The 56,471-nt window shown below is 66.3% G+C and carries 56 protein-coding genes and 1 tRNA gene; 30 read left to right on the top strand and 27 right to left on the bottom strand.

Translation table 11 applies throughout. From position 1 onward, the window contains the following. Positions 1-324: 324 nt before the first annotated feature. Positions 325-882, bottom strand: coding sequence for an NAD(P)H-dependent oxidoreductase (locus BN973_RS10045; protein ID WP_139830336.1), 558 nt, complete (start codon positions 880-882; stop codon positions 325-327). Between the two features lie 91 nt (positions 883-973). Here BN973_RS10045 and BN973_RS10040 point away from each other — a divergent pair, with 91 nt between their 5' ends. After that, positions 974-1,588 (top strand): TetR/AcrR family transcriptional regulator, encoded by a 615-nt coding sequence (locus BN973_RS10040; protein WP_036467815.1) that lies wholly within the window; start codon positions 974-976, stop codon positions 1,586-1,588. Between the two features lie 10 nt (positions 1,589-1,598). Further along, complete coding sequence (locus BN973_RS10035) at positions 1,599-2,642, top strand: DNA polymerase IV (RefSeq protein ID WP_036472240.1); 1,044 nt, start codon at positions 1,599-1,601, stop codon at positions 2,640-2,642. Positions 2,643-2,826: 184 nt separating this feature from the next. Here the strand turns inward: BN973_RS10035 and BN973_RS10030 are convergent, their stop codons facing one another. Together BN973_RS10030 and BN973_RS10025 are read right to left on the bottom strand one after the other, a co-directional pair. Then, positions 2,827-3,741: an SDR family oxidoreductase gene (locus BN973_RS10030; RefSeq protein WP_036467814.1), complete on the bottom strand. Its 915-nt coding sequence runs from the start codon at positions 3,739-3,741 to the stop codon at positions 2,827-2,829. A gap of 36 nt (positions 3,742-3,777) precedes the next feature. Next, positions 3,778-4,419: a TetR/AcrR family transcriptional regulator gene (locus BN973_RS10025; protein ID WP_036467812.1), complete on the bottom strand. Its 642-nt coding sequence runs from the start codon at positions 4,417-4,419 to the stop codon at positions 3,778-3,780. Between the two features lie 115 nt (positions 4,420-4,534). On the opposite strand from BN973_RS10025, the gene BN973_RS10020 reads away from it, so the two are divergent. Next, entirely contained in the window at positions 4,535-6,016 is a 1,482-nt protein-coding gene (locus BN973_RS10020) for a cytochrome P450 (RefSeq protein ID WP_036467810.1), read from the top strand. Positions 6,017-6,034: 18 nt separating this feature from the next. On the opposite strand, the gene BN973_RS10015 is transcribed toward BN973_RS10020, so the two are convergent. Next, positions 6,035-6,574 carry a 2-isopropylmalate synthase gene (locus tag BN973_RS10015; protein ID WP_051641203.1) on the bottom strand — a complete coding sequence of 180 codons (540 nt, stop codon included), beginning with the start codon at positions 6,572-6,574 and terminating at the stop codon, positions 6,035-6,037. Positions 6,575-7,070: 496 nt separating this feature from the next. On the opposite strand from BN973_RS10015, the gene BN973_RS10010 reads away from it, so the two are divergent. The 3 genes from BN973_RS10010 (at position 7,071) to BN973_RS31010 (ending at position 7,829) form a co-directional block, all read left to right on the top strand. Next, entirely contained in the window at positions 7,071-7,241 is a 171-nt protein-coding gene (locus BN973_RS10010; protein ID WP_156959168.1) for a hypothetical protein, read from the top strand. Between the two features lie 231 nt (positions 7,242-7,472). Then, a complete protein-coding gene (locus BN973_RS31015) occupies positions 7,473-7,667 on the top strand; it encodes a hypothetical protein (RefSeq protein ID WP_139830337.1) in 195 nt (64 codons plus the stop codon). Between the two features lie 15 nt (positions 7,668-7,682). Beyond that, positions 7,683-7,829, top strand: a complete 147-nt coding sequence (locus tag BN973_RS31010) for a hypothetical protein (RefSeq protein WP_156959167.1) — start codon at positions 7,683-7,685, stop codon at positions 7,827-7,829. A 482-nt stretch (positions 7,830-8,311) separates the two neighbouring features. Here the strand turns inward: BN973_RS31010 and BN973_RS10000 are convergent, their stop codons facing one another. The 3 genes from BN973_RS10000 to BN973_RS09990 all read right to left on the bottom strand — a co-directional run bounded on the left by BN973_RS10000 (position 8,312) and on the right by BN973_RS09990 (position 12,117). Further along, positions 8,312-9,277 carry a sensor histidine kinase gene (locus BN973_RS10000; protein ID WP_036472239.1) on the bottom strand — a complete coding sequence of 322 codons (966 nt, stop codon included), beginning with the start codon at positions 9,275-9,277 and terminating at the stop codon, positions 8,312-8,314. 152 nt (positions 9,278-9,429) lie between these two features. Beyond that, positions 9,430-10,902 (bottom strand): FadR/GntR family transcriptional regulator, encoded by a 1,473-nt coding sequence (locus BN973_RS09995; protein WP_036467803.1) that lies wholly within the window; start codon positions 10,900-10,902, stop codon positions 9,430-9,432. 21 nt (positions 10,903-10,923) lie between these two features. Then, entirely contained in the window at positions 10,924-12,117 is a 1,194-nt protein-coding gene (locus BN973_RS09990) for a thiolase family protein (RefSeq protein ID WP_036467801.1), read from the bottom strand. 67 nt (positions 12,118-12,184) lie between these two features. On the opposite strand from BN973_RS09990, the gene BN973_RS09985 reads away from it, so the two are divergent. After that, the gene (locus BN973_RS09985; RefSeq protein WP_407067599.1) at positions 12,185-12,532 is read left to right on the top strand and encodes a Zn-ribbon domain-containing OB-fold protein; all 348 of its coding nucleotides are present in this window, start codon (positions 12,185-12,187) and stop codon (positions 12,530-12,532) included. Here BN973_RS09985 and BN973_RS09980 read toward each other — a convergent pair. Both BN973_RS09980 and BN973_RS09975 read right to left on the bottom strand, forming a co-directional pair. After that, the gene (locus BN973_RS09980) at positions 12,525-14,702 is read right to left on the bottom strand and encodes an acyl-CoA dehydrogenase (protein WP_036467798.1); all 2,178 of its coding nucleotides are present in this window, start codon (positions 14,700-14,702) and stop codon (positions 12,525-12,527) included. The two genes, BN973_RS09985 and BN973_RS09980, sit on opposite strands and share 8 nt — an antisense overlap. A 130-nt stretch (positions 14,703-14,832) precedes the next feature. After that, positions 14,833-15,600: an SDR family NAD(P)-dependent oxidoreductase gene (locus BN973_RS09975; protein ID WP_036467797.1), complete on the bottom strand. Its 768-nt coding sequence runs from the start codon at positions 15,598-15,600 to the stop codon at positions 14,833-14,835. 112 nt (positions 15,601-15,712) lie between these two features. Here BN973_RS09975 and BN973_RS09970 point away from each other — a divergent pair, with 112 nt between their 5' ends. The 5 genes from BN973_RS09970 (at position 15,713) to BN973_RS09950 (ending at position 22,946) form a co-directional block, all read left to right on the top strand. Further along, positions 15,713-17,242: an ATP-dependent DNA ligase gene (locus BN973_RS09970; RefSeq protein WP_036467796.1), complete on the top strand. Its 1,530-nt coding sequence runs from the start codon at positions 15,713-15,715 to the stop codon at positions 17,240-17,242. A 38-nt stretch (positions 17,243-17,280) separates the two neighbouring features. After that, a complete protein-coding gene (locus tag BN973_RS09965; RefSeq protein WP_036467795.1) occupies positions 17,281-19,548 on the top strand; it encodes a carbon starvation CstA family protein in 2,268 nt (755 codons plus the stop codon). 39 nt (positions 19,549-19,587) lie between these two features. Then, complete coding sequence (locus BN973_RS09960; protein ID WP_036467793.1) at positions 19,588-21,093, top strand: Hsp70 family protein; 1,506 nt, start codon at positions 19,588-19,590, stop codon at positions 21,091-21,093. 95 nt (positions 21,094-21,188) lie between these two features. Next, on the top strand, positions 21,189-22,067 hold the full coding sequence (gene ppk2, locus BN973_RS09955) for a polyphosphate kinase 2 (protein WP_051641202.1): 879 nt from the start codon (positions 21,189-21,191) through the stop codon (positions 22,065-22,067). A gap of 51 nt (positions 22,068-22,118) precedes the next feature. After that, a complete protein-coding gene (locus BN973_RS09950) occupies positions 22,119-22,946 on the top strand; it encodes an oxidoreductase (protein WP_036467791.1) in 828 nt (275 codons plus the stop codon). A 1-nt stretch (position 22,947) separates the two neighbouring features. Here BN973_RS09950 and BN973_RS09945 read toward each other — a convergent pair whose 3' ends face one another. The 4 genes from BN973_RS09945 to BN973_RS09930 are packed head-to-tail and all read right to left on the bottom strand — an operon-like array spanning position 22,948 to position 27,611. Further along, positions 22,948-24,072, bottom strand: a complete 1,125-nt coding sequence (locus tag BN973_RS09945; RefSeq protein WP_036467790.1) for a flavin-containing monooxygenase — start codon at positions 24,070-24,072, stop codon at positions 22,948-22,950. A 24-nt stretch (positions 24,073-24,096) separates the two neighbouring features. After that, the gene (locus BN973_RS09940) at positions 24,097-25,680 is read right to left on the bottom strand and encodes an AMP-binding protein (RefSeq protein ID WP_036467789.1); all 1,584 of its coding nucleotides are present in this window, start codon (positions 25,678-25,680) and stop codon (positions 24,097-24,099) included. A 14-nt stretch (positions 25,681-25,694) separates the two neighbouring features. Further along, the gene (locus BN973_RS09935; RefSeq protein WP_036467787.1) at positions 25,695-26,417 is read right to left on the bottom strand and encodes an alpha/beta fold hydrolase; all 723 of its coding nucleotides are present in this window, start codon (positions 26,415-26,417) and stop codon (positions 25,695-25,697) included. A 12-nt stretch (positions 26,418-26,429) separates the two neighbouring features. Beyond that, complete coding sequence (locus tag BN973_RS09930) at positions 26,430-27,611, bottom strand: acyl-CoA dehydrogenase family protein (protein ID WP_036467786.1); 1,182 nt, start codon at positions 27,609-27,611, stop codon at positions 26,430-26,432. A gap of 295 nt (positions 27,612-27,906) precedes the next feature. On the opposite strand from BN973_RS09930, the gene BN973_RS29905 reads away from it, so the two are divergent. From BN973_RS29905 to BN973_RS09905, 5 genes are all read left to right on the top strand, one after another. Next, positions 27,907-28,938: an AraC family transcriptional regulator gene (locus tag BN973_RS29905; protein ID WP_051641200.1), complete on the top strand. Its 1,032-nt coding sequence runs from the start codon at positions 27,907-27,909 to the stop codon at positions 28,936-28,938. 164 nt (positions 28,939-29,102) lie between these two features. After that, on the top strand, positions 29,103-30,311 hold the full coding sequence (locus BN973_RS09920) for an acetyl-CoA C-acetyltransferase (RefSeq protein ID WP_232232198.1): 1,209 nt from the start codon (positions 29,103-29,105) through the stop codon (positions 30,309-30,311). A gap of 7 nt (positions 30,312-30,318) precedes the next feature. Beyond that, the gene (locus tag BN973_RS09915; RefSeq protein WP_036467782.1) at positions 30,319-31,101 is read left to right on the top strand and encodes an enoyl-CoA hydratase/isomerase family protein; all 783 of its coding nucleotides are present in this window, start codon (positions 30,319-30,321) and stop codon (positions 31,099-31,101) included. Then, positions 31,098-32,255: a CaiB/BaiF CoA transferase family protein gene (locus BN973_RS09910; protein WP_036472236.1), complete on the top strand. Its 1,158-nt coding sequence runs from the start codon at positions 31,098-31,100 to the stop codon at positions 32,253-32,255. The genes BN973_RS09915 and BN973_RS09910 overlap by 4 nt, the downstream gene beginning before the upstream one ends. A gap of 3 nt (positions 32,256-32,258) precedes the next feature. Continuing rightward, entirely contained in the window at positions 32,259-33,554 is a 1,296-nt protein-coding gene (locus BN973_RS09905) for an acyl-CoA dehydrogenase family protein (protein WP_036467781.1), read from the top strand. 7 nt (positions 33,555-33,561) lie between these two features. Here BN973_RS09905 and BN973_RS09900 read toward each other — a convergent pair whose 3' ends face one another. Together BN973_RS09900 and BN973_RS09895 are read right to left on the bottom strand one after the other, a co-directional pair. Then, on the bottom strand, positions 33,562-33,984 hold the full coding sequence (locus tag BN973_RS09900) for a nitroreductase family deazaflavin-dependent oxidoreductase (protein WP_036467780.1): 423 nt from the start codon (positions 33,982-33,984) through the stop codon (positions 33,562-33,564). 69 nt (positions 33,985-34,053) lie between these two features. After that, positions 34,054-34,734, bottom strand: a complete 681-nt coding sequence (locus tag BN973_RS09895) for an MspA family porin (RefSeq protein WP_232232197.1) — start codon at positions 34,732-34,734, stop codon at positions 34,054-34,056. 219 nt (positions 34,735-34,953) lie between these two features. Here BN973_RS09895 and BN973_RS09890 point away from each other — a divergent pair, with 219 nt between their 5' ends. Continuing rightward, a complete protein-coding gene (locus BN973_RS09890) occupies positions 34,954-35,205 on the top strand; it encodes a hypothetical protein (protein WP_036467777.1) in 252 nt (83 codons plus the stop codon). 14 nt (positions 35,206-35,219) lie between these two features. Here BN973_RS09890 and BN973_RS09885 read toward each other — a convergent pair whose 3' ends face one another. Further along, positions 35,220-36,179 (bottom strand): phosphotransferase family protein, encoded by a 960-nt coding sequence (locus BN973_RS09885; protein WP_036467775.1) that lies wholly within the window; start codon positions 36,177-36,179, stop codon positions 35,220-35,222. Beyond that, positions 36,179-36,979, bottom strand: coding sequence for an SDR family NAD(P)-dependent oxidoreductase (locus BN973_RS09880; RefSeq protein ID WP_036467774.1), 801 nt, complete (start codon positions 36,977-36,979; stop codon positions 36,179-36,181). The genes BN973_RS09885 and BN973_RS09880 overlap by 1 nt, the downstream gene beginning before the upstream one ends. Before the next feature lie 169 nt (positions 36,980-37,148). Between BN973_RS09880 and BN973_RS09875 the strand changes: the two genes are divergently transcribed. Continuing rightward, positions 37,149-37,784 carry an HD domain-containing protein gene (locus BN973_RS09875; protein WP_036467773.1) on the top strand — a complete coding sequence of 212 codons (636 nt, stop codon included), beginning with the start codon at positions 37,149-37,151 and terminating at the stop codon, positions 37,782-37,784. Positions 37,785-37,789: 5 nt separating this feature from the next. Here the strand turns inward: BN973_RS09875 and BN973_RS09870 are convergent, their stop codons facing one another. After that, entirely contained in the window at positions 37,790-38,185 is a 396-nt protein-coding gene (locus BN973_RS09870) for a DoxX family protein (RefSeq protein ID WP_407067600.1), read from the bottom strand. Positions 38,186-38,264: 79 nt separating this feature from the next. On the opposite strand from BN973_RS09870, the gene BN973_RS09865 reads away from it, so the two are divergent. Beyond that, positions 38,265-38,603 carry a DMT family transporter gene (locus BN973_RS09865; RefSeq protein ID WP_036467771.1) on the top strand — a complete coding sequence of 113 codons (339 nt, stop codon included), beginning with the start codon at positions 38,265-38,267 and terminating at the stop codon, positions 38,601-38,603. On the opposite strand, the gene BN973_RS09860 is transcribed toward BN973_RS09865, so the two are convergent. Next, complete coding sequence (locus tag BN973_RS09860) at positions 38,575-39,519, bottom strand: alpha/beta hydrolase (RefSeq protein WP_051641198.1); 945 nt, start codon at positions 39,517-39,519, stop codon at positions 38,575-38,577. The two genes, BN973_RS09865 and BN973_RS09860, sit on opposite strands and share 29 nt — an antisense overlap. A gap of 120 nt (positions 39,520-39,639) precedes the next feature. Between BN973_RS09860 and BN973_RS09855 the strand changes: the two genes are divergently transcribed. The 3 genes from BN973_RS09855 to BN973_RS09845 all read left to right on the top strand — a co-directional run bounded on the left by BN973_RS09855 (position 39,640) and on the right by BN973_RS09845 (position 44,277). Then, positions 39,640-40,350 carry a cysteine peptidase family C39 domain-containing protein gene (locus BN973_RS09855; protein ID WP_036467770.1) on the top strand — a complete coding sequence of 237 codons (711 nt, stop codon included), beginning with the start codon at positions 39,640-39,642 and terminating at the stop codon, positions 40,348-40,350. A 134-nt stretch (positions 40,351-40,484) separates the two neighbouring features. Beyond that, a complete protein-coding gene (locus BN973_RS09850; protein WP_084163354.1) occupies positions 40,485-41,558 on the top strand; it encodes an NAD(P)-dependent alcohol dehydrogenase in 1,074 nt (357 codons plus the stop codon). Between the two features lie 229 nt (positions 41,559-41,787). Next, positions 41,788-44,277 (top strand): glycogen/starch/alpha-glucan phosphorylase, encoded by a 2,490-nt coding sequence (locus tag BN973_RS09845; RefSeq protein ID WP_051641562.1) that lies wholly within the window; start codon positions 41,788-41,790, stop codon positions 44,275-44,277. A 46-nt stretch (positions 44,278-44,323) separates the two neighbouring features. Here BN973_RS09845 and BN973_RS09840 read toward each other — a convergent pair whose 3' ends face one another. The 3 genes from BN973_RS09840 to BN973_RS09830 all read right to left on the bottom strand — a co-directional run bounded on the left by BN973_RS09840 (position 44,324) and on the right by BN973_RS09830 (position 46,384). Next, positions 44,324-44,530, bottom strand: coding sequence for a hypothetical protein (locus tag BN973_RS09840; protein WP_036467769.1), 207 nt, complete (start codon positions 44,528-44,530; stop codon positions 44,324-44,326). Between the two features lie 172 nt (positions 44,531-44,702). Continuing rightward, the gene (locus tag BN973_RS09835; protein WP_036467768.1) at positions 44,703-45,509 is read right to left on the bottom strand and encodes an SDR family oxidoreductase; all 807 of its coding nucleotides are present in this window, start codon (positions 45,507-45,509) and stop codon (positions 44,703-44,705) included. Continuing rightward, positions 45,506-46,384, bottom strand: coding sequence for an HpcH/HpaI aldolase/citrate lyase family protein (locus BN973_RS09830; RefSeq protein WP_036467767.1), 879 nt, complete (start codon positions 46,382-46,384; stop codon positions 45,506-45,508). The genes BN973_RS09835 and BN973_RS09830 overlap by 4 nt, the downstream gene beginning before the upstream one ends. 189 nt (positions 46,385-46,573) lie before the next feature. Here BN973_RS09830 and BN973_RS09825 point away from each other — a divergent pair, with 189 nt between their 5' ends. The 5 genes from BN973_RS09825 (at position 46,574) to BN973_RS09805 (ending at position 51,919) form a co-directional block, all read left to right on the top strand. Continuing rightward, the gene (locus tag BN973_RS09825; protein WP_036467765.1) at positions 46,574-46,759 is read left to right on the top strand and encodes a hypothetical protein; all 186 of its coding nucleotides are present in this window, start codon (positions 46,574-46,576) and stop codon (positions 46,757-46,759) included. Between the two features lie 75 nt (positions 46,760-46,834). Further along, a complete protein-coding gene (locus BN973_RS09820; RefSeq protein ID WP_036467763.1) occupies positions 46,835-47,710 on the top strand; it encodes a pyridoxamine 5'-phosphate oxidase family protein in 876 nt (291 codons plus the stop codon). A gap of 233 nt (positions 47,711-47,943) precedes the next feature. Beyond that, on the top strand, positions 47,944-49,320 hold the full coding sequence (locus BN973_RS09815) for a condensation domain-containing protein (protein ID WP_036467758.1): 1,377 nt from the start codon (positions 47,944-47,946) through the stop codon (positions 49,318-49,320). After that, positions 49,317-50,666, top strand: coding sequence for a hypothetical protein (locus BN973_RS09810; RefSeq protein ID WP_036467756.1), 1,350 nt, complete (start codon positions 49,317-49,319; stop codon positions 50,664-50,666). The genes BN973_RS09815 and BN973_RS09810 overlap by 4 nt, the downstream gene beginning before the upstream one ends. Then, complete coding sequence (locus BN973_RS09805) at positions 50,666-51,919, top strand: hypothetical protein (protein WP_036467754.1); 1,254 nt, start codon at positions 50,666-50,668, stop codon at positions 51,917-51,919. The genes BN973_RS09810 and BN973_RS09805 overlap by 1 nt, the downstream gene beginning before the upstream one ends. 42 nt (positions 51,920-51,961) lie before the next feature. Here the strand turns inward: BN973_RS09805 and BN973_RS09800 are convergent, their stop codons facing one another. The 5 genes from BN973_RS09800 to pgm all read right to left on the bottom strand — a co-directional run bounded on the left by BN973_RS09800 (position 51,962) and on the right by pgm (position 55,796). Beyond that, positions 51,962-52,345, bottom strand: a complete 384-nt coding sequence (locus tag BN973_RS09800; protein WP_036467751.1) for a type II toxin-antitoxin system death-on-curing family toxin — start codon at positions 52,343-52,345, stop codon at positions 51,962-51,964. After that, the gene (locus BN973_RS09795; RefSeq protein ID WP_036467740.1) at positions 52,342-52,548 is read right to left on the bottom strand and encodes a hypothetical protein; all 207 of its coding nucleotides are present in this window, start codon (positions 52,546-52,548) and stop codon (positions 52,342-52,344) included. Before BN973_RS09795 ends, BN973_RS09800 begins: the two co-directional genes overlap by 4 nt. 237 nt (positions 52,549-52,785) lie before the next feature. Then, positions 52,786-52,858 (bottom strand) — tRNA-Ala (locus tag BN973_RS09790). 56 nt (positions 52,859-52,914) lie between these two features. Further along, positions 52,915-54,093 (bottom strand): MFS transporter, encoded by a 1,179-nt coding sequence (locus tag BN973_RS09785; RefSeq protein WP_330981749.1) that lies wholly within the window; start codon positions 54,091-54,093, stop codon positions 52,915-52,917. A gap of 71 nt (positions 54,094-54,164) precedes the next feature. Further along, complete coding sequence (pgm, locus tag BN973_RS09780) at positions 54,165-55,796, bottom strand: phosphoglucomutase (alpha-D-glucose-1,6-bisphosphate-dependent) (protein ID WP_036467738.1); 1,632 nt, start codon at positions 55,794-55,796, stop codon at positions 54,165-54,167. A gap of 80 nt (positions 55,797-55,876) precedes the next feature. Here pgm and crcB (BN973_RS09775) point away from each other — a divergent pair, with 80 nt between their 5' ends. Both crcB (BN973_RS09775) and crcB (BN973_RS09770) read left to right on the top strand, forming a co-directional pair. Next, positions 55,877-56,275: a fluoride efflux transporter CrcB gene (gene crcB / locus BN973_RS09775; protein ID WP_036467737.1), complete on the top strand. Its 399-nt coding sequence runs from the start codon at positions 55,877-55,879 to the stop codon at positions 56,273-56,275. Next, a partial coding sequence (crcB, locus tag BN973_RS09770; RefSeq protein WP_036472231.1) for a fluoride efflux transporter CrcB occupies positions 56,272-56,471 on the top strand: 200 nt, incomplete at its 3' end. The genes crcB (BN973_RS09775) and crcB (BN973_RS09770), both read left to right, overlap by 4 nt.

Here is a 56,471-nt window from a genome sequence, read left to right as displayed (position 1 = left end):
GGTGAACCTGGGGTCTGCCGGCTCGCCAAACACTACACCTAGTGGGTGACAAGATGGGCAGATACAAGATGTTCTGAATAACAATTCTGAAATTCCCTGGTCGTAAGCGCTGTCGTGCCGCCACGCCCCGGCGTGTCGCAAGTCACAAACCCGGTCCGGGACGCGCATGCGTATTGGTATAGCAGCGGCCACCGACAGCCAGGGCGCCGCGGGCGTGCCTACCCGCCGCTAGCAAAGCCGCCAGCAGGAGCTGGCGGCTTTGGCTATTAACTTCTTCGAATGCTGCTGGTCACACAGTGGGAGGCTTGTTGGATACCGCCAAATTCAGCCGACCTCGGCCGCGAGCTTGCCGACCGCGTCGCGCACATTGGCCACCAGCTCGGCGTGCTCGGCGGGCGCCTTGCCCTCCAGGGTCGCGAACGGCACCGACAGCTTGATCGCGTCCACCACCCGCGCGCCGGCGATACCGAACGACTTGCGGGTGTCGTCGTGCGCCCAGACTCCGCCATAGCGCCCGAAAGCCCCGCCGATCACCGCCAACGGCTTGTCCTTGAGCGCGCCGTCACCGAATGGCCGCGACAACCAGTCGATCGCGTTCTTGACCACTGCCGGGTAGCTGCCGTTGTACTCCGGAGTGACGACCAGCGCCGCGTCCGCCTCCGCCGCCGCGGCGCGCAACGCAGCCACCGGAGCCAGCGGGCCCGCCTCGGCGTTCATCGCGTCGTCGATTTCCTCGTTGTAGAAGGGCAGGTCGCCCAGCCCCTCGAACACGGTCACCGTGACGTCGTCGGGAGCCACGTCAGCCGCCAACTGCGCGATCTGGCGGTTTATCGATCCGGCACGCAAGCTGCCAACCAACGCCAAGACTTTGATCTCTGCCACTGTTTCGTTTCCCTTCGGTTGATGGTCTACATCCTTGCACGACTCAAACGGACTATAGTCCGTTTTATTCCGGCCGCGTTAAAGTGCAGTAGTGAGCGGTGTCGAAAGGTTGGGCGAGTTGCCCGTGTCGGCTCCGCGGGAGCTGCCTCCGGAACGCGGCGACGCCGCACGCAACCGTGAGCTGTTGCTGCGGGCGGCCCGGCGCCTGGTCGCCAAGCGCGGCGCGGATGCGGTCACGATGGACGACGTCGCGGCGGCCGCCGGTGTCGGAAAGGGCACGCTGTTCCGCCGGTTCGGCAGTCGGGCCGGCCTGATGATGGTGCTGCTCGACGAGGACGAGCGCGCCAGCCAGCAGGCCTTCCTGTTCGGCCCGCCGCCGCTGGGGCCCGACGCACCGCCCATGGATCGACTGGTGGCGTTCGGCCGGGAACGGCTGCGCTTCGTGCACACCCACCACGCGCTGTTGTCGGCGTCCAAGGGTGAGCCGCTGACCCGCCACGTCGGGGCCGCGGCGGTGCAGCGCACCCATGTACGAGTTTTGTTGCAGACGGCCGACACCAGCGGTGATCTCGATGTCCAGACCGACGCATTGCTGGCCCTGCTGGACGTGGATTACGTTGAGCACCAACTGGATTACGGTGGCCACACCCTCGAGACCCTGGGCGACGCCTGGGAAAGCCTGGCGCGCAAGCTATGTGGGCGGTGATCTGACCGACATGGCCGTGCCGACGCCGAGCTGGGTGCTGCACGTCGATCTCGACCAATTCCTGGCCTCGGTCGAGCTGCGCCGCCATCCCGAGCTGGCCGGATTGCCCGTAATCGTCGGCGGCAACGGCAATCCCACCGAAGCGCGCAAGGTCGTCACCTGCGCCTCCTACCAAGCCCGCAAGTTCGGGGTGCACGCCGGCATGCCGCTGCGCACCGCCGCGCGGCGCTGCCCGGACGCCACCTTCTTGCCGTCGGATCCGGCCGCCTACGACGAGGCCTCCGAGGCGGTGATGGGACTGCTGCGCGATCTGGGGCACCCGGTGGAGGTGTGGGGATGGGACGAAGCCTACGTGTCGGTGACGACGGACGACCCCACCGAAGTCGCGGAACAGATTCGCACCGTTGTCTTTTCGGAAACAGGGCTATCCTGCTCGGTGGGCATCAGCGACAACAAACAGCGGGCCAAGGTGGCCACCGGCTTCGGGAAACCGGGCGGCGTCTATACCCTCACCGACGCGAACTGGATGGACGTGATGGCCGATCGTCCGGTCGACGCGCTGTGGGGGGTGGGTCCAAAGACAGCGAAAAAGCTTGCGGCGCTGGATATCACCACTGTACGAGAGTTGGCCCATAGCGATGCCGAGCTGCTGACGTCCACCTTCGGGCCGCGTACCGGCCTGTGGCTGCTGCTGCTCGCCAAGGGCGGCGGCGACTCGGAGGTCAGCGCCGAGCCGTGGGTGCCGCGCTCGCGCAGCCACGTCGTCACGTTCCCGCGCGATCTCACCGATCGCACCGAAATGGATTCGGCCGTAACAGAATTAGCGAGTCGAGCCCTGGAGGAAGTCACGGCGGCCGGGCGCGTCGTCACGCGGGTGGCGGTCACCGTACGCACCGCGACCTTCTACACCCGCACCAAGATTCGCAAGCTGCCGTCGCCGACCACCGATGCCGACGCCATCGTCGCCGCCGCGCGCAACGTCCTGGATCTGTTCGAACTCGACCGTCCGGTCCGACTACTCGGGGTGCGACTCGAGTTGGTCATGCCGGCCTGATTGCGCCGGGCTAGAGCTGATCGCCCGCCTCCTCCTCAGGCCGCTGCGCGGCCTGCATCGTCACCGGGCTAGGGCTGATCGCCCGCCTCCTCCTCAGGCCGCTGCGCGGCCTGCATCGTCACCGGGCTAGGGCTGATCGCCCGCCTCCTCCTCAGGCCGCTGCGCGGCCTGCATCGTCACCGGGCTAGGGCTGATCGCCCGCCTCCTCCTCAGGCCGCTGCGCGGCCTGCATCGTCACCGGGCTAGGCCGAAGCGCCCGGGTGAAGATGACGTTCACCCGGCGCATCGCCACGCTGTAGGGCCACCAGGCCAGCCGCTTGAATGCGTACAGCGCCCGGATGTCCGGCGACGTGTAGATCAGGTATCTGTTCTTCGCGACCCCGGCCAGGATCTTCTCGGCGGCCCGTTCCGGCGACACCGCATGACCGCTGAAGCGATCGACCCACCGGCTGACCCTGGGGTCTTCGCGGTCGACGCCGGCGATCTCGACCGTGTCGACCAGCGGTGTCTTCACGGCTCCGGGCACCACGACCGAGACCCCGATGCGGTGGGCTGCCAGGTCGAAGCGCAACACCTCGGACAGGCCGCGTAAGCCGTACTTGCTGGCGCTGTAGGCGGCATGCCACGGCAGCGCGACCAGCCCGGCCGCCGACGACACGTTCACCACATGCCCGCCGCGGCGAGCCGCCACCATCGGGGGCACGAACGTCTCGATGACGTGGATCGGCCCCATCAGATTGATCGCCACCATCTTGGTCCACTGCTCGTGGCTCAGCCGGTCGACGGTCCCCCAGGCCGAAACCCCGGCGATGTTCATCACGACATCCATGCTCGGATGGGTGGCATGGACGTCGGTTGCGAAGGCCGCGACTTCGTCGTAGTCGGAGATGTCCAGCACCCGGTGCGCCGGCACCTGCGCACCGAGCGCCCGGGCGTCGGCCACGGTTTGGGCCAACCCGTCGGCGTCGCGGTCCGTCAAGAACAACTCCGCCCCCTGCGTCGCCAGCCGCAACGCGGTAGCTCGGCCGATGCCACTGGCCGCCCCCGTGATCAGGCTGCGCTTCCCCGCGTAATACCGCGCGGGTCCCCTCTGCGCCATGGTGGTGACGATACCGCCGGTAACGGCTGGTCCGCGTTATCCGCGGCGGCCGCCCCACAACGAGTTCAGCCACAACTGCTCGAGAAGCCGGACGCGACGGTCGATGTCGTCGTCGGCCCGGCCGATAAATGCCGGGTCACCGGTCAGCATCAGCGCGGTGGTACCGGTCAGGGTCCGCACCAACGTCGGGATGTCATCGCTGATCGGATTGGCCGTCCCGGCCTTCATCTCGGCGTCGACGATCGCCACGATTTCGCCCACCACCACCTCGAACTGCTGCTCGAGAATGCCCCGGATCTCGACGTCGGTGTAGCGGGCGGCGTTACAGGCCGCCATCACGGGGTCGTTGTGCGCGTAGACGGCCGCGGCGCTGCCCACCATCCGCTTGGCGAACTGCTCGGGTGACTCGCCGGGCCGACGGGGGGCGAAGAACTGCGTGAGTTCTTCGAGCTCCTGGGTGGCCTCGGCCACGATTTGCGCGAGCACCGCGTACTTGGAGTCGAAGTAGAAGTAAAACCCGGATCGGCCCACCCCGGCCCGAAGGCTGATGGTGCTGACCGACAGCTCAGCAAACGGCCGCTCCTGCAGCAGTTCCCGCACTGCCTGCATGATCGCTTGGCGGTGCTTGTCGCCGCGTCGCCGCGTGGCCGGCTCGCCCGGCTCCGCGTGGCTGCTCATCCCCTGACCTTGCACCACGCCGCTCCAAAAGCAAACTTGACAGCCGTCAACTTTGTCCCGAAGGATAGTGGCAAGTGACGGATGTCACCAGCCCTGGGTTCGGAAAGGAGCGTCCATGCCCGCCACCATCAGCACGCCGCATTACCTGCTCGACCAGGCAAAGCGCCGGTTCACGCCGTCGATCAACAACTTCCCCGGCATGGGGATGATCGAACGCAAGCTGCTGAACACCCAGTTCCCGGAGCGGAAACTCGCCGATCCACCGCCGGGCAGCGGCCTCAAGGCGGCCGTCGGCGACGCGGGACTCCCGGTGATCGGGCACATCATCGAGATGCTGCGGGGCGGACCCGACTACCTGATGCACCTCTACAACACCAAGGGCCCGGTGGTCTTCGGAGACTCGCCGGTGCTGCCGGGCATCGCCGCCCTGGGCCCGGACGCCGCCCAGGTCATCTACTCCAACCGCAACAAGGACTACTCCCAGCAGGGGTGGGTGCCGGTGATCGGCCCGTTTTTCCACCGGGGCCTGATGCTGCTCGACTTCGAAGAGCACATGTTCCACCGGCGGATCATGCAGGAGGCCTTCGTCCGCTCCCGGCTGGTCAGCTACGTCGAACAGATGGACAAGGTCGTGTCGCAGACGATCGCCAACGACTGGGTGGCCAACGACGCGCGCTTCCTGCTTTACCCGGCGATGAAGACGCTCACGCTCGACATCGCGTCGATGGTGTTCATGGGTCACGAGCCGGGCACCGACCACGAGCTGGTGACCAAGGTCAACAACGCGTTCGCGATCACCACGCGCGCGGGCAACGCGATCATCCGCACTTCGGTGCCGCCGTTCACCTGGTGGCGCGGACTCAAGGCGCGCGAGCTGCTGGAGAACTACTTCCGCGAGCGGGTCAAGGAACAGCGCGCCACCCAGGGCGACGACCTGCTGTCGGTGTTGTGTCGCACCGAAGACGAGGACGGCAACAAGTTCTCCGACGAGGACATCGTCAACCACATGATCTTTTTGATGATGGCCGCGCACGACACGTCGACGTCGACGGTGACGACCATGGCCTACAACCTGGCGCAGCACCCGGAGTGGCAACAGCGCTGCCGGGAGGAATCCGACCGCCTCGGCGACGGCCCGGTCGACATCGAGTCGCTGGAGAAGCTGGAGTCACTCGACCTGGTGATGAACGAGTCGATCCGGCTGGTGACCCCGGTGCAGTGGGCCATGCGGCAGACGGTCCGCGACACCGACCTGCTGGGCTACTACATCCCCAAGGGCACCAACGTCATCGCCTACCCGGGAATGAATCACCGGCTGCCCGAATTGTGGACGGACCCACTTAAATTCGACCCGGAGCGGTTCACCGAACCGCGCAACGAGCACAAGCGGCACCGCTATGCGTTCACGCCGTTCGGCGGCGGCGCCCACAAGTGCATCGGAATGACGTTCGGGCAGTTGGAGATCAAGACGATCCTGCATCGCCTGCTGCGCCGCTACCGGTTGGAGCCACCCCGCCCCGGCTACAAGTGCGAGTGGGACTACGGCGGCATGCCCGTTCCGAAAGACGGCATGCCAATTGTGTTGCGCCCACTGTGAATTCGAGCACCCGCGAGGTCAGGCCAGCAACCGATTCGCGCACGCGATCAGCGCGCGCAACGCCGACTGCGTCGGATCCCCGGATAGGCCCACCGCCCATTCGGCATGGAGGCCATCGCTGCCACAGATGAACGTGGCGGTGCACCCGTCCGAAGCCATCTGATGAAACTTCAATGTCTCGATGGCGATCCCGCGCTCGTGCAGCATCGAGGTGAGTGCGGCGATCGGTCCGCTGGCCGCCGCGGTCGAGGTGCTGATGTGATCGCCGACGGCGATCATCGCCCGGAAATTGCGGGCTTGCGGACCGAGGCGTCCCGTGGGTCGCTCGGTGTCGGCGCACACCCATTGTCTTAGCCGCAGCGGACCGGCGGCCTGGCCGTAGGCGGTCACGAAGTTTTCCCACGTCATCGCGCCGGCTTGTTCGCGCAGGCCGCGCGGCAGGGCAACCCCGAAATGATCGCCGAACCACGCGTTGGCGTCACGCCGGCGCGCAGGAACGCCTGTGGGCTTCGGCTCCGGACGGCAGCGGGGCCTGGAAAGGGGCTGTGTAAGAGGCATTGTGTCGGTCTTCTCTGGTCAAAAGGAGCGGCCGACGGTAGTAGCTTCCGACCCACAGCGGGGGGTCGGTCTGGATCAGACCCCGCTGTGGGTGCTGGCTACTACGGCACTCTTGAGAAGACGCACGAGCGCGACACTAGACGCCGCCCGCCCATCGGTGCAACTTCATTTCGGGCAGCGTGTCCCGGGGTTTGCGATGATCCATCGCCGCCGCGCTTGTCGACCAGGGCAGTCACCCCAACGCCCCAACTCAGAACACGCTTCGCCAGCTACTGTCCTGACCGCGGCCGGACTTATCGGCCGACTCAACGCGGGACAGCGACGCCGCAACCGACGAGCATTCGTTGAAGCGTTGGCAGAGAGGTAAATTCGCCGTGTCCAACGCCCAGGAGCTACGCCACGACGATGAGTATTCGATCCTTGTTCGGAGGCCGTTCACTTCGCTTCCAGCTAATATTGGACACCAGTGAAACAACTTCCAGGTGAGGGGTTTCTGATGACACGTGGCAGGAAGGTACTGGCCACATCGGCCGCGCTGATCGTCGTGACGCTGATGGCAGGATGCGGGTCCTCGACCGTCGGCGGTACCGTCACCGGTGGTGCAGAGGGCGGTGCAACGGGCGGCGGCGCTGCGGTCGGCGGCGCCATCCCGCCGATGATCCCCTGATGCGCTACCACGCACGTTAAAAGTCGGATTCGGGAGCAACTGGCGAACCCCGACATCTCTCGGCACGTCCCTGACCGGCACCAAACAAGACGGCCAACCGCGAATTAGAACTACGGCTGCCCTGGTCAGCCGTAAACGTTGCGTGGCGCTCAACCAAATGCCCTGACATAGGTTTACACATGTCGAATAGTGGCTATCCCGTCGCTTAATCCTTCATGAAAGGCAGCGACGATGAAGTCGACCGAGGCGCTCGACACGGTGGCAGTGGCGAGAGGGCTGATCGAAGTGCTGCTGGTGCCGACCCGGTTTTCCGCCGCATGGGAACGGGTGGCGGCAGCGGAAACTGAGCGATCAACAGGTTTACCCGTGTCGAAGCGCGGCTATCCCCTCCGCGCTGCAGCCACGAGCGGCTGCGTATCTCCCTAGAGGAAGGGCACGACGATGAAGTCGATGACCGCCAAGAAAGTCCTCAAAGTTGCCGCGGCCGCGGCAGGGGTGGTCGCGGTGTTGGTAGTACCGACGGGATGCTCGACGGCGGTGGGCGGCGCAGGCGGCGACGGCGGGTTGACCATCAACCTCCCGCTGTAACAGGACCCAAAAGAGCAATCCGACGGCAGCCATTGCGCTGCCGCCGCAAGTTTGCTATTGCGTGAACGCCGTTTCAGCGTCGCTATCGCGGCAACTTTCTGTATTGTGTTGTGCCAGTTGACATATGACAAAACTGGGCGTGAAAAAGATCACGAAATCCGGTTTACATGTGTTTAACAGGGGGTAGTCGGGCCTTGCACTGGTCGTAAACGGCCAGGATGTCCCCTCTCGGAAAGGCAAGACATGAAGTCGCAATCCACCAAGAAAACACTCAAGGCCAGCGCAGCCGCCCTGGGGGTGGCCGCCATGTTGATATTGCCGACGGGATGCTCCACGGCGGCGGGTGGCGCCGGCGGCGGCGGCGTTCTTGGCGGCTCCAGCGGAGGCGGGCTCTTGGGCACCGTCGGCGGGATTTTAGGTCTCTAACCGTTCGGGCAGGCGGCCCGCCGGGAACCTCGGTTCCTGGCGGGCCGTCTTCCGTTTCAGCTGATCGGCTCGGCCGAAGGATCCAGCCGCAGATAGGCCTGAATCGTGGTTCCGGTGCTCGCGGTGTGGGTCCGGACCAGATCCGAGATGGCATTGACCAGGAACAATCCGCGGCTGGCCGGGCCGGTGGGTCCGGGGTCCAGGCGCCCCACCAGGGGATCGTCGAGGCGCCCGTTGTCGCGCGCCTCGCACACCAGGTGGTCGGCGTCGCGCCAGAAGGCCAGCCGGCAGGCGCCATCGGTGTACATCAAACTATTGGTGGCCAGCTCGGTGGCCACCAATTGCAGATCTTCGATGCCGTCCTGGGAAAGGCCGACCCACCCGGCGTAGTTGACGGCGAACGACCGCGCCGGGCGCAGGTCCGCGGACTTACGGACCATGTAGGTTACGGCACCCGGATTTGCGGGTAGCGGCTGATTGCATTGCGCGAGTACGTCATCCGGCGCGTAGTCCGCGCTGTGTTGCAGTGAACCGCATTTCCACAGCAGCGGATGCGTCGCACGTGCGCTCGCCAGCACATCGTCGTCAAGCCGTTCCCCGTCAAAAAGACACAGCGCGCTCAGCTGGCGTCCTTCGAATGCGCTGTTGACCAGCGCCTCGTGCTGCTTGCAGGCCGAAAACTCGTCCGCGCTGCGCTCCGGCCAGCAGACTTGGCTGACAATGCGCACGCGCCGGTCGCCGTTCTCCTCGACAAAGGAGCCCTCCAGCGCGAGAAAGCGGCTGGGGTTACGCGCCGCTTCGGCGACGTCGATCAGCTGCAGCCCCGCCGTCGGGCCCTCGCCGCCCAGCGCGTCGCGCAGCAAGCCCAGGTATTCGCCGGGCACCGCTACCAGTACCGGCTCGTCCATCGCCAAACCTTCGAGCGCGAAAGGTACCACCGCATCCAGGTACTCCCGTTGCGAGTGGTACAGGAGCGCGGAATGAACGAAGCCTTGACGCTCGTTCTCCGTGCCCTTGATCATTTCGGCGCTCCCGCTTTCCATCGCCAATGCCAACCCCCGGCCGGACAGGCCCTCTCCGTATCCCCGCGCCCCATTACCCATGCCAGTACCCCTCCCGCGCGTTCCCTATGCAGGAAAGTGGTCACAAACCCGTTTCGGAACGTGGATGTTCGTCACAGCCACCAGGAGGCGGCGGCATCGAGATGACGACGAATGCGGTAGCGCGCCAAGCTGTCATCGCCGGCCGCGATCGCGTCGAGAATCCGCAAGTGCGCGTGTTCGACGGCTACGACGTCGTCGCGGGACGGCGGCTCCTGTCCGGTGCTAGACCAGTGCCGGCGGAACAACTCGACGATGATCCTCAAAAACAGGTCCAGCAACGCGTTGCCGGCCAGTTGCGCGAGCCCGATGTGGAACCGCGATTCCTCCGACGTTGCGTGGCGCGCGTCATCGGCGGCGCCCGGGGTGCCGTCCAGCGCGGACCGGTGGGCGCGCAGGAAGGCAGCCACCTCGGGTTCGGCGCGCCGTCTGACGACCTTGGCGACGTTGTCGATCTCGATCGCGTCCCGGACGCAGCGCAGGTCTTCGCGGCTCGGCTGTCGGAATTGCAGATACAGCGCGATCGTGTCGATGCTGGCTTGCGCATGGGGTTTGGTCACGACCAGCCCGCCGCCGGGTCCGCGGCGCATCTGCGCGACCGAGTGGTATTCGAGCAGTCGCACCGCTTCGCGTAACACGGCGCGGCTCACCCGGTAGCGCTCCAGCAAGGCCGTCTCGGTGCCGAACACCGATCCGACCTCCCAGCCGCCGGAGCCGATCTCGTCGCCGATGGCGGCCGCCACCACCTCCGCCAGCTTGGCGCGCGGGACTTCCCCGTCGGCCGGCTCACGCCGGCGGCCGGTTTGCGCGGTGCGTCCTTCGCGCGGGTGATGCTCTTGCAGCCAGGCATTCACCGCTTCGACGTGGCGCTCGGACAGCGTCTTGGCGCGCGCTGAATCGCCGGCTGTCACCGCGGCAACGATGTCGAAGTGGTCGTTGTGCATGTAGTCGAGCGCCTCGATGGCGTCGGCTGCCGAGTCGGTCCGCGACCGCAGCGCGTAGCGGGTGGTGAGCCTCATCAACACGTCGATAAACAGTTGGAGGACCGGGTTTTTCGACTGCTCCGCCAGCGCGATGTGGAATCCGTCGCGCGGCGCCGGCAGACCCGGCCGCCACTGTTGTTCCGCGCGCAGCACCGCCCGCAGCCGTTCGATGCCGGCTTCGTCGATCCGCTCGGCCGCAAGCGAGGCCGCCAACGGCTCGAGGACCAGCCGCGCGTTGAGCAGCTCAGCCAGCGTCACGCCGAGGTATTCGAGATAGATGACCACGGCGCGCGTCGCGGGCCCCGCGTCGGGTTCACTGATCAGCAGGCCGCCGCCCGGTCCGCGCCGCATCCGGGCCACCTGATGGTGCTCGACGAGGCGAACGGCCTCCCGCAACACCGACCGGCTGACGCCGTAGCGCTGTTGCAGCGCATGTTCGGAACCCAATGATTCCCCGACCGGCCAGCCGCGGCGAACGATGTCCGCCTCGATATCGCGGGCAATCGTCGAGCCCAGCTTCTTGGCTCCGCCGACGGGCGGTGCGGGTCCTACCTGAAGCTCAATACTGCACTCCCACGGGCATTCTCAGCAGGTGAGCAGCATGCAACCCGCGACCGGACCCCCGCCCACGGAAACCACGCCGACCTCGGGACGCCGCGACACCTGCCGCTCCCCCGCTTCGCCGCGCAACTGCAGACACCCTTCGTGCAGGGCCCAGTAGCCGTGCATGCGCCCGGCCGACAGCTGGCCGCCGTAGGTGTTCAGCGGAAGTTGCCCGTCGCGGGCGATCCGCGTGCCGCCCTCGACGAACGGGCCGGCCTCGCCGTCGCCGCAAATCCCCAGGGCCTCCAGCCACGCCATGGTGAGGTAGGTGAAGCCGTCGTACAGCTCGGCGACGGCGAGGTCGGTGGGCTTCAACTCGGTGCGTGACCACATCTGCGCGGCGGCGTCCGACATCGCCATCTTCGGATAGTCGTCGCGGTGGAACCAGCCACCGGCGCCGTCGGACCCGCCGATCGCCTCCACGCGCACCGGCCGGTGCGGGCAATCAGGGCCGTACTCGGCGTTGGACACGACGACCGCGATCGACCCGTCGATCGGCACGTCGCAGTCCAGCAGCCCGAACGGCGTGGACACCAGCCGTGCCCCCAGGTAGTCGGCCATCGTCATCGGCTCGCGGTACACCGCAAGCGGATTCAGCGCGGCGTTGCGCCTGCCGTTCAGCGCCAGCCAACCCAGCTGTTCCTTGGTGGTTCCGTACAGCTCCATGTGACGACGACAGTTCAGCGCCAGCCAGTTCGCCGCCGAATATGCCTGGGCCGCAACAAGATCGTTGACATCGTCCATCGCGCCTACGGCGGGTTTCTCGGCGCCCTCCGGTGTTTCGAACATCCGCGCCAGCGGCGGAGCGGGCGCGTTTTCCTCCTGCTTGACCGGCACTGTGCCGCCCAGCATCTGGATGGTCCGGTACACCACCACATGCCGGGCTCGGCGCTCGGACACCGCGCGGCAGGCCGACATCACCGGGCTCAGCAGTCCGCCGGTACCAAACCCACTGCCGCAGTCCGCCGCCTCGATCCGCAGTTCGGCATTGACCTCTTCGGCCGGGGTATCACCCAGCGTCGCGATGCCGTCGATGTCGGCGGGCGCCAAGCCGGCGTCGGCGATCGCGGCGCGCACCGCTTCCATGGTCAGGTCGCGCCCCGGGATGCCGGTACGGCGGCCGATCCGGGAAATGCCGATACCGGATACGATCGCGTCTTTTTCGAAATACGTCATCCGCACCGCCCGTCAGAGAACAACCCGTCGTACGCACACCGAACCAATTGAGTGTACTGTATTGGCCGTGTCAGCCGGGTCGACGTCACAGCTGCTGATCGAGCATTGCGCCGATTGCTCGCGTTGGGTGCATCCCGCGACCGGCCAATGCCGGGAGTGTGGCGCGACGTTGGTCGCCCGCCCGATCTCCGGGCAGGGCACGGTGTTCACCTTCACGGTCAACCACCATCCGTACAACCCGGAGATCCCGGTCCCCTACGTGATCGCCATCGTCGAACTCGCCGAACAACCCGGGCTGCGGATTGCCGCCAATATCGTTGACTGCGAACCAGATTCGGTGACGTGCGGGATGCCGGTCAGCATTCGGCCCGAGAGGGGCGCCGGCGGGGCGCCACAGTTCGCACCGGCTAGTTGATCAGCGGGTCACGCGGCATGCCGAGGATCCGCTCGGCGATCTGGTTCCGGGTGACTTCCGAGGTACCGCCGGCAATCGCCATGCCGCGCGCGCCCATGATCAGCCGGCCCGCCGCCGCTCCGGCTCCGTCGACCAGCGCGACCTCCGGCCCGGTGAGGGCCGCCATGATCGCTGCGCCCTCCACCATGTGCTCGGCCAGCTTCAGCTTGGTCACGTTGCCTTCCGGGCCCGGCCCCGCGCCTTCGACGCTGCGGGCCACCCGGCGCAGGTTGAGCAGCCGCAACGCGGATTCGTTGGCAAGGTAGGTCCCCACCCGGATATCCGCGCCCGCCAACCGATCTGCGTGCTGCTTGGCCAGCTCCACCAGCGCGGTCGCCAGACCCTCGTAGAAGGAACCGCTGCCGCCGATGCTGACGCGCTCGTTGCCCAGCGTCGCCCGCGCGACCGTCCACCCCGAGTTGGGCGTCCCGACCACGTCTTCGTCGGGAACGAACAGGTCGTTGAAGAACACCTCGTTGAAGTCGGAGCCGCCGGTGATCTGCCGCAGCGGGCGCACCTCGACCTCGGGTGCCTTCATGTCGACGATCACCGTGGTGATGCCGGCGTGCTTGGGCGCATCGGGGTCGGTGCGCACGGTGGCCAGGCCCCGGGCGCAGTAGTGGGCCCCGCTGGTCCACACCTTTTGGCCGTTGATCTTCCAGCCGCCCTCGACCCGGGTGGCCTTGGTCTTGATCGACGCCGCATCCGACCCCGCCTCGGGTTCGGAGAACAACTGGCACCAGATCTCGTCCTTGCGTAACGCCTTCTCGACGAATCTTTCGATCTGCCAATCAGTTCCGTGCTGGATCAGGGTCAGGATCACCCATCCGGTGATGCCGTAGTCCGGGCGCTTGATGCCGGCCGCGCGGAACTCTTCCTCGATGACCAACTGCTCCACCGCGTCGGCGGCCAGACCCCACGGCTTGGGCCAGTGCGGCATCACGTAACCGGTCGCGATCAGCTTGTCGCGTTGTGCCTGCTTGTCCAGGGCGGCCAGCTCGGCGGCGTCGGCGCGGATTCGGGTGCGCAGCTCCTCGGCCTCGGGAGGCAGATCCAGGCTGTTCTCCCGGACCGCACCCGCCGCGGTGCGATCGAATACGTCGCGGGCCGGGGCGTCGCCACCGAACAGCGCCGAGGTCACCAGCGCTCGGCGCAGATGCAGGTGCGCGTCATGCTCCCAGGTGAAGCCGATACCGCCGTGCACCTGAATGTTGAGTTCGGCGTTGCGCGCGTAGGCCGGAAATGCCAGTGCCGCAGCGACTGCCGCGATCAAGCGGAACTGCGCTTCGTCTTCTGACGAGTCTTCGGCGGCCGCACGCGCGGCATCCCAGACCGCGGCCGTCGCCGACTCCACGGCCACGAGCATGTTCGCGCAATGGTGCTTGACGGCCTGGAAGGTGGCGATGGTGCGGCCGAATTGCTGGCGCACCTTGGCGTAGTCGACGGCGGTGTCGACGCAGTCGGATGCTCCGCCGACCGCCTCGGCGGCCAGCAGGGTGCGCGCCCGGGCCAGTGCCGATTCCCGCGCCCCCGCGATGATGTCGCCGGATCCGACGTTGACGTCGGTCAGGCGGACCCGCCCGGACCGTCGCGTCGGGTCGAGGTTGTCGGGGACCTCGACCGAGACACCGGCGCGACCGCGGTCCAGCAGCAGGAGGTCGTCTCCCGCGGCGATCAGCAGCAGCTCGGCCAGCCCGGCGCCCAGCACGACTCCGGCCTCGCCCTCGGCGACGCCGTCTTTGACCCGCACCCGGCTGTCCAGCCCGATGCCCGCGGTGACCGATCCATCGATCAGGCCGGGCAGCAACCGTGACTGTTGTTCGGCTGAACCGTCTTTGGCGATCACCGCCGACGCGATCACCGTCGGGACGAAGGGACCGGGGGCGACCGCGCGGCCGAGTTCTTCGATCACCACGACCAGCTCGGGCAATCCGTAGCCGGACCCGCCGTGTTCCTCGTCGATGTGCAGGCCGAGCCAGCCGAGTTCGGCGATGTCGGGCCAAAAGGTGGGCCGGCCCTCGCCGGGGCTGTCCAGCAGTGCCCGCGCCGCCGGGCGCGCCTTCTGCGAAGTCAGGAACGCGCGCGCGACCTCGGCGAGCTCGCGATGGTCGTCGGTAAGTGCGATACCCATGGGGACCTCCTCGCGCCAGTACCCGCTCCGCCGGGTGGTCAGCCGGCCCCGCTCCGAGGGGGAGCGGGGCGGCTGCCTAAAGAGTGTACTTATTGCGCTCGGACCTCTAGCGGGCCCCTACCGGCGGTCGCTACTTGGGCGCGAAGCGCTGGCCCGCGTCCAGGCGCAGGCACTGGCCGTTGAGCATCGGGTTGTCGACGATGGCCAACGCCAGCTTGGCGTACTCCTCGGGGCGGCCCATCCGCTTGGGGAAGGCCGCGTCGCGGGTCAGCGTCGCCGCCATCTCGTCGGGAACCATCGACGTCAGGCCGGTGAGGAACAGGCTCGGGGCGATTGCCAGCGCCCGGATCCCCATCGATCCCAGGTCGCGGGCCATGGTCAGGCACATGCCCGCGATCGCCGCCTTGGCGGCGGTGTAGGCGACCTGCCCGATCTGGCCCTCGAAGGCCGCGATCGAAGCGGTGTTGATGATGACGCCGCGCTCTTCGTCCTCGGGCTCGTTCTTGGCCATGTGCGCGGCGGCCAGCCGGCTGATGTTGAAGGTGGCGATGAGGTTGAGATCGATAACCGATTGGAAGGATTCGAGGTCGTGGGGGCCCGACTTGGTCAATGTGCGCTTGGCGATGCCGCCGCCGGCCGTGGTGACGACGACGTGCAGGCCGCCCAGCTTGTCGACCGCGGTCTGCAGCGTCTCCTCGGTGCCGGCGTAGTCGGTGACGTCGACCGGGTAGAACGCGCCGCCCCCATTTTTCAAGCCCTCGGCGACCGCTTTTCCGTCCGACCCCTCGCGGTCGAAGATAGCGACATCGGCACCGCGCTCGGCGAACAGTTCGGCCGTGGCACGACCCATCCCCGACGCGCCGCCGATGACGACGGCCTTCTTCCCATTGATCTCCATCCGGACGTCTCCTTTTTGGGTTGTCAGATCATGTGCAATCTGTAACGTTACGCAGGAACGCTAGCGTGTCCGCCCGGCAGGGTTGTCACCGAGCCATGCCAAGCTGGCAAACGTGCTTCTTCTCGAGGTGGTGGCCACGTCGATCGACGTCGGCGCCACGTCGTCCCGCCTGACCAAGGTCGCGCGCATCGCCGACCTGCTGACCCGCGCCGCACCCGACCCGGAGGTGGTCGCGATCACGGTGTCGTGGCTCTCCGGTGAGCTGCCTCAGCGTCAGATCGGCGTGGGCTGGGCGTCGTTGCGATCGCGGCCGTCAGCCGCCGCCGAGCCGCAGCTCACCGTCGCCGGCGTGCATGCCGCCTTCACCGAGATCGGCGCCGTCGCGGGGAAGGGATCGCAGGCGCGACGCGCCGACCTGCTCGCGACGCTGTTCGCTGCCGCGACCGAATCCGAACAGACGTTCCTGGTGCGGCTTCTCTCCGGCGAGCTGCGCCAGGGCGCACTGGCCGGGATCATGGCCGACGCGGTGGCCAAGGCCGCCGGCATTCCGACCGCCGCGGTCCAGCGCGCAGCGATGCTGGGCGGGGATCTGCCGTCGGCGGCGGCCGCCGCCCTGTCCGGTGGCGCGGTCGCGCTGCAGGCATTCACGCTGCGGGTGGGCCAACCGGTCGGCCCGATGCTGGCGCAGACCGCGACCAGCGTCGCAGACGCGCTCGAAAAGCACGGCGGCACAGCGATTTTCGAGGCAAAGCTGGACGGCGCGCGGGTGCAGATCCACCGCGCCGGGGATGCGGTCACGGTCTACACCCGAAGCCTGGACGACGTCACCGCCCGGCTGCCCGAGGTGGTGGCGGCGACGCTGGCGCTGCCGGTGCGCGACCTGATCGCCGATGGCGAGGCGATCGCGCTGCGGCCCGACAATCGGCCGCACCGCTTTCAGGTCACCGCCTCCCGCTTCGGCCGGTCGGTCGATGTGGACGCAGCCCAAGCGGCGCAACCGCTTTCGGTGTTCTTCTTCGACCTGCTGCACTGCGACGGCGTCGATCTGCTCGACGCGCCGACCACCGAGCGGCTGGCCGCTCTGGACGCGCTGGTGCCGGCTTCCCAGCGGGTCGACCGGCTGGCCACCTCCGATCCCGACGCCGCCGCGGCCTTTCTGCAGGCGACGCTGGCCGCCGGCCACGAAGGCGTGATGGCAAAGGCGCCGGGCGCACCGTACCTCGCCGGCCGTCGCGGGGCGGGCTGGCTCAAGGTCAAGCCGGTGCACACCCTCGACCTGGTGGTGCTCGCCGTCGAATGGGGTTCGGGACGCCGAAGCGGCAAACTGTCCAACATCCATCTGGGCGCACGCGATGCGACGACCGGCGAATTCATCATGGTGGGAAAGACTTTCAAGGGCATGACCGACGCCATGCTGGACTGGCAGACGGCGCGGTTCGGCGAGCTCGCCGTCGGATCGACGGACGGATACGTGGTCCAGTTACGCCCCGAGCAGGTCGTCGAAATCGCGCTCGACGGCGTACAGCGCTCGACGCGTTATCCGGGCGGGCTGGCGCTGCGGTTTGCCCGGGTGCTGCGCTACCGCGACGACAAGAGCCCGGCCGAAGCCGACACCATCGACAACGTCCGTGCCCTGTACTGATTCGGCCAGGCGCAAAACACCCTGCCGTCGTAGGGTGTTTGACCGTGACTGTGCACGACGACGATGTCAGCTACATCCGCACGGATGACGACCTGCCGCCCGTCGCGATCGTCGACCGCTCCCCCATCAGCCTGCGCCACAAGATCGTCTTCGGGATCATCGCCGTGATCGGCGCGGTCGCATGGGCCGTCATCGCGTTCATACGCGGGGAGGCGGTCAACGCGGTCTGGATCGTGGTCGCAGCGATCTGCACCTACGTCATCGGGTTCCGGTTCTACGCGCGGCTGGTCGAAATGAAGATCGTCCGTCCGCGTGACGACCACGCCACACCCGCCGAAATTTTCGAAGACGGCACCGATTACGTGCCGACCGACCGTCGGGTCCTGTTCGGCCACCATTTCGCGGCCATCGCCGGAGCGGGGCCACTGGTCGGCCCGGTGCTCGCCGCACAGATGGGTTACTTGCCCTGCAGCATCTGGATCGTCATCGGAGCCGTCCTCGGTGGTTGTGTGCAGGACTACCTGGTGTTGTGGATTTCCACCCGGCGGCGAGGGCGTTCGCTGGGACAGATGGCCCGCGACGAACTCGGCGACACCGGCGGCGCCGCCGCGATGGTCGGTGTCCTCGTCATCATGGTGATCATCCTCGCCGTGCTGGCGCTGGTGGTGGTCCGTGGTCTCGCCCAGAGCCCGTGGGGTGTGTTCTCCATCGCGATGACCATCCCGATCGCCATCTTCATGGGCTGCTACCTGCGGTTCCTGCGCCCGGGGCGGGTCGCCGAAGTGTCGCTGATCGGCTTCGTGTTGCTGATGACGGCCGTCGCTTCGGGCAACTGGGTCAGCGAAACCTCATGGGGCGCATCCTGGTTCACCCTGTCGGCGCTCACGGTCTCCTGGTTGCTCATCAGCTACGGCTTTGTGGCCTCGGTGCTGCCGGTGTGGTTACTGCTGGCACCGCGCGACTACCTGTCGACATTCATGAAGGTCGGCGCCATCGCCTTGCTGGCGGTCGGCATCTTTATCGCGCACCCCCTGATGCAGGCGCCCGCGGTCTCGCGGTTCGCCTCCAGCGGCGACGGACCGGTGTTTCCCGGCTCGCTGGTCCCGTTCCTGTTCATCACCATCGCGTGCGGTGCGCTGTCCGGATTTCACGCGCTGATCTCGTCGGGAACGACGCCCAAGCTGCTGGAAAAGGAAAGCCAGATGCGCTTCATCGGCTACGGCGGCATGCTCACCGAATCGTTCGTCGCGGTGATGGCGCTGATCAGTGCGTCCATTCTGGACCAGCATCTGTACTTCGCCCTCAACGCGCCGGCCGCGCAGACCGGCCCCACCGCGGCCACGGCGGCGCACTACGTCAACTCCCTCGGCCTGTCCGGTGCCCCGGCGACCCCCGATCAGCTCAGTCAAGCCGCCGCCGGCGTCGGCGAAAAGTCGATCGTGTCGCGCACCGGCGGAGCCCCGACATTGGCGGTCGGCATGTCCGAGATCCTGTACCGAGTGTTCGGCGGCGCGGGCCTCAAGGCGTTCTGGTATCACTTCGCGATCATGTTCGAGGCGCTGTTCATCCTGACCGCCGTCGACGCAGGCACCCGGGTCGCGCGGTTCATGCTGTCCGATGCGCTGGGCAACTTCGCCGGTCCGCTGGCCAAGCTGCGCAATCCGAGCTGGCGCCCCGGTGTGTGGGGTTGCAGCCTGGTCATCTGCGCGGGCTGGGGCAGCATATTGCTGATGGGCGTGACCGATCCACTCGGCGGCATCAACACGCTGTTTCCGCTGTTCGGTATCGCCAACCAGCTGCTCGCGGCGATCGCGTTGACCGTCATCACCGTGGTCGTCATCAAGAAGGGCCTGCTGAGATGGGCGTGGATTCCGGGCGTGCCGCTGCTGTGGGATCTGATCGTCACGCTGACCGCGTCGTGGCAGAAGATCTTCTCCGCGAACCCGGCGATCGGCTACTGGGCACAACACTCGCAGTATTCGGCCGCCAAGGACGCGGGCAAGACCGCCTTCGGCTCGGCCAAGAATGCGCACCAGCTCGACGAAGTCATCAGGAACACCTTCATCCAAGGCACCCTGTCGATACTCTTCGCGGTCGTGGTGATAATCGTGTTGGTCGTCGGAATTGCCGTCTCGCTCAGGGCAATTCGTGGTGGCGGCAGGCCGTTGACCGAGGATGAACCGATAAAGTCGAAGAGGTTCGCGCCCTCGAGCCTGATTGCGACCGCCGCCGAGCGGGAGGTGCAACGGCAATGGCAGGCCCCGCAGGCATCGCTGTCCGGCGAGCGCCACGCCGGACAAACCTAGAGTCCCGAATTTCGCTGCACCGCCCTAAGATTGTGCGGAATGAGAGTCGGTATCGACTTCGGCACCACCCACACTGTCGTCGCGCTCGTCGACCGGGGTAACTACCCGGTCGTCTCGTTCGACGGCGTCGATGCCTGGCCCTCGCTCATCGCCGCCAACGCCACCGGGGAGCTGCGCTTCGGGGTGGACGCCGCCGCCGTGCGCCACGATCCCGGGTGGTCGGTGCTGCGATCGATCAAACGACTGCTCAACGACGCCGGACCGCAAACCGAGGTGACGCTGGCCGGCCGCAGCTACCGGTTGACCGAACTGCTCACCGGGTTTCTGGCGCAGCTGAAAAGCGATCTTCTGCAGCGCTCCAACGGCAGCCTGACCCCGCGCGACACCATCGAGGCGGCCATCAGCGTGCCCGCCAACGCCTCCAGCGCCCAGCGCCTGCTGACGCTGGATGCCTTTGTGGCGGCGGGTTTTCACGTCGTCGCGCTGCTGAACGAGCCGTCCGCCGCGAGCCTCGAATACGCCCATCGATACCGATCCACCATCACCGCCAAACGTGAATACGTCCTCATCTACGACCTCGGCGGCGGCACCTTCGACGCGTCACTGCTCAAGATGACCGGGCACTCGAACGAGGTCGTGATCAGCGAGGGCATCCAGCGTCTGGGCGGTGACGACTTCGACGAGGCGATTGTGCGGCTCGTCTGCGCCGGCGCGAATCTGCGCGACGTGGATGCCGGCACGCTCGACCTGCTGCGCGAGGAGTGCGCGGCTCGCAAGGAGGCCGTCGGGCCGCAGACGCGCCGCTTCCTGGTGGACATGACGGCGGCCGGTCGGCCACCGTTCTCGTGCGGTATCGACGACGTCTACTCGGCGTGCACGCCGCTGGTCACACCCACGATCGACCTGCTCAACCGCATCCTGCGGGACGGCAGCAGCGACGTGGCATGGTCCGAAGTCGCCGGCATCTACGTGGTGGGCGGGGCCGGCGGCTTTCCGCTCATCTCCCGGATGCTGCGCAGCACCTTCGGCGAAAAGCGCGTCAAGCGCTCACCGCACCCGTTTGCCGCGACGGCCATTGGTCTGGCCGTGTTCCTCGACAAAGAGGCCGGATTCGCGTTGTCCGAACGCTTTTCGCGACACTTCGGCGTCTTCCGCGAGGCCGAGGCCGGCGCCGGCGTCGTCTTCGATCCGATCGTCGGCAAGGACGTCTCGCTGCCCGCCGACGGCGACACCCCGCTCGTCGTCCGGCGGACATACCGCGCGGCGCACAATATCGGGCATTTCCGCTTCGTGGAATGCAGCCGCCTCGTCAACGGCCGTCCCGACGGGGACGTCACTCCCTACGATCCGGTGCTGTTCCCGTTCGATCCGGCGCTCTACGACCGTGACGACCTCGGGCGCCAGCCGGTCGGACGGTGGACCGAGGGGCCGGATGTCGAGGAGCGCTATGTCGTCGCACCCAGCGGCGCGGTGGAGGTGACGCTGACGACGCAGCCGGGCGGCTTCATGCGAACGTTCCGCCTGGAGCGCCGCGTCTCCGCGTAGCCTTGGCGCCGAAGGTCGAGTTGTCGGGCTGAGACTGGCGAAATCGCTCCACAACTCGACGTTGGCGCACCAGCAACCCGGGGTAAGCGTCAAAGATGACAGAGATAGATCTCGAGGCGCTGTCCACCCCCGAACACGGATACACCGTCGACGACGATGACGACGACGACCCGATCCTGCTCGACCGGGACGGCAACCACGTACAGACGTGGCGGGAGCGATATCCCTACGACCACCGAATGCCGCGCGGCGAATACGAGGACTTGAAGCGGCGCCTGCAGATCGAGCTGCTCAAGTTGCAGAATCACAGCAAGCGCACCGGGGCCCGGCACGTCATCGTGTTCGAGGGCCGCGACGCGGCGGGCAAGGGCGGCACCATTCAGCGATTCATGGAACACCTCAATCCGCGCGGCGCGCGGGTCGTGGCGCTCGAGAAACCGACCGAGCGCGAACAATCTCAGTGGTATTTCCAGCGCTATATCAGCCACTTGCCGTCGGGCGGCGAAATGGTGCTGTTCGACCGGTCGTGGTACAACCGGGCCGGCGTCGAACGGGTGATGGGCTTTTGTTCACCCGAGCAGTACGCCGAATTCATCCAGCAGGCACCGCTTTTCGAGGGAATGTTGGTCGCCAATGGGATCAACCTGACCAAGCTGTGGTTCTCCGTCTCACCGGCCGAGCAGCGCACCCGCTTTGCCATTCGGTTGGTCGACCCGGTCCGGAACTGGAAGTTTTCGCCGATGGACATGGAGTCGATCAACAGGTGGAACGAATACACCGAGGCGAAGGAACAGATGTTCAAGGCGACCGACACCGATGTTGCGCCGTGGATCGTGGTGCGCAGCAATGACAAGAAGCGGGCCCGCATCAACGCCATGCGCTACGTTCTCGCCGAATCCGACTACGACGACAAGGACGACGAGGTGGTGGGCGAGCCGGATCCGTTGATTGTGGGCCGCGCGCTCACCGACTGAGCTAGAAACAACGCCGGTGCTGATTTCGCCGCGAATAGAAAGGGGCCGCCGATGCGCACCTGGCTCATCACCGGCTGCTCGACCGGACTCGGCCGAGCGCTCGCCGAAGCTGTCATAGAAGCCCGCCACAATGCGGTCGTCACCGCACGCGACGCCGCAAAGGTCGCCGACCTGGCCGACATTGCGCCCGATCGGGTGCTGGCGGTCGCACTGGACGTCACCAACCCCGACCAGATCGACTCGGCCGTGCGGCAGGCGCAAGAGCGGTTCGGCGGCGTCGACGTGCTGGTCAACAACGCCGGCTACGGGTATCGCGCCGCGGTCGAAGAAGGCGACGACGCCGAAGTCCGCAAACTGTTCGAGACCCACTTCTTCGGCGCCGTCGCGATGATCAAGGCCGTGCTGCCCGGCATGCGCGCGCGCCGCAGCGGCGCGATCGTGAACATCTCTTCGATCGGCGCCCAGGTGATGCCGGTCGGATCGGGTTACTACTCGGCCGCCAAGGCAGCGCTCGAGGGCATGAGCGGCGCGCTGCGCGGGGAGCTGGCCCCGCTCGGCATTTCGGTCACCGTTGTTGAGCCTGGGGCATTTCGCACCGACTTCGCCGGGCGCTCGCTCGTCCAGTCCGCCACCGTCATCGACGACTACGCCGGAACCGCCGGACAGCGTCGCAAGGAAAACGACACCATGCACGGCAACCAGGCCGGCGACCCCGCCAAGGCCGGCGCCGCGATCGTCGCCGCCGTCGAATCCAGCGAGCCGCCGGCGTTCCTGCTGCTGGGCCCCGACGCGCTGGCCCTGTATCGCTACACCACGGACGCGCGCGCCAGCGAGATCGCGAAATGGGAGCAGCTGACCGGCGGCACCGACTTCGACTGACTCAGCACCGCTCGTTGGCAGCGATGCGCTTGGCAAGCGCCCGTGACTGTTTGGCCACGTAGCCGATCACCGCGGGCCGCGTCAGCATCCCGTGGAAATACAGTCCATCCGCGGCGGGCGCCGGCGCCAAATGCAGCGGCACGCCGTCGGAACCAAGTACGCCCAGGTGCCCGACCAACGGCTGCAGCCCGGTCCGGTAACCCGTCGCCGCGATCACGGCATCGGGGCTGATTCTGCTGGCGTCGTCCAGCACGGCGTCGCCGTCCTCGAACGCACGCAGCGCCGACACGACCTCGACGGATCCCGCGCGAATGGCGTCGACGACCTCGAGGTCGACGATGGATGGCGCGACATGCAGCCGGTGCGCTCTGGCGAACGGCCCCTCGGCGGGCACCGGCAGGCCGAACTCGCTGAGGTCCCCGAACGCCCTGCGGCGCGCGGCGGCAGCGATCCGGTCGGACAGCCGCGCGGGCAGGTGGTACAGCGGAATAGACAGCACGTCGACGGGAAGACCGGCAGGACCCTTGCGGGCCATGATGTTTGGCGGTGTGCGCACCGATAGCCACACTTTGGCGGTCCTGCCCGTAGTCAGATCGTGGGCGATTTCCATGCCCGACGAGCCCGACCCGACCACGAGTACCCGCTTGCCGGCGTAGGGTGCCGGATTGCGGTAGCCGTAGGAATGCGACAGCTCACCGGCGAAGCAACCCGGCCAGTCCGGTATGACCGGTGTGTGTTGATAGCCGGTGGCAACCACGACGTTTCGAGCCTCGATCTCGCCGTCGGATGTGCTCACCGACCATCCCGACGAACCCCGGTCGATCCGCTTGACCTCGGTATCGACCCGTAGCTCGACACCGGATTCGCGGGCGTGACTTGCGAAGTGCTCGACCACTTGGTCGCGGCTCGGATAGACGGGAGTGCCTTTCGGATAACGCCTTCCGGGCAAATGCGAGAACTGCCGACCGGTGTTGAGTTTCAGCCGGTCATAGCGGCCACGCCACGCCGCGGCCACTTCACCGGCGCGCTCGATGACGAGCGCCCGCACGCCCAGGTCGCAAAGGCTCAGTGCCGCAGAGAGTCCCGCCGGCCCCGATCCGACGATCACGACGCCGCGGTCACCCATTTGTCATGCCCTGTCCAGCGCTTGTCATGGTTGGCGCGCTCGCAGATCCTTGCGCAGAATCTTGCCCGTCGGCGACTTCGGGATCTTTTCGACGAACTCGACCTGGCGAATCTTCTTGTACGGCGCCACTTTTCCCGCGACGAACTCGATCACCTCACCCTTCGACAGTGAGATGTCAGGCTGCCGTACCACGAAGGCCTTCGGGATTTCTTCACCCGAGGCGTTATGGATGACACCGACAACCGCGACGTCGGCGATGCCCGGGTGGGTCAACAGCAGCGCCTCGAGTTCGGCGGGCGCAACCTGATAACCCTTGTACTTGATCAGTTCCTTGAGCCGGTCCACGATGTACACGCAGCCCGCGGCGTCCACCCGTGCCAAATCACCGGTATGCAGAAAACCGTCGGCGTCGATGATCTCCGCGGTCGCCGCGGCATTTCCCAGATAGCCCGCCATCACGTTGGGTCCGCGGAAGCACAGCTCACCCGGCTCGCTCAAGCCCGAAGCGGGAAGCGGTATTTCGGCTCCCGTCTCGATGTCGACGAGCTTGCTCTGCGAGTTCGGCACGGTCCACCCACACGAGCTGACGGGTGCCTCCAACCCCGCCGGATGCCGGCCTGCCAGCGGAATCACATGGCTGGCCGGACTCAGTTCGGTCATCCCGTACGCCTGCACGACACGACATCCGAGTCGCTGCTCCACCGCCTTGGCCAGTTCTTCGTCCAGCGGCGCGGCCGCCGAGGTGAGGGTGTGCAGGGAAGACAGGTCGAAGGAATCCACCATCGGGTCTTTGGCCAACGCGACGGCCACCGGCGGCGCGATGTAAGCCTGTGTGACGCGGTAATTCTGGATGGTGGCCAGAAACTCGCCCAGGTCGAAGGCCGCCATGACGACCACCCGCGCTCGGTCTCGCAGCGCGGCACACAAGAGCCCGGTCAATCCGTAGCTGTGAAAGAAGGGAACCACCGCGATCAGTGTCTCATCGGGACTCACTCCCGACACTGGGTGCAACTGGGCTACGTTAGCGACGATGTTGCGGTGGGTCAGCATCACGCCCTTGGGCTTTCCGGTGGTGCCCGAACTGAACGGAAGCACCGCCACGTGTGTCGCCGGATCGAAATCGACCTCCGGACCGCCACTGCCCGTTGGGTTTACGCAACCGTCAATATCGAGCGGCAGCACGTCGCCGCTGGATAGGCCCGCCGTATTCGCCGCCTCCTGGGCCTGTTCCCGAAATCGAGATGCCGCGATCACCAGTCGCGCGCCCGAATCCCGTAACTGACGCACGATCTCGTCCACGGTGCACAAGATGTTGATCGGCGTCGCCGTCGCCCCTGCCCGCAGGATTCCGTGCAAGGCGGCCGCGAACGCCGCACTGTTCGGTGACAGCAGGGCCACCACGTCGCCCACCCCGATTCCCCGCTGGGCCAACGAGCGGGCGACGCACTGAATGCGGGCGACCAATGCGCTGTAGGTGACTTCGGTTCCGGTTGCGGTCTCGACAAGCGCAACGCGGTCGCCGTCGGCCTGGCCGAGGTCGCCGAACACGTACTCGTACACCGCACTGTCCGGGATGACGACGTCGGGAAACGGGCTGACGAAATTCATGGTTCCTCCGCGCTTCAGTCGCGCCCGGCCTCGACGATCTTGTCGGCCAGACCAATTGGGTCGGTGAAGACGACTTCGTGATTTCCCGGCATTCGGACGAGCCGGTACGCCCCCAGCCGGCGGGACATCCGGGGATGCCAGCCCCACTCACCCGACAGCGTTATGTCCTCGGTACACACCAGGTAGCTTTTCGGCGTGTCGAGTGCGTAGAACTTCTCCAGGTTCAACGGTTCACAGAACGGCCGGAAGGGCTGAGGCGATAGCCGATCGTGGGTCCAGCGTTGCGTCGCCGGGTCCGCGCCGTTGACGAATCTCTGTTGCCAATACTCGAACGGCATCGCCGCGGTGTCGTCTGCCGACTCAGAAGCCAACTGTGTCAGCATCGCTCGGTCTTCGGGCGGGATATTATCGAGCAGACATTCGCCGTCGTTGAGCACAAACCCGCTCACGAACACCAGCCGCCGGATGCTTTCTGAGATCGCCTCGGCCACCTTGCTGATGACCGTGCCGCCATAGGAGTGACCGACCAGCACGATATCGGTCAGTCCGTTGTCCAGGACGAAATCTACGATGGACCGCGTCGCCTCGGCGTGCGTCACGGATCTGTCCGCGTCCCGTCCGTGACCGGCGATGGTCGGACCGAATGCGATGTGCCCTTGCGCGTTCAGCCGTTCGATGACGCGATCCCATGCCGAGCCGTCATGCCACGCCCCGTGCACCAAAACGAATGTCGACATCTCTGTCCCTTCTCACACCAGCGGGGCTATGCGTTCGGGCACGCCCAGCAGCGACTTTCCGTAAATCTCGTAACCGACATAGGAATTCAGCGCGGCATGTCGTGCCGCGACATTGGCGTCGCGCCAATACTGCTGCATTGCACTGGAATCGGCGAAGCTGCCCGCGCCATGGACATTGATCAGGATCTGTATCGCCTCGAGCACTTGCCGGGCGGCGTAACCGCATTGCGCTCGCGCCAGAGCACGAAGCGGGTACCCCGCCTCGCCGTTCACGATCTCGCCAGAGTCCAACGCATCGGCGACCTCGAAGGCGTGTAGCCGGGCGCTGCGCAACTTGAGTTGCGCCTCCGCGACCTGAATCTGCACCCCAGCCGAATCACTTTGGTGGACAAAGGATGTGTCGCTCAGTGACTTCGACGGAGCCGTTTGAAGCACCAGGTCCGCGGCCGCTTGCCCAAGCCCGAGCAACGGCCCTACCAGAAGCAGAGCGGCCACCGGTGCCAGCGGAAGCCGGTACCCCGAACCACCTCCCGGCATCCGTCCGGCCGCCAACGATTCGAACGCGATCGCACGGTGCTCGGGAACGAAAACTTGATCAGCCAAAAATGTTTGGCTCGCGGTGCCACGCATACCGGCCGTGTGCCAGGTGTCGCGCAGCCGCACCTCGGTTGCCGGCACGAAGCACAGAAAGGTCTGCATGCCGGCGTTGTCCTGATCGGGCACCACCACGCCGATCGATGCCCAGTCGGCATGCGGGGCGCCGGATGCGTATGACCAGCTTCCGCTGATCGAGAGTCCACCATCCACGCGACGCGCGCTGCCCGGGGCCAGTCCGCCGGCGATCCGGGAATCGGGCGCGCGGAAGATCTCGGACTGAGCCTGCTCCGAGCCATGCCGCGCCACGACCGCGGCCGTGGCTCCGATACTCACCAGCCATGCCGCGGATGCATTTGCCTGGCCGAGCGTTTCAGCGATCTCGAGCATCGTCCGTTGCCGGGCGTGCACACCCCCGAATCGACGCGGCTTGAGCAAGCGGAAGAACCCTGCTTCGGTCAGTGCGTCGATCGCCTCTTGCGGCAGCTTGCGCATGGCTTCACTTGCCAACGTGCTTTCGCGAAGCAGCGGCTGCAATCGCACCGCATCTGCCAACAGCTCTTCGTGTGCTGTGGGACACTGTGCAGACGATGTTGTCATCTCACTCCGATCGCAAGTACGAAATCCGTTGTCGGATAACGCTTTCACAGCGAGGCTAGAGCCGCCAGAGCCGCGATACCTCTTGTCGGTACAGTTCGCGCAACGTTTGAGACACTTTGCTACGCGTAGCTAGGTTCGGCCTCTTACCGATGCCGGTGACACGCGAACTCAGGAAAATGCTTGATTCGCAAATGATGTGACGTCCGCCACATTAAGCGATCCGTACCGGCACTCGCCGCGAATGCCCGAGTAGTCCGTTCAAACGGACGGCGAAGCAGGAGAAGCGGAGTTCGAAATGGGCGAGAAAAGTGAACCGAAAATCGTTGCGGAACTCAAGACAACCGACGCCTTCAAGCAAGTCGCCAAATTCTTTCCGTGCCTGCAAACACTCGGCCCGGTGGACCGTCGCAAGCCGTTTTCGCTGACCCAACGTGCCGGCACCGTCGGACCGATCACCGTTCTTGACCTGGCATTCAACGTGGATGCCTGCCTCCGCTGCGCCCACGATCGGCCGTTTTACCAAGTCAACATTCTCGCGTCCGGACAAATGGAGCTATTGCAGCGCGGCTCCTCGATAACCTATGCGCCCGGCCTTGCCACTATTTGTCTGCCCGAGGGAGAACTGGTCGTTCCCCGCTGGCCGGCGGGCTGCCGGGTGATTGCCTTGCGAGTGAACCGCAATGCGCTCGAGGACACGCTCGGCGAGGCGCTCGGGCGCCCATTGACCACGCAGATCGAATTCAAGCCATCCATGGTGACCACCCAGGGGCCCGCGCGCAGCTGGATGCACATGTTCACCGTGTTCGCCCAGGAGCTCTTTCGAACTGACAGCGCCCTGACACAACCGCTGGTGGCAACGCCTTTCGTGGACAGCCTGCTCCATGCACTGCTGCTTGCCGCTGACCACCCGTACCGGAACGCACTCGCAGAGCGGACCAAACTTGTTACCCCCCATACCATTCGGCCCGCAGTAGACATCATCGAGTCGGAGCCGCATCTCCCCCTGACGGTTACGTCGCTGGCGGCCGAGTGTCACGTCAGCTCGCGCGCCCTGCAGCAGAGTTTCATTCGCCATATGGGCATGTCGCCGATGACTTACCTTCGCCAGGTGCGGCTAAGGCGTGCGCACCAGGAGCTGCTCGAGTCGGATCCCTCGGTCGAAACCGTGGCCTCGATCGCCAAGCGCTGGGGATACTCGAACCCCGGACGCTTCGCGGCCGCACACGCCTCCCGGTACGGCGAAACACCCGCGGCCACGCTGCGTCGGTCGGGCCGGGCGACCCCCCTCTCGCAGCCGAGGCCGCCCGCGCACACCGCCAGCGTGTAGCCCCCGCGTCATCGGGGCAGGTGCTGGGGGCGCCGCGGGACCGAGAATGGCTTCGCTGTTTTGGAGAGGGTTATTCTCCAAAGTCGAGAGACGATTTACGATCAGTACGGATCCGCCGTATCGACCCCCTCGCACCACGATCGGAGCCCAACATCGACGCCTGGATTCTCGATGCGGTACGCACACCCCGTGGGCGGGGCCGCCCCGATGGCGGGCTGCACAACGTGCATCCGCAGACACTGTTCGCCACCTGCCTCACCGCCCTGGCCGAACGCACCGGTTTCGACCCCGCGAACATCGACGACGTGATCGCCGGCAACGGCATCCTGTCCGGTGACCACGGCGACGACATCGCGCGGCTGTCGGTGCTGTTGGCCGGTTGGCCCGAGACCGTGCCGGGGATGACGCTGAACCGGTTCTGCGGATCCGGACAGCAAGCCGTCACCGTCGCGGCATCCTCGATCGCCGCGGGCGCCGACGATCTGGTGATCGCCGGTGGCGTCGAATCGATGTCACGATGGGACGTCACCGCCGGAGTGCCGACGATCGACGGCAACAACGCGGACCTGCGAGCACTTCATCCGACTGTTCCGCAAGGCATTTCGGCTGACCTCATCGCCACCCTCGAGGGCTTCACCCGCGAGGTGGTCGACACGTACGCCGCGCTCAGCCAGACCCGTGCCGCCGCCGCGATCGACGAGGGAAGATTCGACCGCTCCCTGGTCGAAGTGGCCACACCCGACGGCACGGTCGCCCGCGACGAGCACCCCCGTCGCGGAACCTCCACCGAGACACTGGCCAAACTCAAGCCGGCGTTCGCGGCGATGGGTGCCACCGGTGTCGACGGTGAGCACCACACGTTCGACGAGATCTGCCTGCGGCGCTACCCCGGCATCGATCACATCGACCATGTTCACCATGCCGGCAACTCCTCCGGGGTGGTCGACGGTGCGGCGGCCGTGCTGCTCGCGTCGCCCGACTGGGCGCGCGCCAACGGCGCACGGCCGCGGGGTCGGATCCGTGCCGCCGCCGCGATCGGCAGCGAACCGATCATCATGCTGACCGCGCCCGGACCGGCCGCGCGGCGCTGCCTGGAACGGGCCGGCATGACCGTTTCGGACATCGATTTGTGGGAGATCAACGAAGCGTTCGCCGCGGTCCCGCTCAAGACGATCCGCGACCTCGACATCGATCCGGACCGGGTCAACGTCAACGGGGGCGCGATCGCGCTGGGCCACCCGATCGGCGCGACCGGCGCGATGCTGATCGGGACCATCCTCGACGAGCTCGAACGTCGCGACCTGACAACGGGACTGGTAACCATGTGTACCGGTGGCGGCATGGGCACCGCGACGATCATCGAGCGGGTGTGACCCGGATATGGCTAAGCCGAGCACGCTCGATCTCGACCGGCCGCGCGACGGCGTCGTCGTCCTGCGGCTGAACCGGGCCGAGCGACTCAACGCGATCAACGAGGTTATGCAAACCGAATTGATCCAGGTACTCGGCGATTTGGCCGATGACAGTGCGGCACGCGCCATCGTTCTCACGGGTGCCGGTCGCGGCTTTTGCGCGGGCATCGACATGCGCGACTTCGGGCCCGGCATGCTCGAGGCCAGTGCGCCCGCACTGGACCGGATGCGTTTTCAGGAGAGGATGGCCGCACTGGCCGAGGCGCTGCGCGCGATGCCGGCGCCGGTCATCGCAGCGATCAACGGCCCGTGTGTCGGCGCGGGGTTCGCGCTGTGCCTCGCTTCTGATATCCGAATCTGTTCGGCCACAGCATCGTTCGGCAACGCAGCGATCCTGCTCGGCCTGTCGGGTGCCGAGATGGGCATGAGCTATCACCTGCCCCGCATCGTCGGGACCAGTGTCGCCGCCGACTGGATGCTCACCGGGCGCACGGTGTCGGCGACCGAGGCCGACCGGCGCGGTCTGGTCAGCGAGCTCGTCGAGCCGGACCGGTTGACCGGCCGTGCGGTCGAGTTGGCGTCGCTGATCGCGGACCTGTCGCCGCTGGGCGTGCAGCTCACCAAGCGTGCGCTGCAAGTCAACACCGACGCCGCGAGCCTGTCCGCGGCGCTGGAACTGGAGAACCGCAATCAGGTGATCTCGCACGCCACCGAGGAAGCGGCCGCACGCCGGCAAAAGTGGTCCCGGTGAGTGGTCCGCTGCGCGGGGTCCGCATCGTGATGATGGGCGGCCTGGGGCCGGCCCCGTTCTGCGGGATGTTGTTGGGAGACTTGGGCGCGGACGTCGTTCGCGTGGATGCGCTTGCGGGCGTGGACGGCCCACCGCCCATCGACTACACGGTGCGCCGCAGTCAGCGGTCGGTCGCCGTCGACGTGAAGGATCCGCGCGGCCGCGACCTGGTGCACCGGCTGGTCGGCGCCGCCGACGCCTTCGTCGACGTGTACCGCCCGGGTGTGGCCGAACGCCTCGGTATCGGCCCCGATGCGCTGCGGACGCACAATCCTCGTCTCGTGTACGCCCGCATGACCGGCTACGGACAGGACGGACCGCTGGCCGGACATGCCGGCCATGACATCAACTACCTCGCGCTGGCCGGTGCCCTGCACGGCATCGGCACCGCCGAATCCCCCATTCCGCCACTCAACTTGGTCGGCGACTACGGCGGCGGCGGAATGCTGCTGGCGGTCGGCCTGCTCAGCGCGATTCTCGAGGCCCGCGAGTCGGGCGAAGGTCAGGTGCTCGACGTCGCGATGGTCGACGGCGTCGCGACCCTGCTGGCGCCGTACTTCGGCATGGTGCCCGCCGGCACCTGGCGCGACCGGCGCCAGGACAACCTGCTCGACGGTGCCGCGCACTTCTACGGCGCCTATGCCACCGCGGACGGACAACACGTCGCCGTCGGTGCCATGGAGGCCAAGTTCTACGCCGAACTCTGCGATCGTCTCGGCGTCGACGTGCCCCATGACGACGACGAGCCGGCCGCTTGGGCCGCACACCGCGCGGCGCTGGCCGCCCGGTTCGCCGAGAAGTCACGCCACGAGTGGGAGCAGCTCCTCGACTCCCCGGGATGTTGTGTTACGCCAGTGCTTTCGCTATCGGAGGCGCCGCGGCACCCGCACCTGGTGGCACGGGAAACCTTCATCGCCGTCGACGGGATCACCCAGCCCGCACCGGCTCCACGCTTCTCCCGCACCACGCCCGATGCGCCCTCATCGCCGTCGCTGCCGGGCGATCACACGCACGCGTTGTTACGTGAGCTGGGATTCGACGACGCCGCCGTCACCGAACTGGTCGACGCCGGCATCGTGGCGCAAAGCAACTCGCATCGACAAACGAAAGGATGACGGATGTCGTGGGACTTCTCCACTGATCCGCAGTGGGCACAACAACTCGAATGGGTCGAGGACTTCGTGCGCACCGAGTGCGAGCCCATCGACCTGATCGTCAAGGAGTCACACGATCTCAACGATCCGGTTCGTCAAGCCCTGATCCCGCCGCTGCAGGAGATCGTCAAGGAGCGCGGGCTGTGGGCCACCCACCTCGGTCCGCATCTGGGCGGTCCTGGTTACGGTCAGGTGAAACTTGCTCTGCTCAACGAGATTCTGGGCCGCTCGGAGTGCGCGCCGATCGTATTCGGTTCCCAGGCACCCGATTCCGGGAACAGCGAGATCCTCGCGCACTACGGCACGCCCGAGCTCAAGTCGCGTTATCTCGAGCCGCTGCTGGACAACCGCATCGTGTCCTGCTTCTCCATGACCGAACCACAGGGCGGCGCGGACCCGAAGGTGTTCACCACGTCCGCGGTCCCCGACGGTGAGCACTGGATCATCAACGGAGAGAAGTGGTTCTCGTCGTTCGCCTCGATGGCGTCGTTCATCATCGTGATGGCGATGACCGACCCCGATGCGCCGCCGTACCAGCGCTATTCGATGTTCGTCGTCCCCGGCGACACTCCCGGCATCAATGTGATGCGCGACGTCGGATTGGGGTATCAGCCCCTGGGTGGCGGGCGCGAGGGCTACGTCCGCTACGAGAACGTCCGCGTTCCGGCCGATCACATGTTGGGCCCGCGGGGCGGGGCTTTCGTCGTCGCGCAAACCCGACTCGGCGGCGGTCGCATCCACCACGCGATGCGCACGGTCGGCTTGGTCCGTCGCATCTTCGACATGCTTTGTGAACGGGCCGTGTCGCGCTACACCCAGGGCGAGGCGCTCTCCAACAAGCAGCTGGTGCAAGAGATGATCGCCGACTCGTGGATGGAGATCGAAGCGTTTAGACTTTTGACCCTCCAAACCGCGTGGAAGATCGACCAATTCAACGACTACAAGGCGGTGCGCGCCGATATCTCGGCCGTCAAGGCGATGATGCAGAAGGTGCTGCATGACGTTTCGGCGCGAGCGCTTCAGCTACACGGATCGTTGGGCACCACGCACGAGATGCCGTTTGTGCAGTACCTGGTGGAGTCGTTCGTGCTCGGCCTCGCCGACGGCCCGACCGAAGTGCACAAGGTGACGCTGGCCCGCCTGCTGCTCAAAGACCGGCAGCCCGCGCCGGATCTGTTTCCCTCCGAACACCTGCTGCGGCTGCGCGCGGCCGCCGAAGCCAAGTTCGCCGACAAGCTGGCGGGCATCCCCCGCGGCTAAACGGCTTTCATGACGACGCCGGCCGCGGGACGAGCGCAAGCACCGGAATCGTTCGGGTGGTTTTGCGTTCGTAGTCGGCGAAGCCCGGATACCGCGCGGCTTGAACGGCGTACGTCTGGTCGCGTTCGGCACCCCTGAGTTCGACGGCGTGAACGTCGATGAGGTCGTCCCCCACCTCGATCTGGGCGTCGGGGTGCGCCACCAGATTGTGATACCACGCGGGGTTGCGGTCGGAGCCCGCCGCGGATGCGAACACCAGGTAGCGCTGACCGTCGGCCAGGTACATCATCGGGTTCACGCGCACCTGCCCGCTACGAGCTCCCTTGCTATGCAACAGCAGTACCGGTGCGCCCTCGAACTGCCCGCCGAGGCGGCCGTGGTTGGCGCGGAACTCTTCGATGTTGCGACGGTTGAAATCGTCGTCGGTCACGATGTCTCCCCACCCCGTTGAGTTAACGCATTCTATCCGCGCCGATGGCCGGCGGAAGAGGTCCCGCGATCAGACGGCCGTGGTCACGCCGACGTAGGACAGCACCACATCGGACAGATCGGTCATCCGGGTCAGCGTCGCGTAGGAGCGAATGAACGACTGACCCACGCAGCCGTCGATCTTGACGTGGAAGTTGCTGATCATCACCCAGGGGTTGGAGCCCCTGAACTGTTTTTTGGTCACCGGCACCACGATCACGAAGCCGGGCTTGAGTCCCACGTTGATCGAGCCGCCCACCGGGGCGGAAAGTACCGGCAGGAAGTTTCCCGGCACCGGAAATGCGCCGGTGAAGCCGAGCGAAGGTGTCAGACCGGCATTGCCGCCCAACTCGACGCCGTTGGACGTGCTCATGTCGATTCCACAGCCGATCTCGTAACCCACCTCGAGCAGGCCCTGCCCCGGTTCTGGTCCCCTCAGCGAACCGACGAACACTCCGCTGGAGAGATATTCGCGAGACGAGACGGCGGTGGTCAACGGCGCCACGGGAACCTGCATCTCGTCCTTGGCGCCGAGGCCGAGGATCCAGCCGTCGGGAGTATCGACGGTTACCGGAGGATTCGAGGCCACCCGCCCGTCGTTGGCTGCCGCAGCGCCCACCGGCTCGGCCTGTGGATCGCCGCCCGCCGCCGGAGCCATGATCACGGACATGGCGACGCAAACGGCAACTACCGCAGCACGACGCACCCTCAGGGCAATCCGCCTCACGGGCAACAAGGTATGCGTCGCAACATTCGCCCCGGAGAATTTGCTGGCCGGTCCCGCAAAGTTGTGTCGCGTTCGTAACTGATATGCGATGTAGGCACGGCACGCTGGCAGTGCCGCATGGCGCCCGCAAGCTATGTGTCGTTCGGGCTGAGACGCAGCTAGAATTGCGCCAATGGAGCACCGTCAAGGGCAGGGAGGGCGGCGATGAAGATTCGTTCGTACGCTCGCGGACTGCTTGCCGGTGCGTTCAGCGTCGCGGCCCTCGGGTGCGGCGCCGGAATAGCCCACGCGGCCCCGGATCCGACCGTCCCGCCGATACCGCCCTCCCTCAACCAGTTGGAGACGGTGGACGCGCCATCCATCTTCACGAATCCGGCCGACCGGGGCCGTCCCCTAAAGAAGAACTGGAACGGCTTCGGAATGTATTGCGAGAACATCTTCGTCCGCTGCGGGTAACCGACCCAAACGGCTCACCTTACGATCGACTGCGCGCGCCTGAGCAACCGCGGCAACGTCGGGGCCATGGCTTCCCACTCCGGCCGCGGCGCAGTCCTGCGGCGGTTGTGCTTGACGATCAGCGACCAGGTCGCCGCCGATTTGAAACAGGCCAGCGCGCTGAACCAGGGCAGGTCGACAACCTCGCGGCCCAGCTCGTGTTGGTAGATCTCGGCGAGTTCGGCGACCGGCGGTGCCATGCCCGCTGCATCCGGAACACGTTGATACGTCTGCGGATCGGAGTTGATCAGGAACCAGCCCGCATCGGTTCGCGGATCACCGATCGACCAGATCTCCCAATCGATCACCGCGCTCACACTCGGCCCGGCCGCCAGCAGATTGCCCAGCCGGAAGTCACCGTGCACCACGCTGGGTTCGATAGGTGTTGGTGCACAACGCAATAGCGCGTCGCGTACACCCTCCCAGCCGGGTACCAGCGCCGGGTCGACGGTCTGCAATGTCTGGCACCAGCGCTCGACTTCCGAGACCGGATCGATGACCGGTTCGGAACCCAGCCCGAGTTCGCCCGACGAAAGACTGTGCAACGCGGCCATCGTCCGGCACGCGTTGCGGTAGCGCTCGGCCACCTGCGCCGACGGCGGGCAGCCGTCGAACAGCGGCTCGACGCAGTCGCCGTCGACGTGTGACATCACGAACAGCGGAGGAATCACGGGCGGATCTCCCCGGTCCTCCCACAGCACTTCGGGTACTGGAACCCGGGTTGCGGCAAGCGCTTTGAGAATACGGGCCTGCCGAAGTACATCCCGGTGCGCGATCGGCTGCACCCCCGGCGGGGCCAGCTTGATCACCACTGGCCGCCCGGATTGCGCGCCTCGAAAGGTGAAGCTGGAGGCGCCTTTAGCCAGTGCGGTGACGTCGGTGACGCCAGCCGCCGCGAGTCGCCGGCGCAGCTCGTCGAGATCGACCTCGACCATCAGCCGGCCGGCTGGAACCAGCCAACCTCGGCGAGGAAGGTCTGGGTATGCGCGATGCGGCCGGTCAGCGTTTTCGGGTCTCCCGTGCAGAGCCGGAACGCCGTCTCGGTGATCAGTTCGATGTCCTCGGTAACGGTCTTGGCCAGGTCCAGAGTGCCCGCGCCGGGGGTGGCCACGGGATCCGACGGTGCGGCGGCGTTGACGGCGATGCCGTCGTCGTAGAGTTCTGCGGCAAGGCTTTTGGTCAGCCGGTTGAGTGCGGCCTTGGCCGTCCCGTAAATGCCGAAGCCGGCGGTTCGGTCGAATTCGGAGAAGGGCGGGCCGGACGGCAGGTCACCGCCGACGGAGGTCAGGTTCAGAATCCAGCCCCGTCCGCGTTCGCGCATCGCGGGAATTGCCAACTGGCTCAAGTGCAGTGGCCCGAGGACGTGCATTTCCATCATCAGTCGGGCGCGCCGCTCGGGAAACCCGTCAAGGGGCCGAAGGAAAGTGACCGCGGCATTGTTCACCAGGATGTCGGGGGCACCGACGGTGTCCACCACTTCACCGAACAGCCGCTCGCGTTCCTCGGCTTGAGACAGATCCGCTTGAACGGCAACGGCCCGGCCTCCGGCGGCGACGATCTCGTCGACGGTCTCGCGCAGCGACCCGTGGTATTTGGGGTCGGGGTCCATCGTGCGCGCGGTCAGTGCGACCGTGGCGCCGTGCGCGGCAAACCGTGCGGCGATCGCCTTGCCCAGGCCGCGGCTGCTGCCGGTGACCAAAGCCACCAGTCCGGCGCATCGTTGGTTCGCGGTCATCGTCGACCCTCCCGGTAAATGGAAATGGCTTCTCCAAACTAGAGAATGTCATTATCACCGATCCAGCCGGGAGTACAAGCGCGCCGCCCGGCCGTCGTGGCTCAAAACGTGGGCCTCATGTCGTTTTAGCCACTCATCACATCGCCGCGGCGCCTCTACTGTTCTGTCTATGCAGGTCATACCGGTTCTCCCCGACACCTCCGTGGCACAGGCCGCCATCCGGCTGGCCGAGTCGACCGAGTCTCCGTCAGTGTTCAACCACAGCGTGCGCAGCTACCTGTTCGGTGAGCTCGTCGCCGCGCACGAGGGCATGCACCCGGGCGCGGACTACGACCGGGACGCCCTATTCCTTGGCTGCGTACTCCACGATCTCGGTGCCGGTTCCGCGGCACCGGGCAAGCAGCGGTTCGAAGTCGAAGGCGCCGACCTGGCGGCCGCGCTGCTGACCGAACACGGCTGCGGGCGCACACTCGTCGACGACGTGTGGGAGGCGATTGCCCTGCACACGTCGATGGGCATCGCCGACCGGCGCGGAGCACTATGCCATCTGGTGGCCAGCGGCGTGGGCGTGGATTTCGGCCGCAACGCCGAATTCATCGACGAGGACATCGCCGCCGCGATCCACTCCCGCCATCCGCGGCTATCGATGGCTCGCACGCTGATGGATGCGATCGTCGCGCAGACACAGCGCAGCCCCGAGGCAGCACCGCCGTACACGTTTCCCTACCAGGTGCTGCGGGAACGCCAGGCCGACGGCGTCACAATGCTGGAACTGGCGGCCGCGCATGGCCGGTGGGGCGACTGATCCGATCAGCGTCGACGCCACGCGTCGAGCGAGTAACGGCCCCCGCCGACGAACACCAACAAGAAGAAGCCAAAGCAGAACAGGATCGCCGGCGTTCCGGCGTTGCCGCCTGGGGGACCGCCGATCGGCCACAGCGAATGCGGCTGATGCATCCAGAAGTAAGCCACCGCCATGGTACCCGAGGCGATGAAAGCCGCAGCGCGAGTTAACAATCCGGTGCCGACCAGTAGTCCGGTAACGAATTCGATCAGCCCGGCGTACCAGCCGGGCCATGCTCCGAACTCGATGGGCCCCGGCGGACGGACGGGCCAGCCGAACAGGATCATCGAGCCATATCCGGCGAAGAGGAAGCCGTACACCAGCCGAAACAGGCTCACCACCACCGGCGCATACGCGTCCAGGCGGTGATTGAGATTCGTCGTCGTCACAAGGCCCACGTTACGGGCGTCGTCCGGGTGAGTGTGGTGTAGACACATCCGTATGCAAGGAGGCGCACTCACATACCTGGCCCTGTTCGGCGCGATCATCGCGGAAGTGGTGTCGACCAGCCTGCTCAAAAGCACCGAAGGTTTCAGCCGGCTGTGGCCGACCGTGATCTGCTTGATCGGCTACGGCACCTCTTTCGCGTTGCTGGCGTGGTCGATTCAGCGGGGTATGCAGACAGACGTTGCCTACGCATTGTGGTCGGCGATCGGCACGGCGGCCATCGTGCTGATCGCCGTGCTGTTTCTGGGCTCCCCGATTTCCGTCACGAAAGTCGTCGGCATCGGGCTGATCATCGTCGGCGTGGTCACACTGAACCTGTCCGGGGCCCACTGACCACCACGTCCGTCCAGGCGAGCAATCGCTGCCATAGCCGGAGCCGGCTCGATGCCATGTTGTGGCAGTGCGCGCTGTCGGCCACCACCACGGTGGTGATGTCGGGACTACTGGAATACAGGGCGGCCTCGGCCCGCGGGTTAGGCGAGACGTCCACCGCGCCGTAGCCGAGCAACACCGGAACGTCGATCAGCGCGGCGTGGTCGGCGACGACGCCGGGAATCATGGCGGTACCGAATATCCGCGGCACCACCGATTTCGCGGTCACGCAGTCGGCTGCCACCACGTCGGCGGGAACGTCGTCGAGATGAAACCAGCTCTGCAAGTGTTCGCGAGGACCTTCGAAATACGCGTCGGGAAGAGCGGAAAGGATTTCCTGCGCAAGCACCTTCCGGCCGTCTGCCGTGGCGGCGCGGGCAATGAACGCCGGGTCCAGGTTCAGCGGCGCGACATATTGATTGGTGCATCCGAAAATCGCCAACCCGGCATAGCCGGGGAACAGCGCTTGCTGAGTGATCGCCAGGTAGCCGCCCAGCGAGTGCGCAACGGCAATCGGCGGCGCGTGGTCGCCGGTGGCGTCGGGTAGCGCGCAGACGGCGCGAGCGAGCGCGGCGGCGATGTCGGAGAAGTCGAAATCGTTTGCGGGTTTTGAACTTTCGCCGGTGCCCAACGGATCGATCGTCAGGACCGCGTAGCCGTTTTCGATCGCGAACTCGGCGAAGCTGTATCCGCGTCGGCCGGCGACATGGAGATCCCAGTATTCGCGGCTGTAGGTGCCACCGGGCAGGCAGACCAGCACCGCTGCGGCAGCACCGCGATTGCGCGCCGGGTAGTAGGTCGCGGCCAGCGACGCCTGCTCCCCTACCACCTCACTGACGTCGAAACGCAACGGCGTTCGGACTTGGCCAGAAGTCATGGCAGACCCTAACGCGCGCGTCCAGCATCCCAACCAGCATTCCAAGGATTCGTAGAGGCCGGGACGAGAAGCTCTGCTCCGACAGACACCCGCCGTGAAGCTCGGGAACAGGACACTCCGATGACCGGTATCGCGACCGTCGCCCGCGCCGCTGCCGTCGCCGTGCTGACCGGTGCGGCCGCGCTGACACTGACGATGGGCACCGCCCAGGCCATTCCCGGTAACCCGCCCAGCGGCGCGGGCACGCTTTACGGCGACCCCGCGGCGGCCGCCCCGTTCTGGCGCTATCAGCAATACGACGACGACTGTGTCGAGATGGCGGTGGCCGACGTGGTCGGAGAACTGACCGGGACTCAGCCGTCCGAGCACGAGATCGTCGCCCTTGCTCAATCGACGCCCAGCAGCGCGCACCCCGGGCCGATCTACAGCAAGCCGAAGAAGCACCACAGCGGCGATGGCACCTCGTTCGACGATGAGCCGACGCTGTTGGCGCACTATGGAATCCGTGCTGTGAGTACCGACAAGGGAAGTGCCGCAACGAGTCACGTCCCGACGGGGATGGCGGCGCTGGAGCAGGATCTGGCGAGGGGCCGCAAGGTCATCGCCGGGGTCAACGCCGAAGTCATCTGGGGCGAGCCCGTCGAGGACAAAGACTCGAACGGGCAGCCGCTGGCCAACCACGCGGTGGTGGTCACCGGGGTCGACACCGCGGCGGGCATCGTGCACCTCAACGACAGCGGCAGCGAGCAGGGCCGCGACGAGCAGGTCCCGATCGACGTCTTCGTCCGTTCATGGGATGGCAGCGACGATCAGATGACCGTCACCGGCTAGGCGCTACAGGTCGACTGCTGTTGCCAGCGCGGTTGTTTGCTGGCATTGTCAGGGTCAAAGCGGCTGAATCACAACATGTCTCAAGACCGCCCCGGTCGGGCGGGTGGCTGTGGCGCGCCGAGAAGGGGAACGTCATGAAGATGCGGGCGGCGCGGATGCACGCGTACAACGAGCCGCTGCGGCTCGAGGAGATCCCCGTACCCGACTTCGGCCCGAACGAGGTCCTGGTCAAGGTGGCCGCCGCCGGCATGTGCCGCAGCGACTACCAACTGGTCGACGGCTATTTCCGCGAGGGCTTTCCGCTCACGTTTCCCATCACGCCGGGCCACGAGGTGGCCGGACGCGTGCACGCGGTGGGTGCCGACGTGCCGGCATCGGCGGGCCTGTCCGAGGGAACGCTGGTCGTGGTCAACCCGAATTGGGGTGACGGGCGATGCCGGCAATGCCACGAGGGCAACGAGCAACTCTGCGCCGCCGGGCAGCTGGCGGGGTTCGGGCCGCCCGGCGGTTTCGCGGAATACATGCCGGTGCAAGCCCGCCACGTCATCGCGGTACCGGAGCAGGCCGATCACACTCCGCGGACGCTGGCCCCGCTCACCGATGCCGGGCTGACACCGTACCGCGGCATGAAGAAGCTGGCCGCGGCCGGGAAACTCGGCGGGGGCCGCACGGTGGTGGTCAACGGCATCGGCGGTCTCGGCGGCTACGGGGTGCAGTACGCCCGATTGCTCGGCGGCGGGGCGACGGTGGTGGCATTCGCCCGCAACGACGACAAACTCGCCATCGCGAAGGAAAACGGCGCCCATCACACCGTCAACACGCGAAACAAGACGGCCGAAGAGGTGCAAAACGAACTGGAAGACCTGACCGGTCGCCGAGAAGTCGATGCCGTGCTGGACTGCGCCGGAGCCAAAGAGTCACTGGAGCTTGGGTTTTCGATCCTGGGCAAGGAGGGCGCGCTCACCTGTGTCGGCCTGATCGGGCAGCATGGCGCGCAGGTGCCCATATTCCCGTTCGTCAGCGGGGAGAAGTCGTACTCCGGATCGTTTTGGGGCAACCACAACGATTTGACCGAGGTGCTCGCGCTCGCCGGCCAGGGCCTGATCAAACACCACATCATCCCGGTCGATCTCGACGACATCAACGAGCGCCTGGATGCGTTGGGGCGCGGCGACGTCGTCGGGCGCGCGGTCGTCGTCTTCGACTGAAACCAGGCGGGTCGCGGGTGTCCCGGTCCGCGGCTCGCCCGCCAACGCCGTTTCGTCGCCGGCGCGTGAGGTTGCGTTCATGTGACGGTCGTGTGTTTCGCGCCTGGTGTGCAAACACCGCTGCCAGACTGACGAACTGCGCCAAGCCGGGCAGACCGGTGCGATGCTGCCACCACCACTAGGGAGTAGGACTCACATGACCGATCTCGATCACACCCCTTCCGACGGCATGTCTGCCACCAGTTCCCGACCGGCCGACCTGGCCGAGCACTCCCGCACCGGGATGGGCGCCCCGGCGCTGCAGCGCGCGATCACCGATCACCTGCGCTACTCGATCGGCCGCCCGGCCGCGGCGCTGCGGCCCGAGCACTACTACCGCGCCTTGGCGCTGGCCGTGCGGGACCGCATGCAGGACCGCCGGGTGGCGTCGACGCAGACCTCGCTCGACCTCGGACGCAAGGTGACCTGCTATCTGTCGGCCGAATTCCTGATGGGCCCGCAGCTGGGCAACAACCTGCTGAACCTGGGCCTGGAGGGCGCGGCGAAATCGGCGCTGGCCGCGATGGGACAGCGGCTGGACGAGGTGCTGGCCTGCGAGGAAGAACCGGGACTGGGCAACGGCGGCCTCGGCCGGCTCGCGGCCTGCTACCTGGACTCGCTGGCCACGCTCGAGCGTCCGGCAATCGGCTACGGAATCCGCTACGAATTCGGCATTTTCGACCAGGAGATCCACGACGGCTGGCAGGTCGAGCAGACCGACAACTGGCTGGATCGCGGAAACCCTTGGGAGATCGCCAAACCCGACGTCAACTACCTGGTCAAGTGGGGCGGCTACGTCGAGCACTACACCGACGAGGCCGGGCACGACCGCGCCCGATGGGTGCCCGGGTTGTTGCTGAAAGGCGTCGCGTACGACACGCCCATCCAGGGCTACGGCGTCAACACCTGCAACGTGCTCACGCTGTGGAGTGCGCGGGCGGTCAAGTCGTTTGCGCTGGACGCCTTCAACACCGGCGACTACTACAAGGCGGTCGAGGACGAGGTCACCTCGGAGACGGTCACCAAGGTGCTCTACCCCAACGACGAGCCGGAAGCCGGCAAGCGGCTGCGTCTGCTGCAGCAACACTTCTTCGTGTCCTGCTCGCTGCAGCACGTGCTGCACATCATGGACGATCTCGCCGACGCGGGCGTACGGGAGCTTCCCCAGCGATTCGCTTTGCAGCTCAACGACACTCACCCGTCCATCGGTGTCGCAGAGCTGATGCGACTGCTGGTCGACGAGCGGCTGCTGGGGTGGGAGGAGGCGTGGGACATCACCGTCGCGACGTTCGCCTACACCAACCACACCCTGCTGCCGGAAGCGCTCGAGACCTGGCCGCTGGAGATGTTCGGCGACTCGCTACCGCGCCACCTGGAGATCATCTACGAGATCAACCGCCGCTTCCTCAACGAGGTCCGCACCCGATTTCTCGGCGACGCGGACCGCGTCCGCCGGATGTCGCTCATCGGCGAGGACGGCGGGAAGAACGTGCGGATGGCCCACCTGGCCACGGTCGGCAGCCACGCCATCAACGGCGTCGCCGCTCTGCACTCGGAGCTGCTGAAAGAGAGCGTGCTCAAAGATTTTTACGAGATGTGGCCGGAGCGGTTCAGCAACAAGACAAACGGCGTGACACCGCGACGGTTCCTCGCGCTGTCCAATCCGGGGCTGCGCGAGCTGCTGGACCGCACCATCGGGGACGGCTGGCTGAAGGACCTGGGCAAGCTGCGTGGGCTCGAGCCGTTCATCGACGACTCGTCCTTCCGGGAGCAGTGGCGCGACATCAAACGCAACAACAAAGCGCGGCTGGCCAACTTCATTCATGACGCGACCGGTGTCGAACTCAACCCGCAGTGGATCTTCGACATCCAGGTCAAGCGGATTCACGAGTACAAGCGCCAGCACCTCAACGTCTTGCACATCATCGCGCTGTACTACCGGCTCAAGCAGAACCCCGAGCTCTCGATTCCGCCACGCGCCTTCATCTTTGGCGGAAAGGCGGCGCCCGGCTACTTCTTGGCCAAGCGAATCATCAAGCTGATCAACGCCGTCGCCGAGACGATCAACAACGACCCGGAGGTCAACAAGTTCCTCAAGGTCGCGTTCATCCCGAACTTCAACGTGCAGAACGCGCACATGATCTATCCGGCCGCCAATGTGTCCGAGCAGATCTCCACCGCCGGCAAGGAAGCGTCGGGCACCGGCAACATGAAGTTCATGATCAACGGCGCCCTGACGATAGGCACGCTCGACGGAGCCAACGTAGAGATCCGTGAAGAGGCCGGACCGGAGAACTTCTTCCTGTTCGGTTTGACGGTCCAAGAAGTCCAGGCGCTCAAGGCAAGCGGTTACCGCCCGGCCGACTACATCGACAGCAATGACGAGTTGGCCGCGGTGCTGAACCTGATCGCCGACGGGACGTTCTCGCACGGCGACACCGAGGTGTTCAAGCCGCTGGTGGACAACCTGCGTTACGACGACCCCTTCCTGGTGTGCGCCGACTACGCCTCCTACGTCGAGTGCCAGGGCCGGGTGAGCGCCGCGTGGCTGGATGGGGAGTCGTGGACCAAGATGTCGATCCTGAATACCGCGCGCAGCGGCAAGTTCTCGTCGGATCGCGCCATCGCCGAATACTGCGACGACATCTGGAAGGTCTGGCCGCTGACGGTCAAGATCTGAGCCGTGCGGTCGGCTCGACCGCTAGCGTCGCGGCGCAGAAGCGGCGCTAGCGGGTCTCTTTCGTCACGTACACGATGATGTAACCCACCGGGATGCCGGTGCGAGCGGCGATGCATTCGCGCGCCACCAGGTCGACGGTGGCCCGGCGGCTGGCGCGGGCGACCGCAGCGATCTCGGGGACCCGGACGATCCAGCCGTCGGTCTCGCGAGTGATCTCGATGTCGAAGCACTGACCGACCTTTGGGAAGGTCACACGCCGAACGCTGCGCGGCGATTGCGCACGTCGCAGGGTGGGCTGAATAAGCATCTGCTTTTCCTGAGTCGACAATGGGCCGCGCGCAAGAATAGTGCGAAACGGGGCAAAACACCTAATCGGCCGGGGCGCCGGTGCCCGGGCCGTGATCTCACCGTTGTGTGACCGTTAGTCAGCGATAGCCGGGTAGATCCGGTACACCGCTGGCGGTCAGCCAGCCGCCGCCGTCGACCACCAGCACGGCTCCCGTCACGTAGGACGCGGCATCGCTGGCCAGGAACAACACCGACTCGGCGACTTCGGTGGTCGAGCCGGGACGGCGCAGCGGGTTCTGGATGGCGCGGTGGGTGTCGTCGCCGGCGATTCGGCGCACACCCTCGGTGCCCGACATCGCCCCGGGTGCAACGACATTGACCCGAACCCCGTCGGGTCCCCATTCGATCGCACAGGCGCGGCTGAAGGCGTCGATGCCGGCCTTGGCCGACACGACGTGCGCCTGCAGCGCCATGCCGCGGTACTGGGTCGCGGCGCTGATGTTCACCACGGCGCCACCGTGCTCGCGCAGCCAAAGGTCATATGCCGCTTTGGATACGTTGAATGTTCCCACCAGGTCGATGTCGACCACCGCTTTGAATCCGTTAACGCTCAGGTCGCTGACCGGTACGGGGAAATTTCCGGCGGCATTGTTGACGACGATGTCGAGCCGGCCGAATGCGGCCAGCACGTCCTCGACGACGACGGCGACCTCGTCGCTGCGACGGACGTCGCAGACGCCGTAGACGGCCTCAATCCCCTCTTCCCGCAACGCTCTAACCGCGGCCTGCAGGTTGGGCTCCTTGCGGCTGCAGATGGCCACGCGAGCGCCGTGGCCGCCCAGAACCCGGGCGATCTCGAGGCCCAGCCCGGTAGCCCCACCGGTGATCAGCGCCACCTTCCCCTGCAGGAGATCTGCCCGGAATGGGCTCGGGTGGACCGTCATTGGGACTCCAGTTCGGCGATGAGGTCGGCCAGCGCGAGAATCCGCTGCGCGTCGCGTACGTGCAGGCTTTCGATCATGCGGCCGTCGACGGTGATGACGCTGTTTCCCGCGGCCTGGGCCTCTTCGTACGCCGAGACGATCTTGCGGGCGTCGGCCAGCTCCTTCTCCGATGGACCAAACAGTTCGTTGGCCGGGCCGACCTGGGACGGATGGATCAGAGTCTTGCCGTCGAAACCCATCTCGCGGCCTTGCTGCGCCTCGGCGCGGAAACCGGCTTCGTCGGCGATGGTGTTGAACACGCCGTCCAAGATGGCCTTGCCCGCCGCCCGCGCGCCCAACACGGCAAACGACAACGCGGGGACGACCGGCGCCCGCCCGGGTACGTGCAGCCCATGCATGTCGTTGACCAGATCGTTGGTGCCGATCACCAGCACACTCAACCGATCGCTGGCCGCGGCGATCTCTTCCACCCGCAAGATGGCGCGCGGCGTTTCGATCATCGCCCACAGCCGCAACGACTCCGCTGCACCGAAAGCATCGAGCGCCTCGGCCAGCGCCTGGACCTCTTTGCCGCTCTGCACCTTCGGCACCAGCACCCCGTCGGCGGCCGAACCGGCCACGGCGGCGAGATCGTCGTCGTGCCAGTCGGTGCCCGCGCCGTTGATGCGCACCACCACCTCGCGGGGTCGATAGCCATCCGACGCGACGGCGTCGCAGACCCTTGCTCTGGAGTCGACTTTGGCGTCTGGGCCGACCGCGTCCTCGAGGTCGAATATCAGTACGTCGGCCGGCAGCGATTTCCCCTTTTCGAGTGCTCGATCTTTGTTGCCGGGGAGATAGAGAGCGGATCGGCGCGGGCGCGGCGTCGGTGCCATGCGGTTAGCGTAGAGCTTTGGCCTGGCCCGCCTCGAAAGTGGTGCCCGCCCGCATTGCGGAATCGCCACAATTTTGTCGCACAATTCGCGTCATTGTCGCGACGCGCGAAATCGGCCGGTGAGAAACCGCATTTTAAGGTTTATGCTGATACACGCGGCGTAATGCCGACCGAAAAGGTAGGTCGAAGCATGAGCACGGACAAGGTTAACCGCGGCATTCTTCTCACCATAATGGCGCTTGTGGCAATCGCCTATATCGCGTTGTACGAGCACGCCTCCGCCAACTTCAGGCTCTACGTGCCGCTCTGCGTGGCCGCCGTGGTGGGACTGCTGATCCACGACGCGGTGAGTAGCCACAAGCCCCGCAGGCACTGAGCCTCACACTGGTGAACTTCGCGTTGCCGCACCGGCAACGGGAAGTTCTGCAGCGCCGACGGCGTTGCAGAGCGCGTGGCAGTAGCGGGCTTTCATGAGGGCGAGGTGGCGACGCAACGCCGAGCCGGTGTTGAACTGGTCGCCGAGCGTTTGGAGGGCATGCTCGGCGCGCACGGCTTATCCGCGGGCGCCGCGCGATTCCTGACCGCGCAACGGTTCGCGGCAATGACCGGACGGGACCGCGAAGGGGTGCTGTGGGTCTCCCCGTTATCGGGGCAGCCGGGGTTCCTGCGCGGCGCCGGTGACGCGTTGCGGATTGCGGCCGTTGCGCGCGAAGGTGATCCCCTGCACGCAATGCCCGTCGGCCAACAGGTCGGATTGATCGTCATCGATTTCGCCACCCGGCGCCGAATGCGCATCAACGGCAGCCTCACCGAGAGCGACGACGCCGGTTTGACGGTGCACGTCGACCAGGCGTACGGGAACTGCCCCCAGTACATCCACCGCCGCGACGTCAACGTCGCCGCGGTCACCACGTCCTCGGAACAGTCAAGGCATGCAACGTCTTTGAACGCTGCCGAGCAGGCGATGATCGAAGGATCGGACACGTTCTTTCTTGGCACAACGCACCCCACCCGGGGCAGTGATGCGTCGCATCGCGGCGGCCACGCCGGATTCGTGCGGGTCGACTCCCCCGGACGGCTGTGGTGGCCGGATTACCCGGGCAACAACATGTTCAACAGCTTCGGCAACCTGGCGGTCGACGACGAGGCCGCCCTGTTGTTCGTCGACTTCACTACCGGCGCCACCCTGCAGCTGTCCGGTACCGCGCAGGTGCAGTGGACCAGACCCGGCGCCGACGGTGACGACGGCGGCGTGGGGCGTCGCGTCGCGTTCTCGGTCGGGTCAATCGTCGCGTCGGGAGACATGCGCCGCGAAGCGGCCGCTTAGCGGGGCATTTTTCGTCGACACCCTTGTTCGACATGCGTCCAAGCACTTGGAGCGGCCCGGGCGTTTCCAGTGCAAATAACCCGATTGGGAAATCGACAGGCGAATAGGGCGCTGCGTCGGCTCGGTAGGCGTTCACGCGATGTTCCCCGCCGATCAGCAATACATACGCGATCACGTTAAGGTCATCTGGGGCTCGGGGTGGCGTCGTTGGCTGACGAACGAAGGGTGGGGGCATGTTCTTGGGTACCGTAGACGACTGGACAGCCGATGGCACCGTCGTTTCCTGGTGTCCGACCGCGGCTACGTATGCGTGCGCCGCCGAAGCGCAGGCCCACCCGGCACCGGTGAGTTACCAACAGTCTCAACATCTTCGGTATTACCGGCGCCAAGTCGGCCTCGGTCGCGATATCCCACGGCTGTGCATCGGAGCCTGGGAGATCGAGGGCACGTGCGATATCGAGGCCATGACGCACGCGGTGAACAGCCACGTCCGGCGACATGACACCTACCACGACCGGTTTGCGTTCTGCGACGACGACGAGATCCACCGTTACGTGATCGCGGACCCGGACGTGATCACTTTGGCGCCAAAGGATCTCGGCCTGATGGAGCCGCACCAGATCCGCAAACTGCTGCTGGATACCCCGGATCCGCTGCGCTGGGATTGCTTTACCTTCGGCATAGTTCAGAGCGAAGACCGGTTCACCGTTTTGATCGCCATCGATCATTTGCGTGCCGATGGAATGTCGGCCGGGGTGATCTTCCTCGACATCCAGACGACGTACTTCGCCACGCTGGACAATGACGAACCGACACTGATACCTGCGGCCAGCCATCGCGAGTACAGCGTGAATCAGCGTGCCTACACCGCGAGTCTGAACGACGAATCGCCCGAGATCCGGTCGTGGCGCGCCTTTCTGGCGGCGAACGACGGTGTATTGCCGCAGTTCTCACTCGAATTGGGCGAGGCGACGCCGGATACGCCGGGGGCCATCGACGTGTTCGATTTGATCGACGAGGATCAGGGCCGACGTTTCGAAGCGGCGTGCCGCGCGGTGGGCGCACGGTTCAGTGGCGGCGTGTTCGCCTGCGCCGCCCTGGCCGATCATCGGTTGACCGGCGCCGCAACGTATTTCGGGCTCACACCGTTCGACAACCGGCGAAATCCCGACCACGCACTCACGGTCGGCTGGCTGGCCAGCTTCGTCCCGTTGTCGATCCCCACTGCCGGCGCGTCATTCGACGAGGTCGTCAAGGCCGCCCAGGCGTCCTTCGACGCGAACACCACGCTCGGCGCGGTGCCGTTCTACCATCTGCTCGAGACGCTGGACGCATCGTCGGGTGACCTCGAGGTTCCGGACCGGCCCGTCCCGATGCTGTCCTACATCGATATCCGGAAGCTGCCGTTCGGCGACGATTTCGGCGGTCTGCGTGCCGGCATCTGGGGTGACAACCGACTTTCGGAGACGGTGTGCATGTGGGTCAATCGCATGCGCGACAAGACGCAATTGGTGGTCGCCTACCCCGGCACCAGGATCGCCCGTAAGTCGGTGCGACGTTATGTCGAGACGATTCGCGCCGAGTTCACCCGGGTCTCCGACGGCGTATGACGAGGCTGGCACTGTTGGACCAAGCGGCCTTCTTACGGTTGCGGGCCACCGGCCAGGGCAGCGCGGTGCAATGCACGTGGGTGTACGACCGCGACGTCGACATCGACGAATTGCGCAGGGTCCAAGACCGGCTCGGCGGTGGCCTGCTTGGACGCCGGATCGAGCGCTCGCCGTTGCCATTCGGGCGTCATCGCTGGGTGCTCGGCGCAAACGCGCCCGATCTTGTGCTGGAGCCCCAACAGCCGCGGTCGCAGGTCGGCATGTGGATCGAACGACGCGCACGAGTGCCCGTCGACCCTGAGCACGGACCCACATTTCACCTGGCGGTGCTGCCGTTTGACGACGGCGGCACCGCGGTCACGCTGGTTTCGTCACACTGCGTTGTCGATGGACTTGCGTTGGCTGCGGCCATCACCGAAGCGGTGACCGGGGTACGACGCAATCTGGGCTACCCACAACCGAACTCGCGCACCCTATGGCGAGCGGTGGCCGAAGATCTGGCAGCTGCCATCGTCGCCCTACCCGCGGTGATTCGCGCGATGATCACGACTTTGCTGATCTTGCTCAAGGCCTCATCCGGTCCGCGGGTTGCGCCCGAAGCACCGCGCCGCGTGGCGCCCGAACGGATCGACGATCACCGGACCGCAGCCCCGGCAGTGACGCTGCACACCGACGCTGCGGCATGGGATGCACGTGCGCGCAGCATAAATGGAAGCAGCAACACACTTTTCGTTGCTTTCATGGCCCGCCTGGCGCAGCGGATGGGCAGGGTAGCACCGGACGGGAACGCCGTGACGGTCGTGCTTCCGGTCAGCGACCGCGACACCGCCTGCGACGACCGCGCCAACGCGCTGACCTCGATCACACTTACCGTCGATGGCCGGGCGCCAGTCAGCGACCTGAGCGGTGTACGCGCGGACGTCAAGAACATGCTGACGTCACTAAAACACCAGCCCAACGAAATGCTGGCCGGATTGCCGCTCGTCCCGTTCACGCCCCGATGGCTGGTCCGGTGGGCCGAAGGCATTGCCATGTCGACCGACCAACTGCCGGTGGGCTGTTCCAACCTGGGTAGTTTCGATGCCGCCCTCGGACGCATCGACGGCGGCGATGCTGCCGAGGTGTCGGTGCGGCTGGTCGAGCAAGGAATGACCCGCCGCCGTATCGAACAGATGCACGGCCAATTATTCTGTGCCACAGGGACAATCAACGGCAGCCGGTTTCTTTGCGTCGCCGCCTATCAATGTGGTGCCGACAACACCGGGGCGACCGCGCGCGAGCTCGCGTGTAGCGCGCTGGCCGACGTCGGCCTGCGTGCCACCACCGTCTATGACAGCGGGGGCTGATGGTAAGCCCGGGCCTGCGCGCGAATGACCTTGTGCGCCAACGTGTGTACATCGGGCTCGGCGTCGCGATCGCCACCTGGTCGGCACTCGTGCTGTGGTTCGCGATCGATGTCGTTCAGCTCGACGTGTATTGGATGTCGTACTACACGGCCACCTATGCGCATGGTTTCGTCCGTCGCGGTCTTGCCGGCGAATTGGTGGGCTTGTTCCCCCGGCATTACTTCGCGGTCAGCCTGGGTCTGCGCTGGTTGTCCACGGCGGTTTATCTGGGCGGCCTGGCAACGGTCGGGGCCGTGGTGTTGTTCGGGCGCTGGCGGTCCGAGCGCAGCTTGATGCTGGCCATGCTGATTCCGGTGCTGCCCTTCGGTGTCCCGTTCGCGGCCTTTTCCGCCCGGCCGGATCTGTTCGGCGGGGCGGTGCTGGCGCTGTTCGCCTCGGCGTTGGTGTTCACCCGTTCCCGCGCCACCGCGCTCACCTGGTGCCTGGCCTACGGCGTGGCGACCGCGGCGCTGACACTGGTGCACGAGGGGGTCGGGCTGCTGTTCGCGTTGGGGGCCGTGCTGGCCGTCGTCGTCCTGGGCGGTGCGCTGGGAGCCCGCCAGGGTGTGGGTGCGTTGTTGGCGGCGGCGCCGGGCGCGCTCACCGCTGCTGCCGTGGCGGCGTTCGGTCGGCACGGCATCGCTTCCCAACTGTGTTCGGAGGTTCCGCATCACTCGATGCCCAACGTGTTCGGCACGGTCACCTCACCGCCGACGTTGGTGCGGTACGTGATCGACGGACGACCGCCACCGCGAACCGACTACCACGACTGGGTGTGCCGCAACGTGATGCCGATCTACGACAACGGGATCGCCGATGCCATCCGCAGTGTCGGCCATGTCGGCGCAGTCGGCCTGACCGCCTCCCTGGCGTTCGGCGCCGTTGGGGTCGTCGCCACGATGTGGGGGGTCAGTGAGATTTCGGGCGTGCCGTTGCGTGCGTTCGGCGAGGCGGTGCAGGGCCGCATGGCGTGGCCTGTCGGGGGGCTGCTGTTGTTCGTGCCGATCTTCCTCACCGGCTACGACTGGACCCGCTGGCTGACGACCGTCGCGTTCGATGTGGGGGTGGTATTCATCCTCTTCGCGGCGCGCAGACCAGAGATCGAGCAGGAGCCCACGCCAAAATCGTTGCGAGCGTTCATTTATCTCGTCATCACACTCGCGTTGATCGTGATAGGAAGCGTCCCGGGATTCGGCGTACCACGGATGGTCTAGCGCCGCCGACGGGCTCGTTACAGTGGACTCCCGTCCGGCAGCTCAGCCCTCCTGGTGGCTCCAGCCACGCAGTTCTGCTGCGATCTCGTCGAGATCGGGCATTGCACCGGTCGCCACCCCGATCACGAAGTCGAAGCGCTCGTCCTCCGGCGCGCTGATCCACTGTGCGTTGATCGCCAGGAACGTCCGGCACGCTGTCCACGCGAGTCGCTTGTCGCCGTCGACCAACGCGTGATTCCGAGCCAGGGAGTGCAACAGCGCGGCGGCCTTCAAGTGGAGATCCGGATAGGTGTCCCGGCCAAACACCGTGGCGCGAGGCCGCGCCTGCGCCGATTCAAGCAAGCCGTAGTCGCTGACCACGACGTCCTTTCCAACGGCCTCGGCGGCAATTTCCAGCAGATCTTCGAGATCGAGGTAGTCAGTCACGCGTCCTTGAGGCGCTCCAAAACCCTGGCCTCCTCGCGGACGACGCGCTGCAGCGCCGCAGCGACCTTGGCCTTGTGCGCCCGCCGGGCGATGTACTCGTCGATGGCAGACAGCGCAACGGCCTGCATCGACCGGCCTTCGGCGGCGGCCTGCCGGCGCAGCGCTTCTGCCTGCTGCTCACTGGGGCGCAACGTCATGTGCAAGCTCGCAGCTGGGTCGGATCAGGACACCGGGGTCAACGAGTTGATCGCCGACCTCCGCGATCGATACCGCCGTCGGCCTCGACTCCAACTGGAGTTCGATCGCGCGGGGCTCCCCTAACGCTCGTCGTTTTCGAATGTGGTGTGACACCGGTCGTCGTCGTCAAAACGACCGAGACGACGCGGGCAGCTAAGGCAGGAATCACGGATGAGACGCGGTCACGGGCGATTATCGATGGGTGGAGCTAAGGGGATTCGAACCCCTGACCCCCACACTGCCAGTGTGGTGCGCTACCAACTGCGCCATAGCCCCAAGAAGTTGTGCCAATCGAAGCTACACCACCGGCAACCCTCCTTCAAAACTGCTGGTCAGGCCGCGTCAAGCTCCGCCTCGGTCGGACAGAGCTCCAGCACCGGCCGGGTTTCCGGCGCCACCACCCAGCCGACGGCCGCGATCAGCAGCACAATCCCGCTGATCGTGAAGCCCCACCCGTAGGTCAGCCGCTCGGCCACCCAGCCGACCGCCATGGAGCCGACGATGGCGCCCAGATCCGTCACCATCTGGATCGCCGCCACCGGAAGGCCCGCGCGAGCCTCGCTGCCCAGGATGTCGGCGACGGCGGCCTGCAGCGGCGACATGAAGATGCCCGTCGTCGCACCGGTCACGGTGGCCACGACCACGAACAGCGTCAACGACGACGCATAGCCCAGCCAGACCGTGACCACCCCGGACATCGCCAACCCGACGATCAGCAACATGCGCCGACCCATCCGGTCGGACAGGTAACCGCTGGGGACGACCGCCAGCGCATTACCGCCGGCGAACGCGGCCAGCACGACGCCGATGACGCCGACGCTGCGGTGCATTACGTCCGAGACGAACAGCGGGACCAGCGCGACGCGCAGCCCGAACGCCGACCAGCCCGTCGCGAAATTCGACAGCAGCGCCGACCGATACGCGCGAACCCGCAGCGCCTCTCGCATCGTCACCGTCGATCGCGTCGGCGGCGGCGGCGCGGCCAGCGCGGAATTCCGCAGGCTGTAGAACAGCACCGCCGCCACGCCCAGCAGTGCGACGCCGTACACGACAAACGGCGCGGTCAATCCCCAGCCCGCCGCCAGGCCGCCGACCGCCGGCCCGCCGACCGCGCCGATCATGAACGAGGTGGTGAACAGGCCCGCGATCCGCCCGCGCGCGTCGGGCGGGCTGATGTGGATCATCAGTCCCAGCGCCGAGACATAAAACATTGTCGAGCCGATCCCGCTGAGAACGCGGAAAAGCAGCAGTTGCCAATAAGTCTGGGAAAACGCGCACGCGGCCGTCGACAGGGCCACGATCAGCAAACCGCCGATATAGATGCGTCGCTCACCCAACCGCTGAGCCAGTAACCCGCTTACCGGTGCGAAACACAACCGGCTCAACGAAAAGACGGTGACCAAGAAAGTCACCGCCTTGATGCTGACCCCGAAGGTTCGGGCAAATGTGGGTAGCGCGGGTGAAACGACACCGTAGCCGAGCGCGATCATGATATTCGCCCAGCTCAGAATCCAAACTTCGCGCGGCAAACGAGCCGAACCAGACCCGCGCCCCCCCGAGCGGGCACGACAGAGGGTAAAGGTCACCCAATGACTTTATTAACTACCTCGCGCGCAGTTTCTTGCACCTCGGCCAAATGCTCGGGGCCGTTGAAGGATTCGGCGTAGATCTTGTAGACGTCTTCGGTGCCGGAAGGCCGTGCAGCAAACCAGGCGTTGGCCGTCGTCACTTTCAGTCCACCCAGGGCGGCGCCATTTCCGGGCGCGGCGGTCAGCTTCGCGGTGATCGGCTCCCCCGCCAACTCCGTCGCGGTCACCTCGTCGGCGGAAAGCTTGGCGAGCCGGGCTTTCTGCTCGCGGTTGGCGGGTTCGTCGACCCGGGCGTAGAACGGGGTGCCGTATTTGTCGGCCAGCGCCCGATACCGCTGCGACGGCGTGGATCCGGTGACGGCCAGGATCTCGGAAGCCAACAGCGCCAGCGTGATGCCGTCCTTGTCGGTGGTCCACACCGATCCATCGCGCCGCAGGAACGACGCCCCGGCCGACTCCTCACCGCCGAAGCCGATGGTGCCGCCGATCAGGCCGTCGACGAACCACTTGAAGCCGACGGGCACCTCGACGAGTTTGCGTTCGATGCCGGCGACCACCCGGTCGATGATCGACGAGCTGACCGCCGTCTTGCCGACGGCGATGCCGGCCGGCCAGGACGGCCGATGGGTGTAGAGGTACTCGATGGCCGCGGCCAGATAGTGATTGGGGTTCATCAGCCCCGCGTCGGGAGTGACGATGCCATGGCGGTCGGAGTCGGCGTCGTTGCCGGTGGCGATCTGGTACCGATCCCGGTTGGCGATCAGCGAGGCCATCGCGTTCGGCGAGCTGCAGTCCATCCGGATCTTGCCGTCGTGGTCGAGTGTCATGAACCGCCACGTCGCGTCGACCAGTGGGTTGACCACGGTCAGTTCGAGGTTGTGGCGCTCGGCGATCGCGCCCCAGTAGTCCACGCTGGCCCCGCCGAGCGGGTCGGCGCCGATCCGGACCGCCGCCTTGCGGATCGCGTCGACATCGACCACGTTCGGCAGGTCGGCGACGTAGGCGTCCATGTAGTCGTGACGCTGGGCGGTCCGCAACGCGCGGGCCAGCGGCACCCGCTTGATCCCCGAGCCACCGGCCCGCAGAATCTCGTTGGCGCGCTTGGCGATTGCGTTGGTCGCGTAGGTGTCCGCCGGACCGCCGTTGGGCGGGTTGTACTTGAAGCCGCCGTCGGGTGGCGGGTTGTGTGACGGCGTCACGACGATCCCGTCGGCCAGGGCGTCGGTGCGGCCACGGTTGTAGCTGAGAATGGCGTGGCTGACCGCCGGAGTCGGCGTGTAGCGGTCGGCCGAGTCGATCATCGCGACCACGTCGTTGGCCGCCAGCACCTCGAGCGCCGACACCCACGCCGGCTCGGAGAGCCCATGGGTATCGCGGCCGATGAACAGCGGGCCGGTGGTGCCGTGCGCGGCCCGGTACTCGACTATCGCCTGGGTGATGGCCAAGATATGGGCTTCGTTGAACGCGCCGCCCAGGGCCGAGCCGCGGTGGCCCGATGTTCCGAAGGCCACCTGCTGCGCAACGTCGTCCGGGTCGGGTTGGATGGTGTAGTACGCCGTGACCAGATGGGATAAATCGACGAGATCTTCGGGCTGGGCCGGCTGACCGGCTCGCGGGTTGGCCATGTCTACAGATTGTGCCCGTGTCCGACGCGCACGTCGCTCTACGCTGCGTAGCGCATTGGCAAACGAAAGGGAACCAAGCGGTGGCACGACCCGACTATCGCGAGTTGGGCGCGGTTTTCGCCGGCGGCGCGGTGGGCTCGATCGCCCGCGCGGCGCTGAACACGCTCGCCCAACCCGACCCGGCGACCTGGCCGTGGCCGACGTTCGCCGTCAACATCGTGGGCGCGTTCCTGGTGGGCTATTTCACCACTCGCCTGCTGGAACGCCTGCCGCTGTCGAGTTACCGGCGGCCGCTGCTCGGCACCGGATTATGCGGCGGCTTGACGACCTTTTCGACCATGCAAGTCGAGACGCTGAAGATGCTCGAGCACGGGCACTGGCTGCTGGCGCTGGCCTACACCGTCACCAGCATCGTGCTGGGATTGCTGGCCGCGCATCTGGCGACCGTTCTAGTGCGCCGGGTCCGGGTGCGCTCATGACGACGTTCTTGGTCTGGACGGGTGTCGCGCTGATCGGCGGCATCGGTTCGGTGGCCCGCTTTTTGGCGGACCGCTGGGTCACCCGCCGGGTAGCGCGGCCGTTTCCGGTCGGCACGCTGGCGGTCAACGTCAGCGGTGCCGCGCTGCTCGGCTTCCTCGGCGGCCTGGCGTTGAGCAAGGACGCGGCATTGCTGAC

This window comes from Mycobacterium triplex, assembly GCF_000689255.1.
GTDB classification, from domain to species: domain Bacteria; phylum Actinomycetota; class Actinomycetes; order Mycobacteriales; family Mycobacteriaceae; genus Mycobacterium; species Mycobacterium triplex.
The sequence above is the reverse complement of the archived record's forward strand: the minus strand, read 5'-3'. Positions and strand labels throughout refer to the sequence as shown.

What these genes read in the sequence shown, in the direction of transcription:
- BN973_RS09940 (WP_036467789.1), bottom strand. Translation starts at nt 25,680, where the DNA reads ATGAATTTCGTCAGCCCGTTTCCCGACGTCGTCATCCCGGACAGTGCG.
- BN973_RS10010 (WP_156959168.1), top strand. Translation starts at nt 7,071, where the DNA reads ATGACACGTGGCAGGAAGGTACTGGCCACATCGGCCGCGCTGATCGTC.
- pgm (WP_036467738.1), bottom strand. Translation starts at nt 55,796, where the DNA reads ATGGCCAACCCGCGAGCCGGTCAGCCGGCCCAGCCCGAAGATCTCGTC.
- BN973_RS09830 (WP_036467767.1), bottom strand. Translation starts at nt 46,384, where the DNA reads ATGGCACCGACGCCGCGCCCGCGCCGATCCGCTCTCTATCTCCCCGGC.
- BN973_RS09890 (WP_036467777.1), top strand. Translation starts at nt 34,954, where the DNA reads ATGAAGATTCGTTCGTACGCTCGCGGACTGCTTGCCGGTGCGTTCAGC.
- BN973_RS10020 (WP_036467810.1), top strand. Translation starts at nt 4,535, where the DNA reads ATGCCCGCCACCATCAGCACGCCGCATTACCTGCTCGACCAGGCAAAG.
- BN973_RS09865 (WP_036467771.1), top strand. Translation starts at nt 38,265, where the DNA reads ATGCAAGGAGGCGCACTCACATACCTGGCCCTGTTCGGCGCGATCATC.
- BN973_RS09805 (WP_036467754.1), top strand. Translation starts at nt 50,666, where the DNA reads ATGGTAAGCCCGGGCCTGCGCGCGAATGACCTTGTGCGCCAACGTGTG.
- BN973_RS09875 (WP_036467773.1), top strand. Translation starts at nt 37,149, where the DNA reads ATGCAGGTCATACCGGTTCTCCCCGACACCTCCGTGGCACAGGCCGCC.
- BN973_RS31015 (WP_139830337.1), top strand. Translation starts at nt 7,473, where the DNA reads ATGAAGTCGACCGAGGCGCTCGACACGGTGGCAGTGGCGAGAGGGCTG.
- BN973_RS09815 (WP_036467758.1), top strand. Translation starts at nt 47,944, where the DNA reads ATGTTCTTGGGTACCGTAGACGACTGGACAGCCGATGGCACCGTCGTT.
- BN973_RS09935 (WP_036467787.1), bottom strand. Translation starts at nt 26,417, where the DNA reads ATGTCGACATTCGTTTTGGTGCACGGGGCGTGGCATGACGGCTCGGCA.
- BN973_RS09855 (WP_036467770.1), top strand. Translation starts at nt 39,640, where the DNA reads ATGACCGGTATCGCGACCGTCGCCCGCGCCGCTGCCGTCGCCGTGCTG.
- BN973_RS09960 (WP_036467793.1), top strand. Translation starts at nt 19,588, where the DNA reads ATGAGAGTCGGTATCGACTTCGGCACCACCCACACTGTCGTCGCGCTC.
- ppk2 (WP_051641202.1), top strand. Translation starts at nt 21,189, where the DNA reads ATGACAGAGATAGATCTCGAGGCGCTGTCCACCCCCGAACACGGATAC.
- BN973_RS10030 (WP_036467814.1), bottom strand. Translation starts at nt 3,741, where the DNA reads ATGGCGCAGAGGGGACCCGCGCGGTATTACGCGGGGAAGCGCAGCCTG.
- BN973_RS09905 (WP_036467781.1), top strand. Translation starts at nt 32,259, where the DNA reads ATGTCGTGGGACTTCTCCACTGATCCGCAGTGGGCACAACAACTCGAA.
- BN973_RS09845 (WP_051641562.1), top strand. Translation starts at nt 41,788, where the DNA reads ATGTCTGCCACCAGTTCCCGACCGGCCGACCTGGCCGAGCACTCCCGC.
- BN973_RS09850 (WP_084163354.1), top strand. Translation starts at nt 40,485, where the DNA reads ATGAAGATGCGGGCGGCGCGGATGCACGCGTACAACGAGCCGCTGCGG.
- BN973_RS09990 (WP_036467801.1), bottom strand. Translation starts at nt 12,117, where the DNA reads ATGACGTATTTCGAAAAAGACGCGATCGTATCCGGTATCGGCATTTCC.
- BN973_RS09950 (WP_036467791.1), top strand. Translation starts at nt 22,119, where the DNA reads ATGCGCACCTGGCTCATCACCGGCTGCTCGACCGGACTCGGCCGAGCG.
- BN973_RS09980 (WP_036467798.1), bottom strand. Translation starts at nt 14,702, where the DNA reads ATGGGTATCGCACTTACCGACGACCATCGCGAGCTCGCCGAGGTCGCG.
- BN973_RS10025 (WP_036467812.1), bottom strand. Translation starts at nt 4,419, where the DNA reads ATGAGCAGCCACGCGGAGCCGGGCGAGCCGGCCACGCGGCGACGCGGC.
- BN973_RS09880 (WP_036467774.1), bottom strand. Translation starts at nt 36,979, where the DNA reads ATGACCGCGAACCAACGATGCGCCGGACTGGTGGCTTTGGTCACCGGC.
- BN973_RS09975 (WP_036467797.1), bottom strand. Translation starts at nt 15,600, where the DNA reads ATGGAGATCAATGGGAAGAAGGCCGTCGTCATCGGCGGCGCGTCGGGG.
- BN973_RS09885 (WP_036467775.1), bottom strand. Translation starts at nt 36,179, where the DNA reads ATGGTCGAGGTCGATCTCGACGAGCTGCGCCGGCGACTCGCGGCGGCT.
- BN973_RS10000 (WP_036472239.1), bottom strand. Translation starts at nt 9,277, where the DNA reads ATGATCAAGGGCACGGAGAACGAGCGTCAAGGCTTCGTTCATTCCGCG.
- BN973_RS09825 (WP_036467765.1), top strand. Translation starts at nt 46,574, where the DNA reads ATGAGCACGGACAAGGTTAACCGCGGCATTCTTCTCACCATAATGGCG.
- BN973_RS31010 (WP_156959167.1), top strand. Translation starts at nt 7,683, where the DNA reads ATGAAGTCGATGACCGCCAAGAAAGTCCTCAAAGTTGCCGCGGCCGCG.
- BN973_RS09945 (WP_036467790.1), bottom strand. Translation starts at nt 24,072, where the DNA reads ATGGGTGACCGCGGCGTCGTGATCGTCGGATCGGGGCCGGCGGGACTC.
- BN973_RS09810 (WP_036467756.1), top strand. Translation starts at nt 49,317, where the DNA reads ATGACGAGGCTGGCACTGTTGGACCAAGCGGCCTTCTTACGGTTGCGG.
- BN973_RS09915 (WP_036467782.1), top strand. Translation starts at nt 30,319, where the DNA reads ATGGCTAAGCCGAGCACGCTCGATCTCGACCGGCCGCGCGACGGCGTC.
- BN973_RS29905 (WP_051641200.1), top strand. Translation starts at nt 27,907, where the DNA reads ATGGGCGAGAAAAGTGAACCGAAAATCGTTGCGGAACTCAAGACAACC.
- BN973_RS10015 (WP_051641203.1), bottom strand. Translation starts at nt 6,574, where the DNA reads ATGCCTCTTACACAGCCCCTTTCCAGGCCCCGCTGCCGTCCGGAGCCG.
- BN973_RS09835 (WP_036467768.1), bottom strand. Translation starts at nt 45,509, where the DNA reads ATGACGGTCCACCCGAGCCCATTCCGGGCAGATCTCCTGCAGGGGAAG.
- BN973_RS09930 (WP_036467786.1), bottom strand. Translation starts at nt 27,611, where the DNA reads ATGACAACATCGTCTGCACAGTGTCCCACAGCACACGAAGAGCTGTTG.
- BN973_RS10035 (WP_036472240.1), top strand. Translation starts at nt 1,599, where the DNA reads ATGGCCGTGCCGACGCCGAGCTGGGTGCTGCACGTCGATCTCGACCAA.
- BN973_RS09860 (WP_051641198.1), bottom strand. Translation starts at nt 39,519, where the DNA reads ATGACTTCTGGCCAAGTCCGAACGCCGTTGCGTTTCGACGTCAGTGAG.